At 60.8% G+C, this 48,945-nt stretch carries 40 protein-coding genes; 5 read left to right on the forward strand and 35 right to left on the reverse strand.

Going from position 1 to position 48,945, the window contains the following annotated elements:
• Positions 1 to 613: 613 nt before the first annotated feature.
• Complete coding sequence (locus tag ACTQV4_RS08595) at positions 614 to 2,047, reverse strand: ATP-binding protein (RefSeq protein ID WP_441569647.1); 1,434 nt, start codon at positions 2,045 to 2,047, stop codon at positions 614 to 616.
• Between the two features lie 777 nt (positions 2,048 to 2,824).
• Between ACTQV4_RS08595 and ACTQV4_RS08600 the strand changes: the two genes are divergently transcribed.
• Positions 2,825 to 3,823, forward strand: a complete 999-nt coding sequence (locus tag ACTQV4_RS08600; protein ID WP_441541366.1) for a hypothetical protein — start codon at positions 2,825 to 2,827, stop codon at positions 3,821 to 3,823.
• Positions 3,824 to 4,427: 604 nt separating this feature from the next.
• On the opposite strand, the gene xdh is transcribed toward ACTQV4_RS08600, so the two are convergent.
• The 5 genes from xdh to ACTQV4_RS08625 all read right to left on the reverse strand — a co-directional run bounded on the left by xdh (position 4,428) and on the right by ACTQV4_RS08625 (position 13,803).
• Entirely contained in the window at positions 4,428 to 7,205 is a 2,778-nt protein-coding gene (gene xdh / locus ACTQV4_RS08605; RefSeq protein WP_441569648.1) for a selenium-dependent xanthine dehydrogenase, read from the reverse strand.
• A gap of 12 nt (positions 7,206 to 7,217) precedes the next feature.
• On the reverse strand, positions 7,218 to 7,697 hold the full coding sequence (locus tag ACTQV4_RS08610) for a 4Fe-4S binding protein (protein ID WP_035137469.1): 480 nt from the start codon (positions 7,695 to 7,697) through the stop codon (positions 7,218 to 7,220).
• A gap of 11 nt (positions 7,698 to 7,708) precedes the next feature.
• A complete protein-coding gene (ygfK, locus tag ACTQV4_RS08615; protein ID WP_441033069.1) occupies positions 7,709 to 10,708 on the reverse strand; it encodes a putative selenate reductase subunit YgfK in 3,000 nt (999 codons plus the stop codon).
• 148 nt (positions 10,709 to 10,856) lie between these two features.
• The gene (ssnA, locus tag ACTQV4_RS08620) at positions 10,857 to 12,212 is read right to left on the reverse strand and encodes a putative aminohydrolase SsnA (protein WP_441033072.1); all 1,356 of its coding nucleotides are present in this window, start codon (positions 12,210 to 12,212) and stop codon (positions 10,857 to 10,859) included.
• A gap of 196 nt (positions 12,213 to 12,408) precedes the next feature.
• Entirely contained in the window at positions 12,409 to 13,803 is a 1,395-nt protein-coding gene (locus ACTQV4_RS08625) for a uracil-xanthine permease family protein (protein ID WP_441569649.1), read from the reverse strand.
• 351 nt (positions 13,804 to 14,154) lie between these two features.
• Between ACTQV4_RS08625 and ACTQV4_RS08630 the strand changes: the two genes are divergently transcribed.
• Complete coding sequence (locus ACTQV4_RS08630; RefSeq protein ID WP_427727132.1) at positions 14,155 to 14,811, forward strand: helix-turn-helix transcriptional regulator; 657 nt, start codon at positions 14,155 to 14,157, stop codon at positions 14,809 to 14,811.
• 245 nt (positions 14,812 to 15,056) lie between these two features.
• Here the strand turns inward: ACTQV4_RS08630 and ACTQV4_RS08635 are convergent, their stop codons facing one another.
• Positions 15,057 to 15,434 (reverse strand): RidA family protein, encoded by a 378-nt coding sequence (locus tag ACTQV4_RS08635; protein WP_154514683.1) that lies wholly within the window; start codon positions 15,432 to 15,434, stop codon positions 15,057 to 15,059.
• A gap of 299 nt (positions 15,435 to 15,733) precedes the next feature.
• Here ACTQV4_RS08635 and ACTQV4_RS08640 point away from each other — a divergent pair, with 299 nt between their 5' ends.
• Together ACTQV4_RS08640 and ACTQV4_RS08645 are read left to right on the forward strand one after the other, a co-directional pair.
• Complete coding sequence (locus ACTQV4_RS08640; RefSeq protein ID WP_441569650.1) at positions 15,734 to 18,229, forward strand: DUF3656 domain-containing U32 family peptidase; 2,496 nt, start codon at positions 15,734 to 15,736, stop codon at positions 18,227 to 18,229.
• A gap of 15 nt (positions 18,230 to 18,244) precedes the next feature.
• Positions 18,245 to 18,904 carry an RluA family pseudouridine synthase gene (locus ACTQV4_RS08645; protein WP_441569651.1) on the forward strand — a complete coding sequence of 220 codons (660 nt, stop codon included), beginning with the start codon at positions 18,245 to 18,247 and terminating at the stop codon, positions 18,902 to 18,904.
• Between the two features lie 444 nt (positions 18,905 to 19,348).
• On the opposite strand, the gene ACTQV4_RS08650 is transcribed toward ACTQV4_RS08645, so the two are convergent.
• From ACTQV4_RS08650 to ACTQV4_RS08775, 26 genes are all read right to left on the reverse strand, one after another.
• Complete coding sequence (locus ACTQV4_RS08650; RefSeq protein ID WP_427717633.1) at positions 19,349 to 20,095, reverse strand: DeoR/GlpR family DNA-binding transcription regulator; 747 nt, start codon at positions 20,093 to 20,095, stop codon at positions 19,349 to 19,351.
• A 3-nt stretch (positions 20,096 to 20,098) separates the two neighbouring features.
• Positions 20,099 to 21,178 (reverse strand): Gfo/Idh/MocA family protein, encoded by a 1,080-nt coding sequence (locus ACTQV4_RS08655; RefSeq protein ID WP_427747868.1) that lies wholly within the window; start codon positions 21,176 to 21,178, stop codon positions 20,099 to 20,101.
• 578 nt (positions 21,179 to 21,756) lie between these two features.
• The gene (rplX, locus tag ACTQV4_RS08660) at positions 21,757 to 22,062 is read right to left on the reverse strand and encodes a 50S ribosomal protein L24 (protein ID WP_006235043.1); all 306 of its coding nucleotides are present in this window, start codon (positions 22,060 to 22,062) and stop codon (positions 21,757 to 21,759) included.
• A 13-nt stretch (positions 22,063 to 22,075) separates the two neighbouring features.
• A complete protein-coding gene (gene rplN / locus ACTQV4_RS08665) occupies positions 22,076 to 22,444 on the reverse strand; it encodes a 50S ribosomal protein L14 (protein WP_117734331.1) in 369 nt (122 codons plus the stop codon).
• A gap of 118 nt (positions 22,445 to 22,562) precedes the next feature.
• Positions 22,563 to 22,823: a 30S ribosomal protein S17 gene (rpsQ, locus tag ACTQV4_RS08670; RefSeq protein WP_006235040.1), complete on the reverse strand. Its 261-nt coding sequence runs from the start codon at positions 22,821 to 22,823 to the stop codon at positions 22,563 to 22,565.
• Between the two features lie 16 nt (positions 22,824 to 22,839).
• Positions 22,840 to 23,055: a 50S ribosomal protein L29 gene (gene rpmC, locus ACTQV4_RS08675; protein ID WP_006235039.1), complete on the reverse strand. Its 216-nt coding sequence runs from the start codon at positions 23,053 to 23,055 to the stop codon at positions 22,840 to 22,842.
• Complete coding sequence (gene rplP / locus ACTQV4_RS08680) at positions 23,055 to 23,492, reverse strand: 50S ribosomal protein L16 (protein WP_370450531.1); 438 nt, start codon at positions 23,490 to 23,492, stop codon at positions 23,055 to 23,057. Before rplP ends, rpmC begins: the two co-directional genes overlap by 1 nt.
• A complete protein-coding gene (rpsC, locus tag ACTQV4_RS08685; protein WP_154514689.1) occupies positions 23,492 to 24,202 on the reverse strand; it encodes a 30S ribosomal protein S3 in 711 nt (236 codons plus the stop codon). Before rpsC ends, rplP begins: the two co-directional genes overlap by 1 nt.
• Before the next feature lie 6 nt (positions 24,203 to 24,208).
• Positions 24,209 to 24,580 (reverse strand): 50S ribosomal protein L22, encoded by a 372-nt coding sequence (gene rplV / locus ACTQV4_RS08690; RefSeq protein WP_006235036.1) that lies wholly within the window; start codon positions 24,578 to 24,580, stop codon positions 24,209 to 24,211.
• Positions 24,581 to 24,594: 14 nt separating this feature from the next.
• Positions 24,595 to 24,855, reverse strand: coding sequence for a 30S ribosomal protein S19 (gene rpsS, locus ACTQV4_RS08695; protein WP_006235035.1), 261 nt, complete (start codon positions 24,853 to 24,855; stop codon positions 24,595 to 24,597).
• A gap of 32 nt (positions 24,856 to 24,887) precedes the next feature.
• Positions 24,888 to 25,718: a 50S ribosomal protein L2 gene (gene rplB, locus ACTQV4_RS08700; RefSeq protein WP_117583062.1), complete on the reverse strand. Its 831-nt coding sequence runs from the start codon at positions 25,716 to 25,718 to the stop codon at positions 24,888 to 24,890.
• A 179-nt stretch (positions 25,719 to 25,897) separates the two neighbouring features.
• Positions 25,898 to 26,185 (reverse strand): 50S ribosomal protein L23, encoded by a 288-nt coding sequence (gene rplW, locus ACTQV4_RS08705; RefSeq protein WP_441569652.1) that lies wholly within the window; start codon positions 26,183 to 26,185, stop codon positions 25,898 to 25,900.
• Positions 26,186 to 26,812 carry a 50S ribosomal protein L4 gene (gene rplD, locus ACTQV4_RS08710; RefSeq protein ID WP_006235032.1) on the reverse strand — a complete coding sequence of 209 codons (627 nt, stop codon included), beginning with the start codon at positions 26,810 to 26,812 and terminating at the stop codon, positions 26,186 to 26,188.
• A 46-nt stretch (positions 26,813 to 26,858) separates the two neighbouring features.
• On the reverse strand, positions 26,859 to 27,479 hold the full coding sequence (rplC, locus tag ACTQV4_RS08715; RefSeq protein ID WP_089572481.1) for a 50S ribosomal protein L3: 621 nt from the start codon (positions 27,477 to 27,479) through the stop codon (positions 26,859 to 26,861).
• A gap of 459 nt (positions 27,480 to 27,938) precedes the next feature.
• On the reverse strand, positions 27,939 to 28,559 hold the full coding sequence (locus ACTQV4_RS08720) for a histidine phosphatase family protein (protein ID WP_441564444.1): 621 nt from the start codon (positions 28,557 to 28,559) through the stop codon (positions 27,939 to 27,941).
• Between the two features lie 39 nt (positions 28,560 to 28,598).
• A complete protein-coding gene (locus ACTQV4_RS08725; protein ID WP_441554677.1) occupies positions 28,599 to 29,753 on the reverse strand; it encodes a cation diffusion facilitator family transporter in 1,155 nt (384 codons plus the stop codon).
• Positions 29,754 to 29,893: 140 nt separating this feature from the next.
• Positions 29,894 to 30,202, reverse strand: a complete 309-nt coding sequence (gene rpsJ, locus ACTQV4_RS08730) for a 30S ribosomal protein S10 (protein WP_427717612.1) — start codon at positions 30,200 to 30,202, stop codon at positions 29,894 to 29,896.
• Between the two features lie 60 nt (positions 30,203 to 30,262).
• On the reverse strand, positions 30,263 to 32,362 hold the full coding sequence (gene fusA / locus ACTQV4_RS08735; protein ID WP_154514697.1) for an elongation factor G: 2,100 nt from the start codon (positions 32,360 to 32,362) through the stop codon (positions 30,263 to 30,265).
• A 19-nt stretch (positions 32,363 to 32,381) separates the two neighbouring features.
• The gene (rpsG, locus tag ACTQV4_RS08740; protein ID WP_006235013.1) at positions 32,382 to 32,855 is read right to left on the reverse strand and encodes a 30S ribosomal protein S7; all 474 of its coding nucleotides are present in this window, start codon (positions 32,853 to 32,855) and stop codon (positions 32,382 to 32,384) included.
• A gap of 73 nt (positions 32,856 to 32,928) precedes the next feature.
• Positions 32,929 to 33,306: a 30S ribosomal protein S12 gene (rpsL, locus tag ACTQV4_RS08745; RefSeq protein WP_154514699.1), complete on the reverse strand. Its 378-nt coding sequence runs from the start codon at positions 33,304 to 33,306 to the stop codon at positions 32,929 to 32,931.
• A gap of 438 nt (positions 33,307 to 33,744) precedes the next feature.
• Complete coding sequence (locus ACTQV4_RS08750; protein ID WP_370450532.1) at positions 33,745 to 38,220, reverse strand: DNA-directed RNA polymerase subunit beta'; 4,476 nt, start codon at positions 38,218 to 38,220, stop codon at positions 33,745 to 33,747.
• Between the two features lie 6 nt (positions 38,221 to 38,226).
• The gene (gene rpoB / locus ACTQV4_RS08755; protein WP_229770619.1) at positions 38,227 to 41,655 is read right to left on the reverse strand and encodes a DNA-directed RNA polymerase subunit beta; all 3,429 of its coding nucleotides are present in this window, start codon (positions 41,653 to 41,655) and stop codon (positions 38,227 to 38,229) included.
• Positions 41,656 to 42,214: 559 nt separating this feature from the next.
• The gene (locus ACTQV4_RS08760; RefSeq protein ID WP_368136490.1) at positions 42,215 to 43,123 is read right to left on the reverse strand and encodes a UTP--glucose-1-phosphate uridylyltransferase; all 909 of its coding nucleotides are present in this window, start codon (positions 43,121 to 43,123) and stop codon (positions 42,215 to 42,217) included.
• Between the two features lie 311 nt (positions 43,124 to 43,434).
• Positions 43,435 to 43,812: a 50S ribosomal protein L7/L12 gene (rplL, locus tag ACTQV4_RS08765; protein WP_154514707.1), complete on the reverse strand. Its 378-nt coding sequence runs from the start codon at positions 43,810 to 43,812 to the stop codon at positions 43,435 to 43,437.
• A gap of 102 nt (positions 43,813 to 43,914) precedes the next feature.
• Positions 43,915 to 44,436, reverse strand: coding sequence for a 50S ribosomal protein L10 (rplJ, locus tag ACTQV4_RS08770; RefSeq protein WP_441569653.1), 522 nt, complete (start codon positions 44,434 to 44,436; stop codon positions 43,915 to 43,917).
• 507 nt (positions 44,437 to 44,943) lie between these two features.
• Positions 44,944 to 46,080: a pyridoxal phosphate-dependent aminotransferase gene (locus tag ACTQV4_RS08775; protein ID WP_441569654.1), complete on the reverse strand. Its 1,137-nt coding sequence runs from the start codon at positions 46,078 to 46,080 to the stop codon at positions 44,944 to 44,946.
• A gap of 93 nt (positions 46,081 to 46,173) precedes the next feature.
• Here ACTQV4_RS08775 and ACTQV4_RS08780 point away from each other — a divergent pair, with 93 nt between their 5' ends.
• Positions 46,174 to 46,824 carry a hypothetical protein gene (locus ACTQV4_RS08780; protein ID WP_441569655.1) on the forward strand — a complete coding sequence of 217 codons (651 nt, stop codon included), beginning with the start codon at positions 46,174 to 46,176 and terminating at the stop codon, positions 46,822 to 46,824.
• A gap of 10 nt (positions 46,825 to 46,834) precedes the next feature.
• On the opposite strand, the gene ACTQV4_RS08785 is transcribed toward ACTQV4_RS08780, so the two are convergent.
• Positions 46,835 to 47,398 carry a uracil-DNA glycosylase family protein gene (locus tag ACTQV4_RS08785; RefSeq protein ID WP_441569656.1) on the reverse strand — a complete coding sequence of 188 codons (564 nt, stop codon included), beginning with the start codon at positions 47,396 to 47,398 and terminating at the stop codon, positions 46,835 to 46,837.
• A 3-nt stretch (positions 47,399 to 47,401) separates the two neighbouring features.
• On the reverse strand, positions 47,402 to 48,778 hold the full coding sequence (locus ACTQV4_RS08790; protein WP_441569657.1) for an alpha-amylase family glycosyl hydrolase: 1,377 nt from the start codon (positions 48,776 to 48,778) through the stop codon (positions 47,402 to 47,404).
• Positions 48,779 to 48,945: the final 167 nt, after the last annotated feature.

Here is a 48,945-nt window from a genome sequence, read left to right on the forward strand (position 1 = left end):
GCGTCGACTAAACGTGCAGCGTGCGCGGGCCCTCCCGACGGGAAACGAAAAAGCCCGGTTTAAAACCGGGCTCGAACAAACACGCCTATTGACAATGGCTTTCTCATATTAGAAGAGGGGTCGACGCCGTTAAGGCATTGACCCCTTGAACTAAGTAACGGCGCTGCCCAGCTATCACCCTTGGGCTGCCGTCGACTTTATTCTACCCACGGTTGCCAGGTTTAACAAATGAATTTTCAGTAATGGAGCCTCGGGGCCCGCTCGCTCAACCACCTGGCCATCGGGTTAGCCGGATTCTGGGACATGCCTTCCGTCCCAGGCCTCTACCGGAAAAAGCGTCCCACCCTGAGGCTCGATTCCGGGACACGGTTTCCGTTTGAAGCCCCAATGGGAAAGCGTGTCCCGTTCCGAGAGCTCATTCCGGGATGCAGTTTCCGCTAGAGATGCCACCGGGAAAGCGTATCCCGTTTTGGAGCCAAATTCCGGGTCGTAGTTTCCGCCTGAGGGCCGATCCAGAAACGGCATCCCACCCTGGGGCCGAAATCTGGGACACGCTTTCCGCCGGCATTCCGCCGGCATTCCGCCGACAGCCAACACGACAAAAGAAGGGGCCCTATTCCAGCAATTCGAGGACAGGCTCTTGCCCTCGAGCAGAGCTACCCCGCCCTGACATCTCGGCAAACGAAATCAGCTTGACGTCTCCCCTACTCTCCGCGGCATCCCGACATCCCTGCGTAAAGCCGCGCTTCGAGAAGATCGCATAGCTTTTGTGCTGCCTCCTAAAGAGCTCGCTTCGGTGCACGAGCTTTTGCAGCACGTCTTCGCCCACCGGTTCATTGCGCCATTTGCACTCCGCAAACAGCGCAGCGCCCTCGCCATCGTCAACAATCAAGTCGATTTCTTCCTGCGTATGCGTGCGACTATCCGTCCCCCACCAGCGCCCGACGCTCGCCGGAACCACATCGAGCTGGCCCGCGCGCGCGAGTTCGTACACGTATTGTCCGCATATAAGCTCAAAGACCGTACCCATGTAATCCGATACGTGCGGCTCAATGCGCTTATACGCCATCTTGGCCATATCGTTTTGAATCAGCCCGATGTTCTGCGGAACAAACTTGTACCAGAACCTAAACATCTGGTCACTCAGCAGATACACAGCTCGCTTATTGCACGTCTCGTTTAGGGGCAGCTCGCGCTCGACAATCCCAAGCGACGCCAGCTTATCCACATAGCTCTTTACGTTGCTCGCAGGGATTCCCGTAGAGCTCGCAATCTCCGAGATCCTCGAGCGCCCCTCAGCAATTGCTTGCACGATCGCATCATATTGCTCGGGATTGCGGCACTCTTGCAATAGCAGGTTACTCGGCTCCTCAAAGAGATAGCCCGTAGGAGTAAGAAAAAGACGTTTGATGTTGTCCTTGAGCGGTGCGGCAGGATCGACTTTCTCGATATATGCAGGAATGCCGCCCGTCATGCCATAGCAAACCGCAGCGTCTTCGCGACTCATGCTCTGCCACAGGCCGAGGGTCGTCGTAAAATCGAGCGGCATGATCTTAAACTGGGCCGTGCGCCTACCGTATAGTGGGCTCTCGTAGCCCAACACCTGCTCTTCCATGAACGAAAGCGACGACCCGCACAGGATAAGCATGAGCCTGGTCTCTTTGTACAAGTGATCGATCTTGTCTTGCAGCAACGAGCTGATCTCGGGATTCGATTGGGCGAGATAGGGATACTCGTCAATTACGACAATCAAACGCTCTGTGCGAGCCATGGTGGCCAATGCATCGAACGCCTCGTCAAAACTACGAAACGACACGCCTGCAGCACCAACCGAGCCTGCAAGTATCGCCTGACTAAAGCCATGCAGGTTTGCCTCTGCATTGGTGCGACGAGCCTGAAAGTAAATAGCCTTCTTGCCTTGGATGAACTCTGTGATAAGGCGCGTTTTACCCACACGACGGCGGCCGTAAATCACAGGCATCTCAAAGGAGCCCGTGCCATACAGTCGATTGAGCTCGGACATTTCCGCCGTTCTTCCGATAAACATGGGTCCATCCTTCCTTTACGTTATAGCTAGCTATATTATACCCTCCTATAATATAGCTAGCTATAACGTAATTCGACAAGCGGCGCACGCAAAAGGGACGTTACACCACCGCACGTGGACCGTTCCGGAAAATGCATCCCGTTCTGGAGCCAAAAACTGGGCCGTAGTTTCCGCCAAGCATGCCATTCGGAAAGCGCGTCCCGTTCTGAGCCTGAATTCTGGGATGCACTTTCCGCTGAAGCTTCTACCGGAAAATGCATCCCATTCTGAGCGTCGAATCCGGGACACAGTTTCCGATAGAGGCACCGCTGGGAAAGTTCATCCCGCTCTGAGCGCTCATTCCGGGATGCATTTTCCTTTTGAGGGCTGATCTGGAAACGGCATCCCACTCTGAGGCCGAAATCTGGGGCACAGTTTCCGGTTGAGGGGCGTTCCGGAAAGCGCGTCCCATTCCGAGCGGCAATTCCGGGTCACAGTTTCCGCAGATACAAGACGACGATCCACAGCCCTTATCACATGCCTTCAAATATGCGATCCAGAAACACAAACCAGCAGATAGAATGCTCTTTTTCAAAAAAGTACACGTCCCGAAACTTACCAAGGCTTCAAATCTAGCTACCGTTCAAGGTCGCCGATTACCGCCCACCGATTCGGATGTAAAAATGTCGCCGAAAACAGGCCATCTACCTGCATGGTTAGATTTTGGCCAGCTTTTGGTCAGCTGAGCGGCAAGTTGCGGCTGATACGTTTTTGCTACCCAAAAGGAGGCGGTAGCTCATGACCCATTGCAATGACCAGCTCATCGACCAGTTGTTGAACCAAGCCGAGCAGGAGGGACGATGCCTGATCCCCCCGAGCACAGCGATCCGAAAAGCGCTCCTCCGGCGCACCGGCGGCGCGGTCGTCTCCCCCATGCCGGGCATGTTCGCGCGCAAAATGCACTGGGATAAACTCAACCGAGCGCAGCGTCATTGCGAAATCCTCCGCGCCCTTGCGGTCACCCACCCCGATTGGACGTTCTGCTCGTTTTCGGCAGCTTGCCTGCTGGGGATCGAGGTCTCGTGGCGACACCTGAATGTCGTGCATGTCTGCAGCTCGACAAAGCCGTCGGCTCGTCCGGGCGTCCGAATCCAGCGGCACCAGATTGAGCCGGCGGGAGCAATCCGTCTATCCGGCATATCGGTAACGCCGCCCATCCAAACGGTCACAGATTGCCTGCTGCAAACTGGTTTTGCCGACGGTATGCCCATTGCCGATTCGGCAATCTCAAAGCTCGGCCTTACGCGAGAGCAGCTGATGGAGGCCGTCGAGCAACGAGCGACCGCCCGCAATGGTCGGGCGATTCGTACCGCCCTCACAACGCTTCGATATGCCAACGCCCGCGCCGAGAGCGGCGGAGAATCGGTCGCCCGAGCCGTCATGATCGAGACGGGCTTTGCGCCCGACTGGCTTCAATACGAGTTGACGGACCCCTTCGATTCGGCCAAGCCTATACGAACGGACTTTGCCTGGGAGCGCCAGGCGCGGGAACTCACGTTGGGAGAACTCGACGGGTTCGTCAAATATACCGACCAGGCCATGCTAGCCGGACGCACCACCGCCGAGGCACTCGTTGCCGAACGACAGCGCGAGGCGCACCTGTCGCTCTACGGTCACCCTCTGCTGCGCTTTACCATGAGTGAAGTCCGCTCGGCAGGAATGCTCGCCAAAAAGCTGCAGACGGCAGGCATCCGGCAGACCGCGCTGCCGACATGGCTCAACGATATTGAGCTGTAGGAGCTGCTGAGCTTATGCCCGCCTGCCCACCAAACTGGGACACACTTTCCGGTTGGCAGCACCTGCGGAAACCATGTCCCAGATTGAGTGCTCAAAATGGGATGCGCTTTCCAAATGGCGGGCCTAGCGGAAACGGCATCCCAGAATCAGGCCTCAGAACGGGACAGACTTTCCGGATGAAGCGCCCAGCGGAAACCGCATCCCGGAATAGACGCTCAAACTGGGACGCAGTTTCCGCTGAGATTCCATCCGGAAACCGTGTCCCACCCCGAGCGTCAATTCTGGGATGAACTTTCCGCCAGAGGGTTCAGCCGGAAACGGCATCCCGCTCTGGAGCGAAATTCTGGGACGCAGTTTCCGGTTGAGGGCCGTTCCGGAAAGTGCGTCCCATTCCAGGCGCGGATTCCGGGATGCGCTTTCCGCTAGAGGCTCTACCGGAAAGCACGCCCCATTCTGAGCGCCAATTCTGGGACGCAGCTTCCGCATGCGGAGGCGCTCCAAACAAAAGGCCCCGGCTCGCGATGGAGCCGGGGCCAATGGCGCAGCATACGCAGTTGGCGTTGAGCGCGAACAGCTCGTCAGCAATAACTGTCCGCGCCCTACCCTAGCCGCGGTGACGGGCGCGGCTGTAGGGCGTATCCACCATGGGCAGATCGGGACGCAGCTTGCCGTCAAATGCGCGATAGGCGTTCTGCACGGCGGGCGCCGTGGGGATCGTTGCGATCTCGCCGATGCCCTTGCCGCCATATGCCACGGGCAACAGCTCGTCCTTCTCCACGTAGATGGCGTGGATATCCGGAATCTCGGGCGCACGGAACAGCCCGAGCGTACCGTACCTTGCCTGGGGTACGCAGTCCTTGAGCGGCCAATCCTCGGTAAGCGCATAGCCCATACCCATGAGCACGCCGCCTTCGATCTGACCCTGAATGGAGATGGGGTTGACCACCTTGCCGGAATCGTGCGCGGCATAGACCTCGCTCACGCGGCCGTCATCATCCAGAATGACCACATGTGTGGCGAAGCCGTAGCAGATGTGGCTCTTGGGGTTGGGCACGTCGGCGCCCAGCTTGTCGGTCGGCTCCAGGTACACGTAGCTAAACTCGCATCCCTCGAGCGCCTTGATGGCGGCCGCGGGATCCTGAGGATGCATACCCTGGCCGGCGACGAGTTCCTGTGTGCGCAGCTGATAGGCACGGCCGTCGTCGTACTCGATCTTGACGCCGTCGCCATGTGCGCTCACCGGAGCGGCGGGTGCAGGCTTGCCGGCCTCGATGCCAAGCATAGCATCGCGCAGCAGGAAGGCGGCACCGCGCACGGCCTCGCCGGTCACGACCGTCTGACGCGAGCCGGACGTGGTGCCGGAGTCCGGGGCGTTCTCGGTGGAGCACTCGCCGTTGGCAATGCAGCGAAGCGGCAGGCCGCATGCCTCGGCAACGTCCTGCAAAAAGACGGTGTTGCAGCCCTGGCCGATGTCGGACGTGGCGGCATAAACGACGGCGCGGCCATCCTCGACGCGAATCTTGCAGCGGCCGGCATCGGGCAGGCCCACGCCCACGCCGGCATTCTTCATGGCACAGGCGATACCGGCGTGTCCGGGATGCGCATAGTAGGCATCTTTGACCTCGAGCAGCGTCTCCTTAAGCGCCGTGGAGCAATCGGCGATCTGGCCGTTGGGCAAAACCTCGCCCGGCTCGATGGCATTACGGTAACGAATCTCCCACGGATCCAAGCCGACCTTCTCGGCAAGCAGGTCGATCAAGCTCTCGAGCGCAAACTCGGACTGGCAAACGCCAAAGCCGCGGTATGCGCCGGCGGGCGGGTTGTTGGTGTAGTAGCCAAAGCCGCGAATGTCGGTGTTCTGGTACTTGTAGGGGCCGACGGCGTGCGTGCAGGCACGCTCGAGCACCGGACCGCACAGCGACGCGTAGGCGCCGGTATCAAAGTTGATCTCGCAATCCAGGCCGGTAAAGTTGCCCTCGGCATCGCAGCCCAGCGTAAAGGTGCCGTCCATGGCGTGGCGCTTGGAATGGAACGCAAGCGACTCGGCGCGCGTGAGCTTGCACTTCACAGGACGCTGGAACTTATAGGCAGCAAGCGCGGCCAGGTGCTGGACCGAAACGTCCTCCTTGCCGCCAAAGCCGCCGCCCACGAGCATGGTCTCGACGACCACGCGCTCGGGCTCGCTATCCCAGCCAAACATGTGGGCGCACTCTTTGCGCGTATCGTAGGCGCCCTGGTCGGTCGACTGCACCTTGACGCCGTTCTTGTACGGAAAGGCGACGGCGCACTCGGGCTCCAAGAAGGCATGCTCGGTAAAGGGCGTGGTAAAGCGCTGCGTCACGGTAAACGCGCTCTCTGCCAGCGCCTTGGCGGCGTCGCCGCGCGTCACATGGCGGCTCTGGCACACGTTGTCCTTGAGCTCCACCGTGTTGCCAAAGGCAAAGAAACTGTCATGCAGGCGCGGAGCGTCGGCAGCCTTGGCCTCGGCGATGTTGCGCACGGGCTCCAGCGGCTCGTAATCGATCTTTACGAGCTTCTTGGCCTTCTCGAGCGTCGCCTCGTCCTCGGCGACCACCAGCACAATGGCGTCACCCACGCAGCGGGTGATATCGCCCGCCGCGATCATGACGTCCCAGTCCTGGATAAGGTGGCCGACCTGATTGACCGGCACGTCCTCGGCGCGCAGGATGCCCACCACGCCGGGCAGGACCTCGGCCTTGGAGGTATCGATGGAGAGCACACGGGCGCGCGGGTACTTGGAGCGCACGGCGCTGGCGTAGGTCAGACCCGGCTGATCGAGCTCGTCGATGTCGTCGGGATACTTGCCCTCGCCGAGCACCTTCTTGCGCACGTCGATACGAAAGGCGCGCTTGCCCACGCCGTAGTCGTCGCCGCGCTCCAAATCCTCGTCGATCTGCTTTTCACCGCGGAGCACCGCAGCGGCCAGCGAGATGCCCTCGATAATCTTTTTGTAGCCAGTGCAACGGCAGACGTTGCCGCGAATGGCGTACTTGATCTGCTCCTCGGTGGGCTCGGGGTCCTCGGCGATGAGCGCTGCGCCCGCCATGACCATGCCGGGGATGCAAAAGCCGCACTGTACGGCGCCCACGGCGCCAAAGGCGTACACAAAGGCCTCGCGCACGTCCTGGGGCAGGCCCTCGACGGTCACAATGTTACGGCCGGCGGCAAGGGCGGTGGTCAGCACGCAAGCCTTCACAGCCGCGCCGTCCACATGGATGGTGCAGGTGCCGCAGGCGCCCTCGGAGCAGCCGTCCTTGGCGGAGTGAATGTGCAGGTCGTCGCGCAGATAACGCAGCAGCGGCTTGTTCTGAGTCGTCGTGCGCTCCACGCCGTTAACGGTAAAAGTGAATTCCTGTGCCATGGTGATTCCCTTCTACACGCCGGCGGCGATGCCGGTGCGGTCGTGAATGGCGCCATGCGGGCACACAACCGCGCACATGCCGCACGACAGGCAGTCCGCGCCGTCGATATGGGCGCAGTTGTCCTCGATGCGGATTGCGCCGGCAGGGCACTTTTTGGCACACATGCCGCAACCGATGCAGCTGGTGTCGCAGATCTTGCGCGCAATGGCACCCTTATCGGTATTGTTGCACCGCACCAGGATGTTCTGGTAGCCGGGAACGAAGGCAATCACGCGCTGCGGGCACGCCATGCCGCACAGGCCACAGCCCGTGCACTTGGAGCGGTCCACGCGGGCGACGCCGTCGACCAGTGCGATGGCACCGTGGGGGCAGGCCGTAACGCAGGCGCCACAGCCAATGCAGCCTTCGCTGCAGCGGGCGTCGCCGCCTGCGGAGGCGCAACCGCTTCCGCAGGCAACGTAGGCCACGTTATGTTGAATGGATTTGGCCATAAGAGACTCGCCTATTTCTTAAGAAGGTACGAATAGTTGTCGCGCACGGCCCTAATGGTCAGGCGGACGGCCTCGGGCAGACCGGTGTTGACGGCATCGACCGAGACGGTGCGGACCGTGCCGGCGACGCGGACCTTAAAGTGATCCTCATCCACGGCCAGGAAGCCCTCGTTCTCGGAGTTCTCCATGTCCTCCTCGCTCCAGAACAGGGTGAGCTTGTCCTTGTAGGGACGACCCTCCTGGTAGGGGCAGAACACGGCGCAGTTGCCGCACTCGTTGCACATGCCGTCGACATGGACGACCTGATGCTTGGCCAGACCCGGCACCTTAATGGCAACGTTGGCGCGGTTGGGACACACGTCGCAGCAGACCTCGCACACCGAGCCGCAGCCCAGGCAGCGGGTCTTGGTGCAGTTGCGCTTGTCGCGGCACAGCGACCCCTTGCGCTCGTAGCAGGTATCCTCGCGGCCTGCCTGCTCGTTGCAGCCGGCGTACTTGTTAAAGTCCACGCCGGCGATGGCGCGGGCGACTTCGGCGGCGTCGGCGATGGCCTCGACCACGGTGGCAGGACCGCGACGGCAGTCGCCCGCAGCCCAGACGCCCTCGACGCCGGTGGAGGTGGCGGCAAGGCGGCCGCGACGGTCGTGCTCGACGCCCGCGGCATCGTACAGGCTGGCATCGATGCCCTCGCCCACGGCGCAAATCACCGTGGTGGCAGGAAGCTCGACGGTCTCACCCGTGGCGACGGGGCTACGACGGCCGCTTGCATCCGGCTCGCCAAGCTCCATAACATCGCAGGTCAGTACGGTGCCGTTGAGCGCCTTGGGAGCCAGCAGCTCGCAGAACTCAACGCCGTCGGCAAGAGCAAGATCGAGCTCTTCCTCGTCGGCGGGCATCTGCTTCTTGGTGCGGCGATACACCAGGCGCACGTTCTTCACACCAGCCAGGCGCTTGGCCACACGCGCCGCGTCCATGGCGGTGTTGCCGGCGCCAATGACCACGACGTCCTCGCCCAGCTCGAGTTTATCGCCCTTCTTGGCGGCCTCGAGGAACTCCAGCACGTCGAGCTCGGCATCCTCGCCCAAGCCCACAGAGCCGGGCATCCAGGCACCGGTGGCCACGACCACGTCGGTAAAGCCCTGGGCCTTGAGCTCGTCGATGGACTCCACGCGAGCGTTGAGCTGCACCTTGGCGCCAAAGGCCAGGCAGAGCTCGGCGTCGTGCGAGATATCGTCGCTCGCAATGCGGAACTCGGGAATCACGTGACGGACCACGCCGCCGAGAGAATCACGGGCCTCAAAGATGGTGACGGGCACGCCGGCACGCGTCAGGAAGAACGCCGTCGCCAGTCCGGCCGGGCCGCCACCGATAACGGCAACGTTGCGCTCGCCGTCGTTGGCGATAGCCTGGGCGCGCAGCTTGGGCAGCACGGCGGTCATGGCCTCGCGGGCGGCCTTGAGCTTGCTGGCGCGAATCTGGGCGCCCTCGGGCTCGTAGAACGCACGCTCGCAGGCGCGGCCGCAGGGATGCGGGCAGATGGTGCCGGTAATGAACGGCAGGGCGTTGCGCTCGATGATGATGTTGAGCGCGTCCTCGTAGCGGCCCTCATCCACTGCCGCCAGATAGGCGGGAATATCCTGCTGGATGGGGCAGCTCGTGCGGCACGGCGTGGTAAAGCAGTCGGAAAGCGGGCTCTTGCCGGCGACCTTGCGGTCAGGCAGCGGGCGCAGCGGCTTCTTGTAGAGCGGGTTGGTGAGCGAGTCGGTCTGGATCGCGGTCACGGCCTCGAGCGAGACGCCCGCGAACGGCTTGCCGTCCAGATCGGTAAACTCGCCAGCCATCTGGCTAAAGCGCTCGTAGCCACCGGGCTTGAGCACGTCGGTCGCCAGGGTGACGGGCCAAATACCGGCATCGTACAGGGCGCGGATGTTGTAGACCGTGGCACCGCCGGAGTAGCTGATACGCAACTTGCCATCGAACTGCTCGGTAATGCGACGGGCGGCCTCGATGGTCAGCGAGAACAGCGAACGGCCCGACATGTACATCTCGGTGGAGGGCAGCTCGTTCCTCGTCACGTCGACGGGGAAGGTATTGGTGAGCTTGACGCCAAACTCAAGACCGCGCTCGGCGCACAGGGCAATCAGGCGCTCAAACATGGGCACGGCGTCGGCCCACTGCAGGTCCTCGCGGAAGTGCGTATCGTCGAAAACGATGTAGTCAAAGCCCAGCTCGTTCAGACGCTGGCGGGCAAACTCATAGCCCAGCAGCGTGGGGTTGCACTTGATGTAGGTGTTGAGGCCCTTCTCGGTGATCAGATAGGTCGCGATGCGCTCGATCTCGGCGGGCGGGCAGCCATGCAGGGTGGACTCGGTGATGGAGTTTGAGACGCGCGCCGGGATGGACTCGACAAATGCGGCGTCGACATGCTCAAACTTGTCCAGGTTAGCGAGCGCCCACGTGCGACACTCGTTCCAAACCTCGGAGCCGCTGGCGTCCTTCATGCCCTCAATGTACGCATCGACCTTGGGGCTCTTGATGCCCTCCAAGTCATAACCCACGGACATGTTGAAGACGAAGCCGTCCGGGCTGCCCAGACCGTACTCGCGAGCGATCAGGTGGCAGGCAAACCATGCCTTCACGTACTCGGCAAATGCCTGCGGAACCTCGAGCTCGGTCGACCACTCGCAGTTGTAGCACTCGTCCTGTGCCACGATGCAGGGCTTGTTCACACACTTGGAGAGCTCCTCGCCGTCCATAACCTGAACGGTCTTGAGCTCAAAGAAGCGCGCACCGGCCACGTAGGATGCCACGATGTTCTGGGCAAGCTGCGTGTTGGGGCCGGCGGCCGGGCCAAACGGAGTCTCGATGCGCTCGTCAAAAATGGGAAGTGCGCTCTCCTGGTTGGTCGTGACCATCTTGCGCACGCCAAAGATGGCGTCCTGGGTCTTGTGCTCCTCGATGATCCAGTTCATCAGCTGCGAAAACGGGATCGGCCTCATGATGTCGCTCATAGTGAGCTCCTCTCTGTAACGCCCGGCGAGACCGCGCGACGGGCGCAAATACGGTGTAGCGCTAGCACAGCGCCGGCGACCCCGCGGAGGCCGCCTATGCGCGCGTCGGATGCGGCGAAACATCCGGCGCGCGTGAATCTACTTGTAATTAGTACACGCGATCGTTGAGCGTGCTCCAGAGCTTCTTGGACTCGGCCATGGTCCACGCGTTGATCTTGTCCTCATCAATGCCAACGAACTCGCGATCCTTGTACAGGACACGGCCGTTGATGATGGTGGTGCGGCAGTTTTTGCCCATCATGCCAAAGAGCATGTGGCCGTCGATGTTCTCCTCGCTCAGCGGCGTAAAAGGCTTGTAGTCCATAACGATGACATCGGCAGCGGCGCCGGCCTCGAGCACGCCGAGCTTGCGATCGAAGTACTTGCTCGCCATCTTGGCGTTGTTCTCGAACAGCATCGTCATGGCCTCGCACCAGCCCACGTTGGGCATGGCGGCGTTGTGGCGCTGAATGATCAGGAAGACCTTAAGGCTCTCGAGCATATCGTGGGTGTAGGCGTCGGTACCCATGCACACGGGGATGCCGCGGCGGAAGAACTCGAGCACGGGGGCACAGCCCACGGCGTTGCCCATATTGGATTCGGGGTTGTTGACCAGCCAGGTGCCGGACTCCTTGACGATATCCATCTCGGCAGGCGTCACGTGGATGCAGTGGCCCAGCATGGTGTCGGGACCAAGCAGGTTGTGCTGCAGCAGGCGCTCGACGGGACTGATGCCGCCGCGGTTGAGGCGGGAATCCCACACGTCGTTCATGCCCTCACACACGTGGATGTGGAAGCCGGTCAGGCCGTTGTTGGCCTCGGCCATCTTGTCCATGGTCTCGTCCGACAGTGTAAAGGTGGCATGGCCGCCAAACATGGCGGCGATCATGTGGTTGTCGTTATCGCGACGCTCCTTGGCGGCCCACTGGGCAAATTCGGCGTTCTCGGCAATGGCCTGGTCGCATTTTTCCTGGCCGCGGCGATCGGAGACCTCGTAGCACAGGCACGAACGCATGCCCAGCTCCTGAGCTGCATCCTTAATGGTAAAGAGGCTGCCCGGGATCTCGCAGAAGCTCGCATGGTGATCGAAGATCGTGGTGACGCCATCGCGGATGGAGTCAAGAATCGTGGCATAGGCGCTGGCCTTGGTGCCGTCGAGCGTCAGGTTGTCGTCGATCTTCCACCACTGCTGCTCAAGATTCTCCAGGAAGTTGGTGGGGTTGCAGCCCTTAATGGCAAGGCCGCGGGCCAGACCCGAGTAGATGTGGGTGTGGCAGTTGATAAGTCCGGGCATGATGAGGTTGCCCTGGGCGTCGACGTACTCGGCATCCGGGTACTTGGCCTTGAGCTCGCGCTCGGGGCCCACTTCGACGATCGTATCTCCGTCAATAGCGACCGCACCGTTGGGAATGAACGGAGTCTGAGCGTTGCGGGTAAAGACGGAACCGTTAGCGACCAGAAGCATAAATGCTCCCTTCAACATCAGAGGCGGGGTTTGACACCTCTGACATGGCGGAAGTGCGAAGCGCCGGCCTACACCGGAAACGGGCCCTCTCCCGTCAACGCTTCACCAAAGGGACAAGCCCTTTGAAGTGCGGCTTGGCGCCACATGGCGTCGGCGGACGAGGCGATGCGTCCGCCGACGAATAGCACCGAATTAGTTACTTCTTGATCTCGGGCAAGACCAGATCCACGGCAGCGTCCTTGGCAGCATCGATGTGCTGAGCCACGACCAGCGTCTGCGGAAGGATCAGGTTAAGGACAATGGCCATGATGGCGGTGGGGGTTACGGCATTGGAGCCGATGACGGTGGACACCCAGGTGGGCATGCCCTCGCCGGCAAGGCAACCGCTGGCCATCCAGATACCCAGGCCAAAGACGACGGAGGTACCGACGATGGTGGTGGTGCGCTGCGTAAGGCCCTCGCGGGTGAACATGCGCACGCCGTTCATGGTGATGGTGCCAAAGACGCCGACGGTCGCGCCGCCGATGACAGGCTGCGGGATAGCGGAAAGGACGGCAGAAAGCTGCGGGAACAGGCCGGCGATGGCAAAGACGGACGCGATGATCACAAAGACCCACTTGTTGACGACCTTGTTGGAGCAGATGATGCCCACGTTCTGGCCAAGGGCGCTGGTGGGAAGACCGCCCAGCAGGCCGCCGACCATAGAGGTGAGGCCCTGGGACACGATAGCGCCGGAGAGCTCGCGCTCGGTGGGCATGCGGTCGATGGAGCCCAGGCAGGCGGCGGAGACATCGCCGATAACCTGGATGGCAACCATGGGGAACACGACGGCGAGGGTAATGCAGACCTCGGGATCAAACTCGAGCGCGTAGGGCATGAGCTTGGGAAGGGCGAAGACCTGAGCGGTGGCGACGCTGGAGAAGTCGATCATGCCAAAGGGGATGGAGACGATCATACCAACGATCATGCCAAAGAACACGGATCCCAGCTTGAACGTACCCTTGCCAAAGTTGGCGAGCGCAAAGACCACGGCGAAGGTGATAAGAGCGACGCACCAGGCCTGCGGGGTGCCCCACAGCGGCGTGCCCATACCGCCGGCCATATACTTGACGGCCGTGGGATACAGGGAGACGCCGATGGAGAAGATGACCGTACCGGTCACGACGGGCGGGAACAGCCACTTAATCTTGCTGTAGGCCAGACCAAAGAGGACCGCGACGGCACCGCCGACAATCTCGCCGCCCAGCAGCGCACCAAAGCTAAAGCCCGAGGCGCCCATAGCCTGCAGGGCCGGCAGGAACGCGAACGAGACGCCCATGACGATGGGCAGGCCGCCGCCGATGCGGCGGAAAGGAGCGAAGGCCTGAAGGGCCGTGTCGATTGCCGAAAGAATGAGCGCCACCTGAATGATGTCGGTGCTCTGCTGGCTGTTAAAGCCGTAGACGCCGGCCATGATGACCGCCGGGGTAATGATGCCGGCAAACGATGCCAGTACGTGCTGAAGGGCACACGGAATCATTTCCTTAACGGGCGGCATGCCTTCGCGAGTGAACAGGGCTTCAGTGCCGTTCGTAACCGTCTCCTGGGCCATTTGACCACCAATCCTCGAAGTAGTTGTTTTCGCATCTAGCGCTCTATTGTGACGCAGTGCGGGGTTGAGGTTGTGCCTTCGGTGAATATCGTATTAAAGAATTTTCTCATTCTCAATAATAATTTTTTGTTATCAGACTATTTTTCAGCTTAGACAACGCATTTCCGCAGGTCAGGAAAGTGTCTGGTCAAAATAACATCTAACTTTTCTTTTGGTCGACCGCTTACCGCCAAAATCCTACCGTTCGTCTGTATTACGCAATGTACCTGCGAATATACGAGTCAATAGACACCGTGTTACCATGAGAAAAAATTGTTATGAAACTTCCGATTTCATCCAAAGGAGTTGCCCGTGAACGAGACTGTACGTCGCTTTTTGCCGATGGTCGATTTCCTGGAGCAGATACTCGGCAAAAACAGCGAAATCGTGCTGCACGATTTCTCGGATCCCGACCACGCCATCGTCGATATCCGCAACGGCATCGTGAGCGGCCGCAAGGTCGGCGGTCCCGCCACCGATCTGGCACTCAAGATCATGCACGATCCCAAGTATCGCGACCTGCCGTTTATTACGGGCTACGAGGGGCGCGGTGCCGGTGGCAAGACATTGGAATCCGCAACGTACTTTATTCGCGAGGATAACGAGATCGTCGGCATGCTCTGCGTCAACACCGATCTTTCCACGGTACGCTCCATCAACGCCATGGCTCAGCAGCTCATGGCCTGCTTCGACGCTGTGCCAAGGCAGGCGGAGCCCGCGTCTATCGAGGTCGAAATTCTTTCGGAGTCTACACAGGAGCTCATCGACCACAGCATTTCCGAATTGCTCGAAAGCCGCGGCCAGGATGTCGCCTCGCTTGGGCAGGCCGATCGCGTGGACGTTATTCGCCACCTTAACGGCAACGGCGTATTTATGCTCAAGGGCGCTGTTGCCTGCGCTGCCACCGCGCTGGGCATCTCGGAGCCCAGCGTCTACCGCTACCTGCAAAAAGTTCGCAAGGAGGGCTAACGAGCAAAATGGAGCGCGGGCAGTCTTTTTGGGACGGGGCTATTTTAGCTACCCTCCCTCTGCCCACGATTTCGATGAGCCGCAAGTAAAATCAATCCTGCATATAGGGGTAGCTAAAATGGCCCCGTCCCAAAAAGACTGCCCTTGGTGGCTCCGCAAGCGATCCGTCACGTGACAAAAGAACCCTGCAGCTCACACGCACTGCAGGGTCTTTTTGCATGTCATGTTTAGTTGTTGCCAACGCCTTAGAGAGCGGCGACGACCTCGATCTCGACCAGACCGCCAGCCGGAAGAGCGGCAACCTGGAAAGCGCTGCGTGCGGGGAACGGGGCCTCAAACTTGGAGGCATAAATCTCGTTCACGGCGGCAAAGTCGGCGATGTCAGCCAGGTAGACCGTGGTCTTGACGACATCGGCAAACGTAGCGCCAGCAGCGGTCAGCAGGGCTTCGACGTTGGCGAGGGACTGCTTGGCCTGGGCCTCGATGCCCTCGGGCAGCTTGCCGGTCGCGGGATCGATGCCCAGCTGGCCGGACAGGAACACCATGTTGCCGGACTGGATACCGGGAGAATACGGGCCGATGGCTGCGGGCGCGTTATCGGAAGACACGACGGTCTTGCTCATGTTTTTCTCCTTACGATCAAATAGAGAGCGTGAGCGCGGCGTTCGCACCGGGAGGCACAGTTCGGTCTGAACACCGCGCTTGATTGGGATAGTAGGGGATGATTTTGCCAGATGCAAGATAATTATCAGATTGCGATAATATTTTATCGCCCAGCGGTTTCCCCGAACCGCTGAACGGTTCTCCACGAGGTCAGCCAGCCCAGGCTGCTGAAGACTTTGTCCTGCTTAGGCTGCGGGCATCGCCCATCGCGACGGCGCCACTATACTTTTGTGTATGTGAGCATTTTGAAAGGCAGGATATGACCGCAACCGCCAGCCGAACCACCAACCGCAGGCCCGAGCTTCTGGCCCCCGCCGGAGGCCCGGAGCCCTTTGCCGCCGCGCTCGCCGCCGGGGCAGACGCCATCTACTGCGGCATGGGCAGCTTCAACGCCCGCCGCAAGGCCACCAACTTTACCGATGAGGCCTTTGAGCAGGCCTGCCGCGCTGCGCACCTGGCCGGCTCGCGCGTCTACGTCACGGTCAACATCGTCATCAAGCAGTCCGAGATGAGCGATGCACTGCAGCTCATCCACCGCTGCTCCACGCTGGGCGCCGACGCCTTTATCATCCAGGACTGGGGCCTGTTCTTTGAGGTCAAGCGCACCATGCCCGGCATCGAAACCCATATCTCGACCCAGGCGAACATCCACGATGACCGCGGAACCATCTGGTGCCGCGAGCAGGGCGCCGACCGCGTGACCCTCTCGCGCGAGCTTTCCATCGACGAGATCGCCGCCATCCACGACGCCGCGCCCGACGTTGACCTGGAGGTCTTTAGCCACGGCGCCATCTGCTTTTGCTACTCGGGCCTGTGCCTGCTCTCGAGCTTTGCCATGGCGGGCCGCTCGGCCAACCGCGGCATGTGCGCTCAGCCCTGCCGTCTGCCCTACGAGCTGATCGACGAGAACGGCCGCACGCTCTCCCCTGCCGGTCGCGAGCGCGCGCTATGCCCGCGCGACACCAACACTTCACAGCTTGTTCGCCGCCTGTATGACGCCGGCGCCGCATCGCTCAAGCTCGAGGGCCGCATGAAGGCGCCCGATTATGTGTACTCCATCGTCGATGTGTATCGTCATCAGATCGATGACATGCTGGCCGGGGCCGTCGTAGATAAGGACGAGGACGCCGCTCGCCAGCGCCAACTCAAGCGCTGCTTTAACCGCGACTTTACGCACGCCTATCAGGACGGCACCTCGGGCGACGAGATGATGAGCTACGAGCGCTCCAACAACCGCGGCCAGATCGTGGGCACGGTGCTGGGCAGCCGTCTGGCCAACCGCGACGTGCGCGGGCTCAAACCCGACGACCGTCGTCGCCGCGCCGCCATCGCCCGCATTGAGCTGTTTGAGCCCGTGGGCAAGGGCGACCTGTTGGAGCTTCGTCACGACGATGAGTTCGACCAATTCCTGACCACTATCGCTACCGATGATGCCGCCGCCGGCGACATCATCGAGTGCCGCGTGCCCCGTAGTATGCCCGAGGGCTGCCGCGTGCGTGTGATTCGCAGCCAGCGCGCCATTGACGCTGCCGGCGCTGCGCTCAAGCGCGACGTGCTACGCCGCCGCGCCGTAGACGTGTCCGTCGTGGCGCGTCTGGGCGAGCCGTTTACCGTCACGCTCACCTGCTGCGACGACCCCACGCTCACCGCCACCGCCACCGGCTTTACCGTCGAGGCCGCCAAGACCCGCGCTGTCGAGGCGTCCGATCTGGTGGAGCATGTGGGCCGCATGGGTTCCTCGCCCTTTGAGGCCGCGAGCTTTGACGTGGCGCTCGATGAGGGCTGTGGCATGGGTTTCTCCGCTGTGCACAAGGTGCGCGCCGCCGCTTGCAAGGCGCTCGAGGAGGCCATTCTGGCGCCGTATGACGAGCGCGCCCACACGCTCGAGCTGCCGGCGATTGTCACCAGTGATTCCCACCCCGCGCCCGAGCACTACCGCGATGAGCCGCAGATCTGCGCCACCGTCACCTCGCTCGACGCCGCCGAGGCAGCGCGCGCGGAGGGAGCCGCGCGCATCTACATGACCACCGACGCACTCGATGCGGCCGAGCTCTCCCCCGCCGATGCGTTTGAGCAGGGTATTGTTCCCGTGCTCGATGAGGTCTGCCGCGCCGTCGACCACGCACGCGTCGACCCGTGGGTCGTTGCCGGTGCCACGGTCGCTATTGGCAACATCTCTGAGCTTGCCCTGGCCGCCCAGGTTGGTGCCACGGCCGAGATTCGCTCTTGCCTGCCCGTGCACAACACGCCTTGCATGGAGGCACTCGCCGAGCGCGGAGCCGGGGCGTTTTGGCTCTCGCCCGAGATCACGCTCGACGAGATTATCTCGCTTGGCACCTCCGCGCCCGCAGCCCTGGGCATCACCGTTTTCGGCCGCCCGCGCGTTATGACGAGCGAGCACTGCATCCTGCAGGTGGCCAATGGCTGCATCCACGATTGTGCCCACTGCCGCCTGCGCGCCCGCAAGCTGTCGCTCAAGAATATCGACGGCAAGGTCATGCCGGTGCGTACCGACATCCACGGCCGCTCGCGCCTGTACGACGCCTACCCCATCGACCTCACACCGCAGGTTCCACAGCTGCTCGACGCCGGCGTGCGCCGTCTCATGGTCGACGGAACCCTGCTCGAGGCCGATGAGATTGGCCGCGCCGTCGCACGCGTCCGTCGCGCCGTCGAGGCCGCGCAGGCCGGCCGTAAGCCCGCCGCCCGCCTGCGCGGCGCCACTTCGGGCTGCATGTTTGTGGGAATTAGCTAACCGAAAGGCTTACATGTGAACGAAGAACCTCAAGTCCTCTACTGCGACGCCTGGCTCATGGCCATCGATAAGCCCGCCGGCATGATCGTCCACGGTGACGGCACCGGCGAGCGCACGCTTACCGACTATGCCAGCGACCTTTTGCTGGCGATGGGCGACGGCTTTGCCGCGACCGACATGCAGCCGCTCAACCGCTTGGACCGCGACACCACTGGCGTGGTGTTGTTCTCGCTCGACAAGCAGACGCAGCCCGCCTTTGACCAGATGGTGATCGACCACGCCTTTGAAAAGCACTATCTGGCGCTCGCCGAGGGCAAGATCGACTGGAACGAAAAGCTCATCGACAAGCCCATCGCCCGCGATCGCCACGATAGCCGCAAGATGCGCGTCGGCGCCAGCGGCAAGCCGTCGCAGACGCACGTCAAGGTGCTCAAGCGCCTTAAGAGCCGCCGAGGCCTGCCCACTCGTTCGTATATCGATGTTGAGCTGCTCACCGGCCGCAAACACCAGATCCGCGTGCACCTGGCAAGCGAGCATCATCCCCTGGTTGGCGACGACCTGTACGGAACGCCGCGCCCCTGTGGCCTCATGCTCCACGCCCACAGCGTATCCTTTACCCATCCCGTAACCGGCGAGCACATCTACATCGAAGCCCCCTGCCCCTGGGAGCCCTAAAACCTGCCAAAAAGGGACAGGTTTATTTTGGCAGGTTTTATCTGGGCAAACGTCAAGCCGCCACGATGGCTCAGCCGCGGCGCCAAAACGTCTCGATCTGTAACAGTTGGAACCCATTTTCCGGTCTATCTGTTACAGATCGAGACATTCAAATTCCCCTCAAGGGAAAATCTCGATCTGTAACAATAACTCGGCAAAATCGGTCCCAGATGTTACAGATTGAGACAAAGGGATGATGCGGTTCGGAAGCATCTCAATCTGTAACATCTAACCCACTTTTAACGGTCCAGTTGTTACAGACTTAGACAAACCGGCGGACAACGAAAGCGGCAACGCCTGTGATGGACGTTGCCGCTTTTCTATTGAGAAAACTACTCGGTTTTCGTTACTAACTACCACAATGGGGACAGGCACCTTTGTGATGGTTTTGGCTTTGTCCCGTCGCTAGACCGTGATGACGTTGTCCATTGCCCGATACTTGGCGGGTACCTCGCCCGCGGTAATAATCGTTGCGTCGCGAAAGTCCGCGAACTTGACGGGCGCCACCATGCCAAATTTACTTGCATCCGAGATTACAAAGCGCTTGGCCGTATGGCGCATCGAGATGCGCTTAACCTGCGCCTCCTCGATATCGGGCGCCGTGAAGCCCTGCTCGGCGGCAATGCCGTTAGAACCCCAAAAGCCACAGTTGAAGTTGTAGCGGTCTAAGGTTGCCAAGGCATCGGGGCCAACGAGTGCTTCGGTCTCGGGCTTGAGCTCGCCGCCCAGCACCACGGTACGCATGCCGCGCAAAGCGAGGTGCTGAGCATGGAGCACGGAATCGGTCACATAGGTGACATCTTCAAGGTGTGGAAGATGCTCGATGAGCTTAAGCGTCGTCGAGCCCGAGTCGATGTATACAAAGCTCTCGGGCTCCACCAGCGCCGCGGCGCGGGCGCAGATACGCTCCTTATCGTCGTTATGGAGGTCGCTGCGCTCATTGAGCGTTAGGTCGCGCGTCACGTGCGCACGCTCAAGACTTGTCGCTCCGCCGTGGACCTTGGCGATGCGGTGTGCTCGATCGAGCGTCTGCAGGTCGCGCCGAATGGTAGACGCCGTCACGCCCAGGGTATCGGCAAGCTCTTGCACAGTAACCGAGCCAGCCTGCTGGACCATCGACACGATCGCGTTGAGCCTATCCTCCGCAAGCATCGCTTACTCCTCCTCGGGGTACACGACTCCCCAGTCGGCGCGGAGCTTGGTCATAAGCTCCATAACATCAGAAGCGTAATCCAGAAGCTCGCGCTTCGAATCATCGCCGGCAACGGCCTTCTCCAGGTCGGCCATCTCGTAGCACAGAGCGTATGCCTCGGTGCCGGTGTGGACCTCCTCACGGTGCCCGTCTGCAGTCCACACGATGGTCGCGTGATCGGCGCGGGGATACTCGTTGACCTCGATATAGCACTTATCGAAGCTGATGACCGAGCGCTTGGGTTGCTTGGAGTGGAGCGTAAGGCTCACCACGCCCAGCTGCTGCTCGGCATTACGGCAGACGATGCCGCCCGCGACGTCAACGCCGGTCTCACAGGTGTTGCCGAGCGAAACGACCTCAACAGGCTGGCTTGCCATAAAGAGGCGCATGACGGACAGGGCATAGACGCCAATATCGAGCATGGCACCGCCAGCAAGGTTGCGGTTGTAGAAACGGTTGGTCAGGTCGCCGTATTCCTTGTAGCTGCCAAAGTTGAGCTGAGCGAGGTTCATGCGGCCAAACTCGCCGGCATCCATGCGGCGGCGCAGCTCCCGATACAAGGGCATGTGGAGCACCGTGGTGGCGTCCATAAGAACCACGTTATGCTCGTCGGCAATGGCACGCGCTTCGTCGAGCTCGGCGGAGTTGAGGGTGATGGCCTTTTCGCAAAGCACGTGCTTGCCAGCTGCCAGAGCGGCGCGCAGGTAGGTGATATGCGTGTTATGCGGCGTGGTGATATAAACGGCGTCGATGTCGGGATCGGCGTAGAGGTCCTCAACCGTCTCGTACACCTTCTCGACGCCATACTGCTCGGCAAAAGCCTGGGCCTTGGAAAGCGTACGATTGGCGACGCCCGCAAGCTTGCGGCCGGCAAGGGCGAGAGACTGGGCCATCTGATTGGCGATAACGCCGCATCCGATAACGGCCCAGCGAAGCTCGGGAGCCGTAAAGATGTCGTTAGGGAACGGCTTGTCCTGGACCGAGGCAAACGCCGCCTTAGCGGCTGCTTCGGCGTCGAGCGGAGCCTGTTTGGAATCTGTCATCATGTGCCTCCTGAGTCATCGGAAGTTCTTCATTTCCAACAGCCTTATATTCGCACAAATTTGCGCGAGTTTGCTTGTATTTGCGTGTTTATTTGTTTATCGGTCATTATTAAACCAAACTTAGCAGATATTTGCGCGGCTATGCGCAGTATCGCGCAAGACTCTGTGCGCAAATACGCATGCAACAATCGTTATGAAGCATAAAAAGGCGGGACACCAAAACCCCTAAAGGAAAGCAGGCTGTCTTACTCTGCCCCCTAGGGGCATCAGACATCAAAAGACCATCCCTAACTGCCGGCACATAGGGACTGTCCCAGGCTGCCGGAACCTGGGGGCGTTACCCGTACGACGCTTTCGTGGCAAGACTGTCCCCATCAACTAGCCGTTAAAGAACGTCCCCAACGACTAGTCATTTATGTCTGTCCCCAATGAGTATGGCCACTCATTTAAGTCTGTCCCCAATGAGTATGTCAGTATGTCTGTCCCCAATGAGTCTGTCCCCAATGAGTAGGGATAGAAAAAGGCCCGGGTGCCGTGGCATCCGGGCCTTTGCTAGCAACTTAGATGTTGCGGGCAGCTTAGAACTTGTGGCCGCACTTCTTGCAGACGCGCAGCTTGTTCTTGCCGTCCTTCTCGTGACCGACGCGGGTAACCTTACCGCACTCGGGGCAAACGAGATTGACGTTGGAGGCATCGATGGGAGCCTCCTGCGAAACGATGCCGCCCTGCTGGTTGGCAGCGTTGGGCTTGACGGCCTTCTTGACGACCGAAACGCCCTCGACAACGACCTTGTTCTCGGCGGGGAGAGCACGCAGGACAACGCCCTGCTTGCCGCGATCCTTACCAGAGAGAACCTGGACCTTATCGCCCTTCTTGATATACATATATCTCCCCTAACTACAGGGTCTCGGGAGCGAGCGAGACGATCTTCATGTACTTCTTGTCACGAAGCTCGCGAGCGACGGGCCCGAAGATACGGGTGCCGACGGGCGAACCATCGTTGTTGATGACAACGCAGGCGTTATCATCAAAGCGAATGTAGGAGCCATCCTTGCGGCGGATCTCCTTAACGGTGCGAACGACGACGCAACGGACAACGTCCTTCTTCTTGACGTTGGCGCCAGGGGTAGCCTCCTGGACAGCACCGATGAACACATCGCCGATGCCTGCATAACGACGCTTGGAACCGCCAAGCACCTTGATGCAGCGAATCTTGCGAGCGCCGGAGTTGTCGGCGACGTTCAGCATGGTTTGCATCTGAATCATGGTAGATGTTCCTCCGAACTAAGAACCGAAGAGAGGTGCGCAGCCTTTATGCGGCCCGTGGTATGCAAGCCAGGCATACGCACATCTTCGGAAACGTACAAGTCGTAAGAGCGACTGCTTATTTAGCGCGCTCGACGACCTCGATGAGGCGCCAACGCTTCATCTTGGACATAGGACGGGTCTCCATAACGCGGACGGTGTCGCCCACGCCAGCCGTGCACTCCTCGTCGTGAGCGTGCAGCTTCTTGGAGCTGGTCATCATCTTGCCGTACTTGGGGTGACGCTTGCGCTCGGTGATGGTGACAACGATGGTCTTGGCACCGGAGACGGAGGTAACGACACCCGTACGGACCTTACGCGAGTTACGCGAATCAGTCATATTCTCTCCTTAGGTCCTACTCGGCGACAGCGGACTTCTCCGCTGCGATCTCGCGGGCGCGCTGCTCCGTGAGGACGCGAGCGATGTCCTTCTTCACGGTGTTGACGCGAGCGGTGTTGTCCAGCTGGCTGGTGGCCATCTGGAAACGAAGGTTAAAGAGCTCGGCGCGCATTTCCTTCAGCTTCTCAACGAGCTGAGCGTCCGAGAGCTCACGAATCTCTGCGGGCTTCATTAGTTCTCCTCCTCGGCCGTCTCTGTAGCGGCAGGCTTAGCGACGATCTTGGTCTTGATGGGGAGCTTGTGCTGCGCCAGACGCAGAGCCTCGCGAGCGACCTCCTCGGGCACGCCCTTGACCTCGAACATGATGCGGCCGGGCTTGACGACGGCCACCCACTCCTCGGGGTTACCCTTACCAGAACCCATGCGAGTCTCGGCAGGCTTCTTAGTGATGGGCTTATCGGGGAAGATCGTGATGTAGACACGACCGCCACGCTTCATGTAGCGGGTCATGGCAATACGAGCGGCCTCGATCTGACGGTTGGTGATCCAATGGGCCTCGAGAGCCTGGATACCAAACTCGCCGAAATGCAGCTCGGTATTACCCTTGGCCTGGCCCTTCATGGAGCCACGCTGCACCTTGCGGTGAAGAATACGCTTAGGGGCAAGCACTACTGACCCCTCCTCTCGGAGTTACGACGACGAGGACGGGAAGAGCCCTCGAGTGCAGGGTTGGGAACAGGCTGGCCCGGGAGCTTCTCGCCCAGGTAGATCCAGACCTTCACGCCGCAGGCACCCATGGTGGTGCTGGCGACAGCCGTGCCGTAGTCGATCTTGGCACGGAGGGTGTGCAGAGGCACGCGACCCTCACGGTACCACTCACGACGGCCCATCTCGGCACCGCCGAGACGACCGGAGCACTGGATACGGATGCCCTTGGCGCCGGCCTTGCGGGCGGACTGGACAGCCTTGCGCATAGCGCGACGGAAGGCAACGCGGCCCTCGAGCTGCTCAGCGATAGACTGAGCAACGAGGTTGGCGTCGAGCTCGGGGCGCTTGATCTCGACAACGTCGACGGAGAGCTGGCCCTTGGAGACGCCAGCGACCTTCTCGAGCTCGGTGCGGAGGGTATCGATCTCGGCACCCTTCTTACCGATGACAACGCCGGGGCGAGCGGTGAAGATGATGACCTTCACCTTGTCGCCAGCGCGCTCGATCTCGACGCGGGAGACAGCTGCGCGGGAGAGACGCTTCTCGAGGTACTTGCGGATCTCGAGATCGTTACCGAGGGTCTTAGCGTAATCCTTCTCTGCGAACCAGCGGGAGCGCCAGTTCTCGGTGATGCCAAGACGGAAGCCGGTGGGGTAGACTTTCTGACCCATACAGCTTTACGCCTCCTTTCGAGGAGCAACGACGACGGTGATGTGGGAAGTACGCTTCAGAATGCGAGAAGCGGAACCCTTGGCGCGGGGACGGATGCGCTTAAGCGTAGGACCCTCGTCAACATAGGCAGCAGCGACAACCAGGTTGTCGGCACGCAGACCGTTATTGTTCTCGGCGTTCGCAACGGCGGAACGGAGAACCTTCTCGACATCCACGGCGACGGCGCGGTCGCAGAAGTGGAGGATGTCGAAGGCCTGAGCGACAGGCTTGCGGCGGATCAGATCGACCACCAGGCGGGCCTTGCTGGGGGAAACACGCACGTACTTAGCGACGGCGCGAACCTCGGTGGCCTCAGTTTCAATAGACTTAGTTGCCATTTACGGTTAACCCCCTATTTGGCCTTGTGGCCACGGAACGTACGAGTCGGCGCAAACTCGCCGAGCTTGTGACCAACCATGGACTCGGTAACATACACGGGCACATGCTTGCGGCCGTCGTGGACGGCGATGGTGTGACCAACCATCTCGGGGAAGATGGTGGACGCGCGGGACCAAGTCTTCACGACGTCCTTCTTGCCAGCCTCGTTCATCGCGGTGATACGCGAGAGAAGGCGAGTCTCCACGAACGGGCCCTTTTTGAGACTTCTGCTCATAAGTGCTTTCTCCTAAAACTCGGTATCCGAAATTACTTCTTACGGCGACGAATGATGTGCTGGTTCGAGACCTTCTTCTTCTTGCGCGTACGAAGGCCCTTCGTCGGCTTACCCCAGGGGGTAACAGAGGGACGACCAGAGGTGTGGTTCTTGCCCTCGCCACCGCCGTGCGGGTGGTCGACAGGGTTCATAACGGTACCGCGGACGGTCGGGCGCACGTTCATGTGACGCTTACGGCCGGCCTTGCCGATGACGATGTTGGCGTGATCGGCGTTGCCGACCTCACCGACGGTGGCGCGGCAGGTAACGAGGATGCGGCGCATCTCGGAGGAAGGCATACGGACGATGGCGTACTTGCCCTCCTTACCCATCAGCTGGCAGGAGTTACCGGCGGAACGGGCGATAGCGGCGCCCTTGCCCGGCTGGAACTCGACGGCGTGGATGAGCGTACCGACGGGGATGTCGGCGAGGGGCAGAGCGTTGCCCGGCTTGATGTCGGCGTCAGAACCGGACATGACGGTCTGACCGACCTCGAGGCCCTTGGGGGCCAGGATGTAGCGCTTCTCACCGTCAGCATAGTGCAGCAGAGCGATGCGAGCGGAACGGTTCGGATCGTACTCGATCGTGGCAACCTTGGCGGGCACCCCGTCCTTGTTGCGCTTGAAGTCGATCACGCGGTAACGACGCTTCACGCCGCCGCCCTGGTGGCGGGTGGTGATGCGGCCGTTGTTGTTACGACCGGCCTTCTTGGGCAGGGGCTCGAGAAGAGACTTCTCGGGCTTGGTGCAGGTGATCTCGGAGAAGTCGGAGATCGTCTGCCAACGCCTACCAGCGGAGGTCGGCTTAAGGTGCTTTACAGCCATTACAATCCCTTTCAATAGGTATCCGTTAGCCATCGCAGACAGGGATTCGAGGTTCTGCCTCGGGTGCGATGACACCGGACGTATACACGGTTCCGGGCGTGTCCATTTTATACGCCCAAAACCTTGAGCTCTCGCCTCCCCTATTTGGGAGGCATGAGCTCACTCAACAGCAGCGAGTCTTAGGCCTGGTTGCCAAAGACCTCGATGGTGTCGCCCTCGGCCAGCGTAACGATGGCCTTCTTCCAAGAACGGGTCTTGCCGGCGACATAGCGCACGCGCTTGGTCTTGGGCTTGACCGTCAGGGTGTTCACGCGAACGACCTTGACGCCGAAGATCTCCTCGACAGCGTCCTTGATCTGATACTTGTTAGCATCCTTGGCGACCTCGAACGTGTACTTGTTCTGCTCCATGCCGGAGAAGGAACGCTCGGACACGATCGGACGGATGATGATCTCGTGGACGGTCATTTATGCAAGCACCTCCCCGAAGTGAGCGGCGATGTCGGCGGGCATCAGCACAGCGTTGTTGTTGACGAGATCATAGGTGTTGGCCTCGTCGGCAGTGATGATGAACGTCTTGGGAATGTTGCGGAACGACAGGTAGGCGTTGACGTCCTCATCGCGAACGATGATGGTCAGACGCTTGCCCTCAAGGCCAAGAGCCTTGAGCATGGCAACGGCAGCCTTGGTGGAAGGCTTCTCGAAGCCGTAGTCGTCGACGAGCACGAGCTCGCCATCGGCCAGCTTGGCGGACAGCGCAGAGCGCATAGCCAGCTTGACCTCCTTGTTGTTCATACGCTTAGCGTAGGAACGGGGCTTGGGGGCGAAGACAACGCCACCGTGACGCCACTGGGCAGCACGGATGGAACCCTGGCGGGCACGACCGGTGCCCTTCTGACGCCAAGGCTTCTTGCCGCCACCGGAAACCTCAGAGCGGCCCTTAGCGGACTGGGTGCCCTGACGCCAAGAGGCCATCTGGCACTTGACGATGTGGTGCATAACGTGGATGTTCGGCTCGATGCCGTACACCTCAGCGGCGAGCTCGGCCTCGGCGACCTTCTTGCCCTCGCTGTTCTTTACTTCAAACTTTGCCATTTAAGTGTTCTCCTTGGTATGACGCTGGGCTAAATGGGCTGGGCCCTTAGGCCATACGGATGGCGACGAGACCATTCTTGGCACCCGGGACAGCGCCCTTGACCAAGATGAGGTTCTGCTCGGCATCGATGCGGACAACGGAAAGGTTCTTGACGGTAACGCGCTCGTTACCCATGTGGCCGGCCATCTTGACGCCCTTGAGGACGCGCGCAGGATAGGCGCACTGACCGATAGAACCGGGGTGACGCTGGAAGTGAGAACCATGCGTCATAGGACCGCGGCGCTGACCCCAGCGCTTGATGCGACCCTGGAAGCCCTTACCCTTGGAGGTACCGATGACGTCGACCTTCTCGACATCAGCGAAATCAGCGACGGTGACGACCTCGCCGACCTTGTGCTCCTCGCCGTTCTCGACGCGGACCTCACGAAGGAAGCGGACAGGCTCGACGCCGGCCTTGGCGAAGTGACCAGCCATGGGCTTGTTCACGTTCTTGGCCTTGATGTCGCCGAAACCGATCTGGACGGCGTCATAGCCGTCGGTTGCCTGAGTTTTAACCTGCGAGACAGCGCAGGGGCCAGCCTGGATGACCGTGACGGGAACGACGTTGTCGTTCTCGTCCCAAACCTGGGTCATGCCAATCTTGCGGCCGAGAATCATGCTGATCAAGATATGATCCCAACTCTCGCGTGGTCTTGGGACAATGCGTACACCACCGAGCGTACGCCCCTAGAGGACCACTACTTACACGACGTGCTCCCCAGCCTTGTATTGCGTCCGAACTACCTGACAACCCTATTAAGCAGGCATTTTGTCCAGCCAGAATACTCCCCTGGTTTCACACAGCTGTTTAGTATACACGGCTGCGGGCGTATCCATCGAGATTCATATTTCACTCACATTGTTTACGCAGGTAAAGTGCGTGGCACGTTCCCAGTGTGCGGCGGAGGGGGCGGGCCTGAGACTTATTAAGGTTGCTGCTCTACAGTCCTGCTCACGACGGAGAGCACATTAAGTGCTCTCCTGTTCGTGCGGAACTCGCGACAACCTTAATAAGTCTCAGGCCCGCCCCCTCCGCCGCACACTGGGAACGCCACGTTGATGTCTGCTAAACCTTGCTCGCTCAGGCTAATGACATTGTTGGGGATCCACAATTTGCTGCAAGGTGAACTTGCATTGGGGCGTATCGTCCTCTTCTCGCGCATCGTCGAAATCGAAGATCATAATGGCGCAGTTGGGGAGTTTTGCTGGGAGCTCGAAACCCTCTGGGGCTGCAGCCTTGATGAATTGGCGGCTGGCGCTGCCGTGGCTTACTGCTAGGAGGGTTTCGATGCCCTCGGCGCCCATGAGATTGGTGAGGGTGTCTACCATGCGTTCTTGCAGCGCGCGGCTTCCTTCTCCTCCGAAGGGGACCAAATCCTCGCCCGGATCCCAAACGTCGGTAGGCAATGCGTCGTGCGGGCCTTCCTCGAAGGTCCCATAGCCGCGCTCGATGATGCCTTCGCAGGGCTCGACAGTAGCATCCGGACCGAGGATCTCGCATGCGACGAGACTTGCCGTGTCCATAGCTCGGCCTAAAGGCGAAGAGACCACTTTGTCGGGGACGACGCCGTGGGCTTTGAGCCATTCGGCTGCCGCTTGGGCCTGTTGACAGCCCAAATCGGTAAGCGGTGAATCACAGCGACCCTGGACGAGCTTTTTTACGTTGAATTCCGTCTGGCCGTGGCGGAGCAGATACAGCCTCTTCATATTCTCCCCTTCTGTATAACGTGCTTTGCCGGCGCAGACCTACTCGTGGGTATGCCCTACGTAGTCATCGTCGATCGTAATCTTGGCAATCGACTTGGGAAATTCCGATTCGACCCTCTGGGCCAACGCGTGCTTGAGCTCATCGGACCCCATGCCCAAATCCGAGGGACGCACGCAGTCAAAGATCACGTTGGTGTGCGTAGGACCCGGCACACAGCGCAGGTCATGAATCGAAAGGCGGCTATCGATCTGTTGGGCCATGGCGTGAATGCGCAAACGCATGCTCGCCACCTTGGGGTCATCGGTCACGATGGGATCGTAGTGAAGCGTGACAATCATGTCGTCTTCGTCCCTAAATGCCTGTTCAATGTTATCGAGCGTGTCATGACTTTCCAGCGGGCTGGCCTCGGCCGCCATCTCGGCGTGAGCGCTTGCGAACTTCCTGCCCGGGCCGTAGTCGTGAACCATTAGGTCATGAACGCCCAAAACGCCAGGGTAGCTCATGATCTTGCCGCGAATATGTTCGACCAGCTTGGGATCGGGCGCCTGACCCAAAAGCGGGCTCACCGTATCCTGGATGAGTTCAAAACCGCTCCAGCCAATATAGGCGCCAACGGCAAGGCCGACCCAAGCATCAAGATTGATATGCGTCACCTGTGAAACAATTGCGCACGCTAACACGGCGCCTGTGGCAAGGACATCGTTCTTGGAATCTTGCGCGGTCGCATGCAGCGTCTCAGACTCAATACGGTCACCGAGCTTTTGGTTGAGGGCCGCCATCCACAGTTTAACAACCATCGAAAGCGCCAAGACTGCCACCAGGGCAAGCGAGAACTCGACGGGTTCGGGGTGGACGATGCGCTCAAACGAGGACTTCACCAGTTCGAGGCCGATGAGCAGCACGAGCGCCGCCACGACCAGACCCGAGAGATACTCGTAGCGGCCATGGCCGTAAGGGTGCTCGGGGTCTGCCGGCTTGCCCGCCAGCTTAAAGCCAAGCACGCTCACGATGTTTGAGCTGGCGTCAGACAGGTTGTTCATGGCGTCCGCCACAATCGAAACCGATCCCGACAGCACGCCAATTGCACCCTTCGCAGCGCATAGTGCCACATTGGCGAGAATGCACACCACGCCCGCCAACGTGCCCACGCGCGCACGGTCGCCCTGCGCACGACGAACGATCCACTCGACCATCTATATCTGCCCCCAACAGTTTTACTCATACACTCGTTTGTCGAATAGCTCAGTAGTGTAGACCCTTTACCCCATCGATACAAAAAAGGCCGCAACCCTTAGGGCTGCGGCCTTACAAATCGCACTATCGAGCAAAAAGCTTAGAGCTTGATGTCGATGTCGACGCCAGCGGGGAGGTCGAGACGCATGAGCGAATCAACGGTGCCCGAGGTGGGGTCGAGGATGTCGATGAGGCGCTTGTGGGTGCGCATCTCGAACTGCTCGCGGGAGTCCTTGTCCTTGTGCGGCGAGCGGATAACCGTGTACAGGTTGCGCTCGGTGGGCAGGGGGACAGGACCGGAAACGCGAGCGCCGGTCTTCTGAGCGGTCTCGACAATGAGCTTCGCGGACTGATCGACGACCTCGTGATCATAGCCCTTGAGGCGAATGCGGATCTTCTGGGTAGCCAACTTAAACCTCCAAAGAGTGCGAGAGATGTTCTCGCGGATTACGTAACAGGGAGCTCGAACTTAGGCGTTCTTGCTCATGACCTCGTCCACGATGGACTTGGGCGCAGGCTCATAAGAGTCGAACTGCATCGTGTAGGATGCACGGCCCTGGGTCTGGGAGCGAAGGTCGGTAGCGTAACCGAACATCTCGCCCAGCGGCACCTTGGCACGGATGAGCTTGGTGTTCTTGCGATCCTCCATGCCCTCGATCTTGCCGCGGCGACCGGAGAGGTTGCCCATAACGTCGCCCATGTACTGCTCGGGGGTCTCGACCTCGACAGCCATGATCGGCTCGAGCAGCTGCGGATCGGACTTCTTGAGGGCGTCCTTGATAGCCATGGAACCGGCGATCTTGAAGGCGGCCTCGGAGGAGTCGACCTCGTGGTAAGAACCGTCGAACAGGGTGACCTTAACGTCGAGGACCGGGAAGCCGGCGATAACACCGGTGTTCAGGGCCTCCTGGATGCCCTTGTCGATGGACGGGATGTACTCCTTGGGCACGACGCCGCCGACGATAGCGTTGACGAACTCGTAGCCGAAGCCCTCCTCCATCTTCTCGAGCTTGATGACGGCGTGGCCGTACTGACCGCGACCGCCGGACTGACGGACGAACTTGCCCTCAGCCCTCTCGACGTCGTGACCAGCGGTCTCGCGGTAGGCAACCTGGGGCTTACCGACGTTAGCGTCAACCTTGAACTCACGGAGCAGACGGTCAACGATGATCTCGAGGTGCAGCTCGCCCATGCCGGCGATGATGGTCTGGCCGGTCTCGTGGTTGGTGGACACCGTGAAGGTCGGGTCCTCCTCGGCGAGCTTGGTCAGAGCCAGGGACATCTTGTCCTGCTCGGCCTTGGTCTTGGGCTCGATAGCAACGTCGATAACGGGCTTAGCGAACTCGATCTTCTCGAGGACGATCTCCTTGCCCTCGGCGCACAGGGTGTCACCGGTGGTGGAGTTCTTGAAGCCAACGCAAGCGACGATGTCACCGGCGCAAGCGTCGTCACGGTCGATACGCTCGGCGGCGTTCATCTCGAGGATGCGGCCGAGACGCTCGCGCTGACCGTTGGAGGCGTTGACCACGTAGGAGCCGGACTCGGCGCGACCGGAATAAACGCGGACGTAGGTGAGCTTACCAACGAACGGGTCGGTCATGATCTTGAAGACCAGGCCGGAGAAGGGCTCGTCGAAGGAGGGATGACGCACGATCTCCTCGCCGGTTTCCGGATCGGTACCGGTGACGGCCTCAACGTCGAGCGGGCTGGGCAGGTAGTCGACGACAGCGTCGAGCAGCTCCTGAACGCCCTTGTTCTTGTAGGCGGAGCCCACAAAGACGAGGTTGAGCTCGTTGGCCAGAACGCCCTTGCGCAGAGCAGCCTTGAGCTCCTCGACGGTGAAGTCCTCCTCCATGAGGATCTTCTCCATGAGCTCGTCGTCAAAGCTGGCAGCGGCGTCGAGGAGCTCCTCGCGCTTGGTGGCAGCGATGTCAGCGAACTCAGCCGGGATCTCGTCCATCGGCTCGGGGTAGGTCATGCCCTTCTCGTCGGCCTTGAAGTCCCATGCAGTCATGGTGACCAGGTCGATGACGCCCCAGAAGTTGTCCTCGGCGCCCATCGGGACCTGAGCGGCCACGGCGTTGGCGTCGAGACGATCCTTCATGGTCTCGATAGCGTTGAAGAAGTCAGCGCCCACGCGGTCATACTTGTTGATGAAGGCGATGCGGGGAACGTTGAAGGTAGAAGCCTGACGCCAAACGGTCTCAGACTGGGGCTGGACGCCGGCAACGGCGTCGAAGACGGCGACAGCGCCATCGAGGACGCGCAGGCAGCGCTCGACCTCGGCGGTGAAGTCAACGTGGCCCGGGGTGTCGATGATCTGGATGCGGTAGTCCTTACCGTCCTTGTTCCAGAAGCACGTGGTAGCAGCGGAGGTAATGGTTACGCCGCGCTCCTGCTCCTGAACCATCCAGTCCATGGTGGCAGCGCCCTCATGGACCTCACCAATCTTGTGGGTCTTACCGGTGTAGTAAAGAATACGCTCGGTCGTGGTGGTCTTACCGGCATCGATGTGGGCCATGATGCCGATGTTACGGGTATCGGAAAGCTTGTGCTTAGCCTTAGCCATGTTAGTTCCTTACCTTAACTTACCAACGATAGTGAGAGAACGCGCGGTTGGCCTCGGCCATCTTGAAGACGTCCTCACGCTTCTTGACGGAAGCGCCCAGGCCGTTGGAAGCGTCCAGAATCTCGTTTGCGAGACGCTCAGCCATGGTCTTCTCCTTGCGAGCGCGGGAGAAGTTGACGATCCAGCGGATGCCCAGAGCGGTGGAACGACGGGAGTTGACCTCCATCGGGACCTGATAGGTAGCGCCACCGACACGCTTGGGCTTAACCTCGAGCGTGGGCTTGACGTTGTCCATAGCCTTCTTGAAGGTAGCGAGAGCGTCGCCACCCTCGGACTTCTCGGCAACGATCTCGAAAGCGGTGTAAACGATGCGCTCAGCGGTGGCCTTCTTGCCGTCAAGAAGGACCTTGTTGATGAGCTGAGTCACCAGGCGGTTGTTGTAAACGGCGTCAGGCTGAACCTCACGACGATTAGCTGCTGCACGACGCGGCATGTGAAATCTCCTTAAGTGTCTACCGTGCGGCGCTTAGGCGGCACACGGCGAAAGTATCAAAACGTTATCTGGCTTATTTGGCCTTGGGGCGCTTAGCACCGTACTTGGAACGGGCCTGCATACGGTTCTGGACCGGAGCAGCATCGTAGGCGCCACGGATGACGTGATAACGGACACCAGGGAGGTCACGAACACGACCGCCGCGGACGAGCACGATGGAGTGCTCCTGCAGGTTGTGGCCCTCACCCGGGATGTAAGCAGTAACTTCGATGCCGTTGACGAGGCGAACACGGGCAACCTTACGAAGCGCCGAGTTCGGCTTCTTGGGGCTCGTGGTGAAGACGCGGGTGCACACGCCGCGCTTCTGGGAGTTGTGCTGCAGAGCAGCGTTCTTGGACTTCTTGGGCGCGGAACGACGGCCCTGGCGAACCAGCTGGTTAATAGTAGGCAAAGCGTACTCCTTCTCGAATGATTCCAGCTTTCTGTAAAGTGCAACGGCTTGAATCGAGGGGTCAGCATCCCCCTACGAAACACGCAGTTCGATAGGATACGTGCCGTTAGCTGTGTCGTCAACAGACCACGCCGCCGGGCGTATCCTAAAATAGCCACATTTCCGCAAAGCCTACACAAAAGGAATCCCCTCCTGTGCGCGAGGGCGGATTTCCGGTCCGGGCGGCCCTGGGGTTAAGTTTGCTGCTCTACAGTCCTGGCTCGCACGGAGGCCACATTAAGTAGCCTCCGGCTCGTGCGGAACTCGCGACAAACTTAACCCCTGGGCCGCCCGTCCCGGGAATCCTACGTGCTCGTCAGGGCAACGTTCCTCAACAAAAAAGACCCGCTTCCCTGTTGGGGAGCGGGTCTTTGGAAGGGCGGTTAACGTACTGGGAAATTACTCCCCGTCGTTGTCCTTGGCCTCTTCGGCGTCGTCGGTGTCCACGAGCTGGTTGAGCAGCTCGTCGAGGGAAGCCATGTCCTCGTTGATGGCACCGTTGGCGGAAGCCTTCTTGTCGTCGATCGGGGCGCCCAGGAGCTCCTCGTCGGCATCGGCGTGATGCGTCGGAGCGGAGGTGCCCAGCAGGATGTCGTCCGGACCGTCGGGGCTAAAGACCATCTGCAGCAGCTGCGAGAGGTCTTCCTCGTCGGCAACGTCGTCGTTGTTCTCGAGGATGTAGAGCAGGTCGTGGGCCTCGAGGCCGTCGCGGAGCTCCTCGATCGCCTTGGCACCGATGCCATCGATGCGCAGCAGATCCTCCTCGGACTTGCCAACCAGGTCGCCGACCGTCTCGATGCCGACCTCGCTGAACTTGTTGGTCCAGCGCTGCGACACGCCCAGGTCGTCGAACAGGTACAGGCGAGCCTTCTCGGCGGAGATGGTGTGGCCGTTGCGGGTGAACGAACCGTCGGCACCGCCAAACTCGTCGTAGCCGGCCCAGTCGAGCTGCTGTGGGAGCCGCTCGTCCAGGTCCTTGAGCTCCACGGGAGCCCACTCGGGCAGTGACTTGGCGTTGGGCGAAGCCGGACCATCGATGTCCACGTAGCCGTCGGCCGTGCGATACGTCAGCTTGGCGTTAGCGTACGGCTTGAGGCCGGTACCAGCCGGGATCTTCTTACCGACGATGACGTTGGACTTAAGGTCGAGCAGGTGGTCGACCTTGCCCTCAATAGCGGCCTCGGTAAGGACGCCGGCGGTACGGATGAACGAAGCGCTCGACAGCCAGGAGTCGATGTTGGACGCAACCTTGAGCGTACCCAAGATGACGGGCTCAGCCACAGGAGCCTGACCGCCCAGACGGGCAACGCGCTCGACCTCGTCGGCGAACTCGTAGCGGTCGACGTACTGACCAAGCAGGTACTTGGAGTCGCCGGGGTTGGTGATCTGAACGCGACGCAGCATCTGACGTGCGAGCACCTCGATGTGCTTGTCGTTCAGGTCGACGCCCTGGCTGGTGTAGACGTCCTTGACGCTCTCGACGAAGGTGTGCATCGTCGACTCGATGTCGGTCAGCTTGCGCAGGTTGCGGAAGTTGACGAAGCCCTTGGTGATCTGGTCGCCGGCGCGAACCTCGCAGCCGTCCTCGATCTCGGGCATAAAGCGCACCGAAGCGGGGACGCGACGCTCGTCGAGGACACGGGTGTGATCCTCGGAGTCGGTGAGCGTCAGCACGTACTCGGACTTCTCGGGCTTAATCGAGAGGTGGCCGGAGTACGGAGCCAGCTCGGCCTCGCGACCCAGGATCTTCTCGTTGACGTTGCCGACGATATCGAACATACGGCTGACCGTAGGCAGACCCTGCGTAATATCGTCGACGCCAGCGACGCCGCCGGAGTGAATGGTACGCATCGTAAGCTGCGTACCGGGCTCGCCGATGGACTGGGCGGCAATAATGCCGACTGCGGTACCGATGGCGACCGGACGACGGGTGGAAAGATCCCAGCCGTAGCACTTCTGGCACACGCCGTACTTGGAGCGGCAGGTGAGCAGCGCGCGAAGCTTGACCTTCTTAAGGCCCGCATCGACCATCTTCTGGATGTCGGCGACCTTCTCGATATAGCCGTCCTGCTCAAAGAGCACGGTGCCATCGGGAGCCACGACGTCCTCAATAAAGCAACGGCCGACAAGATCGGTGTTGAGGTCGGTGGTGCCGGGAATGATGAGGTTGTAGGTGACGCCCTCGTGCGTACCGCAGTCCTCCTCGCGGACGATGACGTCCTGGGCCACGTCGACCAGACGACGGGTCAGGTAGCCAGAGTCCGAGGTGTGGGATGCGGTATCGACCAGGCCCTTACGGGCGCCGTAGGTCGAAATGAAGTACTCGAGCGGCAGCAGGCCCTCGCGGAAGTTCGCCTTAATGGGAAGGTCGATCGTCTCGCCGGACATATCTGCCATCAGGCCACGCATGCCGCCGAGCTGACGCAGCTGGGTCTTAGAACCACGGGCGCCGGAGTCGGCCATCATGTACAGCGGGTTCTCCTCGTCGAACATGTCGAGCATGAGCGCTGCGACCTTGTCGGTACAAGCGGTCCACTCGTTAACGACTTCGATGTGGCGCTCCGTCTCGTTGATGAAGCCCTCCTCGAAGTACTCGTTGATCTGGTCGACGTTGGCCTGGGCGCGGTCGAGCAGCTCCTGCTTCTCGGCAGGGATGAGAGCGTCCCACACCGAGATGGTGAGGCCGGCGCGGGTAGCGTAGTGGAAGCCGGAGTACTTGATAGAGTCGAGGATCGGGCCGACCTTGGCCTCGGGGTAACGATCGCAGCAGTCGGCAACCAGCTTGGCCACATCGCCCTTGACCATCTTGTAGTTCATAAACTCGTAGTCTTCGGGCAGGCACTGGCGGTTGAAGATGATGCGGCCGATAGAAGTCTCGAAACGTGCGGTCTTGTTACCGGTGACATCGTAGTCGACGAACTCGTTCTTGCCGTTCTTGACGCGGAAGATACGGGTGCCGTCCTCGTTGATGACGTTGGCGTTCTCGGCGGACACACGGACCTGAATCTTGGCCTGCATGTCGACCTCGGAGCGGCAGTCATAGGCGTGCAGCGCGTCGTCGAAGCTCGAGAACACGTGGTTCTCGCCCGGCAGACCGTCGCGGACCTGGGTCAGGTAGTACACACCAATGATCATGTCCTGCGAGGGGATGTTGACCGGCTTGCCGGATGCCGGCGAGCGCAGGTTGTTCGCAGAGAGCATGAGCACGCGGGCCTCGGCCTGAGCCTGGCTGGACAGCGGCACGTGGACAGACATCTGGTCGCCGTCGAAGTCGGCGTTGAAGGGCGCGCAGACCAGCGGGTGCAGGTGGATAGCCTTGCCCTCGACCAGCACCGGCTCAAAGGCCTGGATGGACAGACGGTGCAGGGTCGGTGCACGGTTGAGCAGCACGACACGGCCGTCGATGACCTCTTCGAGGATGTCCCACACAAAGGTGGCACCGCGGTCGATAGCGCGCTTGGCGCCCTTGATGTTCTCGACCTTGCCAAGCTCGACCAGGCGCTTCATGACGAAGGGCTTGAAGAGCTCCAGCGCCATGGTCTTGGGCAGACCGCACTGGTGCAGCAGCAGCTTGGGGTCGGTAACGATTACCGAACGTCCGGAGTAGTCGACACGCTTGCCCAGCAGGTTCTGGCGGAAACGGCCCTGCTTGCCCTTGAGGGCCTCGGCGAGCGACTTGAGCGGGCGACCACCACGGCCAGAGACCGGGCGCCCACGGCGGCCGTTGTCGAACAGGGCGTCCACGGACTCCTGGAGCATGCGCTTCTCGTTGTTCACGATGATCGCAGGGGCGTCCAGGTCGAGCAGGCGCTTGAGTCGGTTGTTACGGTTGATCACGCGACGATACAGGTCGTTGAGGTCGGACGCGGCGAAGCGGCCGCCGTCGAGCTGGACCATCGGGCGCAGATCGGGCGGAATGACCGGGATGACATCCAGAATCATGTTCGCGGGGCTGTTGCCGCCCTTCAGGAAGGCGTCAACGACCTCGAGGCGCTTGACGGCCTTCTCGCGCTTCTGCTTCTGAGAGTCCTCGTCGGCGATGATGGCCTTGAGCTTCTCGGCCTCGGAGGGGAGGTCGATGGCAGCGAGCAGGTCGCGGACGGCCTCGGCACCCATGCCACCCTTGAAGTACATGGAGTAGTAACGGGTCATCTCGCGGAACAGCGGCTCATCGGAGATGAGATCGCGCTCGGTGAGCTTCATGAAGGCGTTGAAGGCGTCCGTGCGGAGCTGCTTCTCGTCCTTGCACTCTTCCTCGATGTCGACGATGCCGGAGGCGATCTCCTCGGGGGTCAGCGGCTCCTCGTCGGAGAACTCGTCAAAGTTCTCGGGGTTGCCCTGCTCCTTGAGGGACTCGATCTGGCGGGCGCACTCGGCATCGATCTCTTCCAGATCGGCGGCGAGCTCCTCGCGCAGGTCGTCAGCGTCGGCCTCGCGAGCCTCGTAGTCGACCTCGGTGATGATGTAGCTGGCAAAGTACAGAACCTTCTCGAGGTCCTTGGACTTGATGTCGAGCATACGGCTCATCGGGAAGCTCGTGGGGCTCTTGAAGTACCAGATGTGGGACACGGGAGCGGCGAGCTCGATATGGCCCATGCGGTCGCGACGCACCTTGGCCGAGGTGACCTCGACGCCGCAGCGCTCGCAGACGATGCCCTTAAAGCGGATGCCCTTGTACTTGCCGCAGGAGCACTCCCAGTCCTTGGCGGGACCGAAGATCTTCTCGCAGAACAGGCCGTCCTTCTCGGGCTTGAGGGTACGGTAATTGATGGTCTCCGGCTTCTTGACCTCACCGTGCGACCAGGAACGGATCTGGTCGGCGGAGGCAAGGGAGATCTTTACCGAGTCAAATTCAGTAGCTTCGAAATCTGCCACAGTCAACTACTCCTTATCAGTGGTCGTGGCGGCGACAGCCTCGGGTGCCTCGGCGGTCTCGGCATCCTGGGCCTCGACGTCGGCGTCAACGCCGGCGAGCGCAGCCAGGTCATCGAGGGCAGAGGTCTCCTCGGCGGTCACGGGGGCGGAGGCGTCCTCGTCGGCATCGCGCATGGGCTCGATGTCCAGTGCGAGGGAACGGATCTCCTTGACGAGAACCTTGAAGGACTCGGGGATACCCGGAACCGGGACGTTCTCGCCCTTGACGATGGACTCGTAGGTCTTGACGCGGCCCACGGTATCGTCGGACTTGACGGTCAGGATCTCCTGCAGGACGTTGGAAGCACCGTATGCGTACAGTGCCCAAACTTCCATCTCGCCGAAGCGCTGGCCGCCGAACTGGGCCTTGCCGCCCAGCGGCTGCTGGGTAACCAGGCTGTAAGGGCCAGTCGAACGGGCGTGGATCTTGTCGTCGACCATGTGACCGAGCTTGAGGATGTAGGACGTACCCACGGTAATGGGCTCGCGGAACTCCTCGCCGGTACGGCCGTCAAACAGGCGGGTCTTTCCGCGCTCGTCAAGCTGGGTGACAAACTCGGGGCGCATGTGATCGCCAAAGGCAGCGGTGGCCTTGTTGAGCATATTCTTGTTGGCACGACGGATGACCTCGGCGATCTCGTCCTCCTTGGCGCCGTCGAAGACGGGCGTCGCGGTAAAGAACGGACCGGGGACGTACTTGTCGGAATCGGCATCCTCGGTATCCCAACCGCAGGCAGCAGCCCAGCCAAGGTGGCACTCGAGCAGCTGGCCGACGTTCATACGCGAAGGAACGCCCAGCGGGTTGAGGATAACGTCGATCGGGGTACCGTCAGCCATGTAGGGCATGTCCTCGACCGGCAGAACGTTACAGATAACACCCTTGTTGCCGTGGCGGCCGGCAATCTTATCGCCCTGCTGGATCTTACGGCGCTGGGCGACGTAGACGCGCACCTGCTCGTTGACGCCGGGGGCCAGGTCGTCGCCGTTCTCGCGGCTAAAGCGGACGACGTCGATGACACGGCCGTAAGCGCCGTGAGGCATCTTAAGGGAAGTGTCGCGAACGTCGTGAGCCTTGGCACCGAAGATGGCGCGCAGCAGGCGCTCCTCGGCAGTCAGAGCGCTCTCGCCCTTAGGGGTAACCTTGCCGACCAGGATGTCGCCAGGGCCGACCTCAGCGCCGATGCGGATGATGCCGTCCTCATCGAGGTTGGCAAGCATGTCCTCGGAGAGGTTCGGGATCTCGCGAGTGATCTCCTCGGGGCCGAGCTTGGTATCGCGGGCGTCGATCTCGTGACGGGTGATGTTGATGGTCGTCAGCAGGTCCTCGGCCACCAGGCGCTCGGACACGACGATACCGTCCTCGTAGTTGAAGCCTTCCCACGGCATGTAGGCCACGGTGAGGTTCTGGCCCAGTGCGAGCTCGCCGTGATCGGTCGAAGGACCGTCGGCCAGAGGCTCACCCTGCTCAACGGTGTCGCCGACGCGCACGAGCGGGCGGTGGTTGATGCAGGTGGACTGGTTGGAGCGCTGGTACTTGGCCAGGTGATACTCGTCCATGCCGCCGGCATGCTTGACGATAATCTTGGAGGCGTCGGCAAAGATGACCTCGCCGGCGTTCTTGGCCAGGGTGACCTCGCCAGAGTCCAGGGCGGCGCGACGCTCCATGCCGGTACCGACATAGGGAGCGGCGGGGTGAACCAGCGGCACGGCCTGACGCTGCATGTTGGCGCCCATGAGCGTACGCTTAGCGTCGTCGTGCTCGAGGAACGGGATCAGCGTGGCTGCGACGGAGAGCATCTGGCGCGGTGAGACGTCCATGTAGTCGACGTCCTCGACAGGCACGTCGGCGGGAGCGCCGAAGGAGCCGTCGAAGTCGCGGGTACGGGCGATCACGGAATGCGGACGGACGATCTTGCCCTCGGCATCGGTCGTGATGAACTCGTTGGTCTTGGGATCGAGCGGCGTGTTGGCCGGCGCGATAACGTGCTTCTCTTCCTCGTCAGCGGTCATCCAGTCGATCTGGTCGGTGGCAACGCCGTTCTCGACGCGGCGGAACGGGGCCTCGATGAAGCCATACTCGTTGACGCGGGCGTAGAGGGCAAGCGAGCCGATCAGGCCGATGTTGGGGCCTTCGGGGGTCTCGATCGGGCACATGCGGCTGTAGTGCGAGTTGTGAACGTCGCGGACGGCCGTCGGCACGTTGGTGCGGCGGCTGGAGCCCGACTTGTGGCCGGCAAGACCGCCAGGGCCGAGTGCGGACAGACGGCGCTTGTGGGTCAGACCGGTCAGAGGGTTCGCCTGGTCCATGAACTGCGAGAGCTGCGAGGAACCGAAGAACTCCTTGATGGAGGCCACGATCGGGCGGATGTTGATGAGCGACTGCGGGGTAATCTCGTCGATGTCCTGGGAGCTCATGCGCTCACGGACGACGCGCTCCATACGGCTCATGCCGATACGGAACTGGTTGGCGACGAGCTCGCCGACGGTGCGGATACGGCGGTTGCCAAAGTGGTCGATGTCGTCAACCTTGAAGCCCTGCTCGCCGGCAGCGAGGGACAGGAGGTAGCGCAGCGTCGCGACGATATCCTCGTCGGTGAGCACCGTGACCTCTTCCTCGGTGGTGAGGTTGAGCTTCTTGTTGACCTTGTAGCGACCGACGCGGGCCAGGTCGTAGCGTTGCGGGTTGAAGAGCAGGCCCTCGAGCAGGCTGCGGGAAGCATCCACGGTGGGAGGCTCGCCCGGGCGCAGGCGACGGTAGATCTCGATAAGAGCATCCTCGCGGGTGAGGGCGGTATCGCGCTCGAGGGTGCGCTTGATCACATCGGAGTTGCCGAGCAGCTCGATGATGTCGTCGTTGGTGACGGCGATGCCAAGGGCGCGCAGGAACATCGTGGCGCTCTGCTTGCGCTTACGGTCGATGGAGACCATGAGCTGGTCGCGCTTGTCGACCTCAAACTCAAGCCAGGCACCGCGGGACGGGATGATCTGAGCCTTGTAGATCTGCTTGCCCGAATCCATCTCGGAGCTGAAGTACACGCCCGGGGAACGGACGAGCTGCGAGACGACGATACGCTCGGTACCGTTGATGATGAAGGTGCCCTGATCGGTCATCATGGGGAAGTCGCCCATAAAGACGAGCTGCTCCTTGATCTCGCCGGTCTCCTTGTTGGTGAGACGGACGTCGGTCAGAAGCGGAGCCTGATAGGTCATATCCTTCTCGCGGCACTCCTCGACGGTGTGCGCGGGGTCGCCAAACTGATGCTCGCCGAAGGTAACCTCGAGAACATGGTTCTGGCTCTGGATGGGGCTGGATTCCTTAAACGCCTCACGAAGGCCCTCGTCCTTAAAACGCTCAAAGGATTCCCTTTGAACAGAGATAAGGTTGGGGAGCTCCATGGCCTCCGGGATTTTCCCGAAGCTGACGCGCTTGCGCTCAGTGGCAGTGTATGCGTAGGTCACCAGGTTTTTCCTCCTTCACGGAAATGCTCGGTGGGTTGGCGAGGCATAGCTTCGCCAGTTATCGCAACCTAATAGTTTATCAGGTACCGACCGTTGGGCAAGAAAAGCCTTGACGCGATTGAGTTTTTGGAGTAGCAAATTTTTTCGACAGAAAATGCCGAGGTAGATGTGCGTATATCGAACATATGTTCATATATTTTCTGTGAACAGAGTTACTGATGCGCGTCGCTGAATGGCGGAATGGCAGCGAAGGCTGATCGGGCGGAAATTGTGTCCCGTTTTGAGGCCTCAAACTGGGTCGTAGTTTCCGATTGAGCCCTGTTTGGGAAACTGTATCCCGTCCTGAGCCGATATTCTGGGATGCGCTTTCCGCTAGGGTCCTCAGCCGGAAAGCGCATCCCAGAATTCGACCAAATTGTGGGTCGCACTTTCCGGAGCTAAGCGGCAGTTCGCAAAAAAACGGGTGCAGACCGAAGTCCGCACCCGTAAGCGCTGTCTACTTGCGCATCAAGCCGCCGCGCTCGTCGATGGCATCCCAGAAGGCATCGGCAAAGCGAGGATCGCTTGCGGCCATAAGGGCGTTGGTGGCCATCCAGCCAGAAGGCGTGCCGGTGTCGTAGCCCGACAGAGGATCGATGACGACGGCGTACATGGCCTCGCGGTCGAGCGAACGGGCCATAGCGTCGGTCAGCTGGATCTCGCCGCCCTTGCCGGCCTGCTGGTCGGCAAGCAGCTCCATGACCAGCGGGCTCAGCAGATAGCGTCCGACGATGTAAAGGTTAGAAGGCGCAGCCTCGGGAGCAGGCTTCTCCACCAAGCCGCCGATACGCCACACGGCGCCAGGCTCGGCATCGCCAACGCCCTCAGCGCCCTCGAGGGAGCCCACGCGCTCGCCGGCGATAACGCCATAGCGGCTGACCTCCTCGGGAGCACACGCGGCAACAGCGATAACCGAAGCGCCGCCATGCTCCTTGGAGACGGCAAGCATCTTGTCGCAAATGTCATGGTTGGGCACAACGTAGTCGCCCAGAAGAACCAGGAAGTTCTCCCCCGCCACAGCATCGGCCGCCGAGCGAATGGCATGGCCGAGGCCCTTGGGCTCGTACTGATAACGGAAATCGACCGGCATACCGCCAGCGTGGGCGACGGCATCGGCATAGGCGTTCTTGCCGCGCTCGCGCAGCAGGTTCTCGAGCGAACGATCGGGCTGGAAGTAGCTCAGCAGCTCGGGCTTACCGGGAGAGGTAACGATGATGGCGTCGTCGACCTCCTCGGGGTCGAGTGCCTCCTCAACGACGTACTGGATAACCGGCTTGTCGAGAACCGGCAGCATCTCTTTGGGCGTGCACTTAGTGCCAGGCAGAAAACGCGTGCCTAGACCGGCGGCGGGGATGATTGCCTTCATATTATTCAAGGATCCTTTCGCAGGCGCAAAGCGCCCCAAGCGTGCGGCACGGCGGCCGCAGACCAAATTGCGATACCGAAGTATCTTACCGCCGGAGACATACGTCGCCGTAAGGCAAACGCAATTCTTCAGCAGGTCAACGCAAATTATTGCTCGAATGGTGCAATTTTATGCCCCAGCGGTAACGGGATTGGCACGGCGAAGACAGCGGTGTTCTGCGTGCCGAGCAATGGGAATGAGGGGGCAAAACAAAAAAGACGGGGCTCGCAATGCGAACCCCGTCTGCAAAGAAATCTGGCGAGAAAGCCTGATTACTTGAGGGTGACAGCAGCGCCAGCAGCCTCGAGCTTCTCCTTGGCAGCCTCGGCGTCCTCCTTCTTGGCGCCCTCGAGAACAGCCTTGGGAGCGCTCTCGACGACCTCCTTGGCCTCCTTCAGGCCAAGGTTGGTGAGCTCACGGACGGCCTTGATGACCTGGATCTTGTTGTCGCCGAAGCCCTCGAGCACGACGTCAAACTCGGTCTTCTCCTCGGCCTCAGCAGCGCCAGCAGCGGGAGCGGCGACAACAGCGGCAGGAGCAGCGGCGGAAACGCCGAAGGTGTCCTCGATAGCCTTAACGAGCTCGGAAGCCTCGAGAAGGGTCATTTCCTTAAGAGCATCGATGATCTCATCGGTGGTAAGCTTAGCCATTTCTAAGTCCTTTCGGTTTCCGTGTCTGTGCACGGAGATCAGTTAAAACACGGCGCGAATGCGCCAGGGGTGCGGCGTTGCCGCCGCGGGTGAAAACAGCGACTAGGCTGCCTTCTGCTCGGAGACCTGCTGGATCGAACGAGCGAGACCAGAGGAAACGCCGTTGACGCAGACAGCGATGTCGCGAGCGAAACCGGAGATGAGACCGGCGATCTGGCCGAGAAGCTGGTCCTTGGTGGGCAGCTCGGCGATAGCCTTAACATCATCAGCGGAAACGGCCTTGCCGTCGGAGATACCGCCCTTGATCTCAAGGACGCCCTTGGACTTAGCGGAGAAGTCCTTAAGGGTCTTAGCGGCCTCGACCGGCTCGGTCTCGTAGAACACATAAGCGACGGGGCCGGCGAGGATCTCGTCGAGCTCGGGCTGCTCCTGGTTCTTGAGAGCGATCTTGACCAGGTTGTTCTTGTAGACCTTCATCTCGGCGCCGCACCCGCGAAGCTGATGACGCAGCTCCTGAGCCTGCTTAACCGTCAGACCGTTGTAGTTGACGACGAACAGACCGGCATTCTCGGCGATACGGGACTCGATCTCTGCAACCTTGTCGATTTTGTACTGCTGGGGCATGAATTACACCTCCTCGAATTCTTTCCGGGCACGGTCCGCCACAAGGACGTGACGGGGGCATGTCCAAAAAGAAAGCCCCCGCGCTGCATGAGCGACGGGGGCGAGAAGACATATCTACTCGACCACCTCGGCTGGCGGGATATCCCATTGAGCTCGCGGGCAATGCCCGTTTGCACCGGCTGTCTCTGGCAGCGGATTCGTGCGTGAACCGAAAGTATTATGGCGGGGACCCCGGCTTCGGTCAACGGCAACCCTGGCTGCACACAATTCCACCATCTCGGTCGCGCCGCCAAAGGCCAGGCGCAAGCTTTTCGCTCGGTCAGGTCCTGGGCTCGCACGAAGAGCACATTTAGTGCTCTTCGGCTCGTGCGGAATCTACGAAAAGCTTGCGCCTGGCCTTTGGCGGCGCGACCTGTGTTGACTTTGGGGCAGCCAGGGTTGCCGTTGGCCGACGCGCCCCACTCACAATCCTTATGTCGGTGGGCTGATGTGTTGCATCCCTGAGGACTACAAAGTCGAAATGAAGGTGGACAGGCGGCGGAGGCCTTCGTCCAGATCTTGGTCGGAGACGCAGTAGCTTAAGCGGACGTGGCCTTCGGTTCCGAAGCAGTCTCCGGGGACTAGGGCTACGTTGGCTTCTTTGATGGCTTTGATGCAGAAGTCTTCGCTTGTTAGGCCGAATTGTTTGATGCTGGGGAAAGCGTAGAAGGCGCCGGCTGGTTCCACTACGTCGAGGCCCATGGTGTCTAAGGCTGCGAGCACGCGTTCGCGGCGGGCTCGGTAGACTTTGAGCATGGGGGTTGGGTCGACGGTCAGGGCTCGGGCCGCGGCGTCCATTTCGAAGGAGACGGCGCTCGATACTAAGTATTGGTGGGCCTTTGCGATCTCGGCGATGACGGGGGCTGCGGCTGCGAGCCAACCCAAGCGCCAGCCGGTCATGGCCCAGGGCTTGGAGAAGCTCTCGATGACCACCGTCTGCTCGCGTAGCTCCGGGTGGCGCTGGGCAAAGCGCTCATAGCCATCCACATAGACCAGGCGGTTATATACGTCGTCGCAGATTACGTAGATGCCCGCTTGCTCTGCCACGTGTGCCACGGCGTCGAGCGATGCCGCGTCGAGGATACAGCCCGTGGGATTGTTGGGCGAGCAGATAACGATGGCCTTGGTCGCCGGCGTCACGCAGGCGCGAAGCGCTTCCTCGTCAATCTGAAATTGCGCGGGCTCCGTATCCAAAAAGACCGCTTTGGCGTGGTTGGCCACGACGATGCTCTCGTACAGACCAAAGGCTGGCGTGGGGATAATAACCTCGTCGCCGGGGTTGAGCATGGCCATAAATGTTGCCGACAGGGCCTCGGTCGCGCCGTCGGTTAGGATGACCTCGTCGGCCGAAAACGTAAGGCCCGCGTCTCCCATGTAGGTAGACAGCGCCTCGCGCAGGGCGGGACGGCCGTTGTTGGGCGGATAGTGCGTGTCACCGCGGCCCAACGAAGCAGTCACTTCGGCGCTAATCACATCGGGCGTGGGAAAATCGGGCTCGCCAAGCGCGAGCGCGATGCACCCCGGGTGCTGGGCGGCGAGCGCGTTGATCCGGCGAATGCCGGAGGGCTTGAGCGTGGCAAGCGAGGTGTTCATGGGCAGTCGCATGGCATTCCTTTCGTAAGGGTTGCACTAGGATAGCGCGCCCGCGCTCCACCAGACGGTGTAACCTAAACGGAAACCAACCGGAAAGGAGGCGGCATGGAGACAACTGCACGCGGCGATGTACCAAAAACGCTGCAAACCATTGCGTATATCAGTATTCCCAAGAGCGCCGATCTTGAGTTTTTGCTTTGGGACCTGCAGGATGCCATCGCCGCCTATGCCCGGCTTTCCGGCACCGCGCTCCCCCGTCCGGTCGATTTGGAGGCGGATGATGCCGGTGTAGTCGATGGCATGGTGTTCGCTGTTGATGATGCATTTGATGATGAGGCGATGATCGCTGTCGAGCAGATACTCGATCGCTTCGGGGATACAGAGACACGCGTCTACGCCGTCGTCCAGGCCCTGTCAAAAAACAACAAGCAGGCGGACGAAGTCCTCGACCACCTGTACCGGGCATGTATTCTACGTGACCTGCCATGGTGCGGTGGCGTTGTCATCTGCGCCGGCAGCGATATTGCGGCGCTTCGCCACTCCCCGCGTATGGGCCTCTTACGCCGGCCATTTTCCGAAGCGATGGATAAGCTTGTAGGCGCCGTGCGCATGGGCTGCTCCATAGAGCATGCGCAGCTGCTTGGCGGCGGCGAGGCCGATAGCGTCGATGTCGACGGCATGGTGCGCGTCAAGCCCGCCGTGCCCGCACCAATCTGGCATGCCATCATCAAACGCCTCGGCGCCCATGCTCAATAAAGGATCTAGATTACCGTGCGGTCCAGTCAACTGCCTCGCGCCAGCGCTCGATAAGCCGCTCCAGGCGCCAGGCCGCGTTAGCGGGACTAGTTGACGGCAATACGACAGCGGACAGACCCGTCCGCTCCTGTAGATAGCGCTTATAGAGGCGCCCCGCCGTACCTCCGTTGCATACCACCCGCTCGATGGGCGCAGCTCCAGTGATGCGTTCGATATATGCCGGCACAACGTTTTTGATGCTCGCGTCGCTCGACCCCTTAATGTCGCAGCTCTCGATCACATCCCACAGGGCCACACCACCGTTCAACAGCATGGATCGCTTGGCGGCAATAGAGGCGTCGAGCGTCGCGGGCTCGCCGCCCACCAAAGGGTCGCCCTCGTTGGGTGGTACAGGCACACCAAGGCACGCGGCCATCACGCGCCAAAAGCGATTCTGAGGGTTGCCGTAATAAAAGGCATTGGTGCGCGAAAGCACCGAGGGAAACGATCCCAGCACCAAAACGCGCGAGTGCCGGTCAAACACGGGCTCAAACCCATGCTCAATATGTTGATAGCCCTCGTCTGACGCCGCCATGACCTAGGCCCTCAACAGATAGCGCACCTCGTAGGGCGCAAGTTCAAGCGCACCCGTCAGCTCGACCGTGGGTGCATCGTCGGCAAGTAGGTCGACGAAGGAGCCGTTGAGTTCGCCGGCTCCAAAGGTATAAGGCTCGTTCACGGCATTGACCGCCACGAGCACCGTCGCGTCGTCGCAGGCGCGCTCGAACAGCAGCTGTTTGTTCTGAATCATCACGTTGCGGTACGCACCGTAGCTGAGAGCGCGTGCCGCCGCGTCGTCGGCCGAGCGCAGGTGCGCAAGCTGTGTGATGAAGGCCGTCAGCTCGTTGGGCGCAGGCTCATCGAGCGCAGGGCGCAGCACCCAGTCGCCATCGGGGCCGCCCTTTTCGCCGGCAATTCCCCACTCGCTGCCATAGTAGATGCACGGGATGCCCGGCATGCCAAAGAGCATGCCATAGGCGGGACGCAGGCACGACTTGTCGGTGAGGATGCTCGCCAGGCGCGGCACGTCGTGGTTGTCGACAAACGACAGCAGGTGCTTGCCGCGGTAGATGCACCACGGGTCGCCGCCAAACTGACGGTGCAGCGAGTGGGCGATCTCGAACATGTTGATCGAGTTAAAGCTGGAGTACAGTCCCTTGTAACACTCGTAGTTGGTGCAGGAGTCGAGCATCTCGTCGTTGACGATCTGGTTGTAGTCACCGTGGAGCGTCTCGCCGATCAGCACAAAATCGGGTTTGAGCTCACGGGCAAAGGCGTGCAGGCGGCGCATAAAGTCGCGGTCGAGCATATAGGCGACGTCCAGGCGCAGACCGTCGACGCCAAAGACATCGGCCCAACGGCGCACGGACTCGAGCAGGTAATCGACCACGGCGGGGTTTTGCAGGTTAAGCCTCACGAGCTCAAAATGGCCTTCCCAGCCCTCGTACCAAAAGCCGTCGCCGTAGCACGAGTCGCCGTCAAAGCTGATGTGGAACCAGTCCTTGTAGGGCGAGTCCCACTTGCGCTCCTGCACATCGCGGAAGGCCCAAAAGCCGCGACCGACGTGGTTGAGGACGGCGTCGAGCACCACGCGGATGCCGTGGGCATGCAGCGTCTCGCACACGGCGGCAAAGTCGGCATCCCCACCCAGGCGACGGTCGATGTGGCGCAGGCTGCGCGTGTCGTAGCCATGGCTATCGGACTCGAGCGGTGGGTTGATGAGCACAGCGCCAATACCTAGTTCCTGCAGGTAGTCGGCCCATTGGACGATTTTCATGATGGGGGCATCGGGGTTGGGCGCGTCGTTGGCAGCCTGGGCAAGCTCATCCTCGGCAACGGGCGCGACGTTTTCGTGCGGAGCTCCACAAAAGCCCAGCGGATAGATTTGATAGAACGTCGTCTCGTATGCCCACATAGCAACCTCCCGGTAAGCTCAACACAACGACATACATTGTATGCCCAGCTTGTATCCCCATTACAGTCTGAAGTGGGCCACCGATAAATTTCGATGGCGAGCATTCGGCGCATTGCCTACGATACGGGCAAGCCCCGAGGGGCCGCCGATCGGGCGCCTCCGGATGG

The sequence above is a fragment of the Collinsella sp. LCP19S3_B11 genome, from assembly GCF_052121915.1.
GTDB lineage: Bacteria > Actinomycetota > Coriobacteriia > Coriobacteriales > Coriobacteriaceae > Collinsella.

Excerpts from the sequence above, each read along its gene's own strand:
- ACTQV4_RS08595 (WP_441569647.1), bottom strand. The coding sequence starts at position 2,047 with ATGTTTATCGGAAGAACGGCGGAAATGTCCGAGCTCAATCGACTGTAT.
- ACTQV4_RS08600 (WP_441541366.1), top strand. The coding sequence starts at position 2,825 with ATGACCCATTGCAATGACCAGCTCATCGACCAGTTGTTGAACCAAGCC.
- xdh (WP_441569648.1), bottom strand. The coding sequence starts at position 7,205 with ATGGCACAGGAATTCACTTTTACCGTTAACGGCGTGGAGCGCACGACG.
- ACTQV4_RS08610 (WP_035137469.1), bottom strand. The coding sequence starts at position 7,697 with ATGGCCAAATCCATTCAACATAACGTGGCCTACGTTGCCTGCGGAAGC.
- ygfK (WP_441033069.1), bottom strand. The coding sequence starts at position 10,708 with ATGAGCGACATCATGAGGCCGATCCCGTTTTCGCAGCTGATGAACTGG.
- ssnA (WP_441033072.1), bottom strand. The coding sequence starts at position 12,212 with ATGCTTCTGGTCGCTAACGGTTCCGTCTTTACCCGCAACGCTCAGACT.
- ACTQV4_RS08625 (WP_441569649.1), bottom strand. The coding sequence starts at position 13,803 with ATGGCCCAGGAGACGGTTACGAACGGCACTGAAGCCCTGTTCACTCGC.
- ACTQV4_RS08635 (WP_154514683.1), bottom strand. The coding sequence starts at position 15,434 with ATGAGCAAGACCGTCGTGTCTTCCGATAACGCGCCCGCAGCCATCGGC.
- ACTQV4_RS08640 (WP_441569650.1), top strand. The coding sequence starts at position 15,734 with ATGACCGCAACCGCCAGCCGAACCACCAACCGCAGGCCCGAGCTTCTG.
- ACTQV4_RS08650 (WP_427717633.1), bottom strand. The coding sequence starts at position 20,095 with ATGCTTGCGGAGGATAGGCTCAACGCGATCGTGTCGATGGTCCAGCAG.
- ACTQV4_RS08655 (WP_427747868.1), bottom strand. The coding sequence starts at position 21,178 with ATGACAGATTCCAAACAGGCTCCGCTCGACGCCGAAGCAGCCGCTAAG.
- rplX (WP_006235043.1), bottom strand. The coding sequence starts at position 22,062 with ATGTATATCAAGAAGGGCGATAAGGTCCAGGTTCTCTCTGGTAAGGAT.
- rplN (WP_117734331.1), bottom strand. The coding sequence starts at position 22,444 with ATGATTCAGATGCAAACCATGCTGAACGTCGCCGACAACTCCGGCGCT.
- rpsQ (WP_006235040.1), bottom strand. The coding sequence starts at position 22,823 with ATGACTGATTCGCGTAACTCGCGTAAGGTCCGTACGGGTGTCGTTACC.
- rpmC (WP_006235039.1), bottom strand. The coding sequence starts at position 23,055 with ATGAAGCCCGCAGAGATTCGTGAGCTCTCGGACGCTCAGCTCGTTGAG.
- rpsC (WP_154514689.1), bottom strand. The coding sequence starts at position 24,202 with ATGGGTCAGAAAGTCTACCCCACCGGCTTCCGTCTTGGCATCACCGAG.
- rplV (WP_006235036.1), bottom strand. The coding sequence starts at position 24,580 with ATGGCAACTAAGTCTATTGAAACTGAGGCCACCGAGGTTCGCGCCGTC.
- rpsS (WP_006235035.1), bottom strand. The coding sequence starts at position 24,855 with ATGAGCAGAAGTCTCAAAAAGGGCCCGTTCGTGGAGACTCGCCTTCTC.
- rplB (WP_117583062.1), bottom strand. The coding sequence starts at position 25,718 with ATGGCTGTAAAGCACCTTAAGCCGACCTCCGCTGGTAGGCGTTGGCAG.
- rplW (WP_441569652.1), bottom strand. The coding sequence starts at position 26,185 with ATGACCGTCCACGAGATCATCATCCGTCCGATCGTGTCCGAGCGTTCC.
- rplD (WP_006235032.1), bottom strand. The coding sequence starts at position 26,812 with ATGGCAAAGTTTGAAGTAAAGAACAGCGAGGGCAAGAAGGTCGCCGAG.
- ACTQV4_RS08720 (WP_441564444.1), bottom strand. The coding sequence starts at position 28,559 with ATGAAGAGGCTGTATCTGCTCCGCCACGGCCAGACGGAATTCAACGTA.
- ACTQV4_RS08725 (WP_441554677.1), bottom strand. The coding sequence starts at position 29,753 with ATGGTCGAGTGGATCGTTCGTCGTGCGCAGGGCGACCGTGCGCGCGTG.
- fusA (WP_154514697.1), bottom strand. The coding sequence starts at position 32,362 with ATGGCTAAGGCTAAGCACAAGCTTTCCGATACCCGTAACATCGGCATC.
- rpsG (WP_006235013.1), bottom strand. The coding sequence starts at position 32,855 with ATGCCGCGTCGTGCAGCAGCTAATCGTCGTGAGGTTCAGCCTGACGCC.
- rpoB (WP_229770619.1), bottom strand. The coding sequence starts at position 41,655 with ATGGAGCTCCCCAACCTTATCTCTGTTCAAAGGGAATCCTTTGAGCGT.
- ACTQV4_RS08760 (WP_368136490.1), bottom strand. The coding sequence starts at position 43,123 with ATGAAGGCAATCATCCCCGCCGCCGGTCTAGGCACGCGTTTTCTGCCT.
- rplL (WP_154514707.1), bottom strand. The coding sequence starts at position 43,812 with ATGGCTAAGCTTACCACCGATGAGATCATCGATGCTCTTAAGGAAATG.
- rplJ (WP_441569653.1), bottom strand. The coding sequence starts at position 44,436 with ATGCCCCAGCAGTACAAAATCGACAAGGTTGCAGAGATCGAGTCCCGT.
- ACTQV4_RS08775 (WP_441569654.1), bottom strand. The coding sequence starts at position 46,080 with ATGCGACTGCCCATGAACACCTCGCTTGCCACGCTCAAGCCCTCCGGC.
- ACTQV4_RS08780 (WP_441569655.1), top strand. The coding sequence starts at position 46,174 with ATGGAGACAACTGCACGCGGCGATGTACCAAAAACGCTGCAAACCATT.
- ACTQV4_RS08785 (WP_441569656.1), bottom strand. The coding sequence starts at position 47,398 with ATGGCGGCGTCAGACGAGGGCTATCAACATATTGAGCATGGGTTTGAG.
- ACTQV4_RS08790 (WP_441569657.1), bottom strand. The coding sequence starts at position 48,778 with ATGTGGGCATACGAGACGACGTTCTATCAAATCTATCCGCTGGGCTTT.